At 72.0% G+C, this 56424-nt stretch carries 53 protein-coding genes (1 of these 53 running past the window's edge); 26 read left to right on the top strand and 27 right to left on the bottom strand.

The annotated features are described in order from the left end of the window. From ACWC91_RS02600 to ACWC91_RS02580, 5 genes are all read right to left on the bottom strand, one after another. A protein-coding gene (locus ACWC91_RS02600; protein WP_225078953.1) for an NAD(P)/FAD-dependent oxidoreductase crosses the window boundary here: on the bottom strand, window positions 1-1228 show its 5' portion. Its footprint begins 41 nt before the window's first position; 1228 of the gene's 1269 nt are visible here — the first part of the coding sequence; its start codon is at window positions 1226-1228; its stop codon lies beyond the left edge, outside the window. Beyond that, entirely contained in the window at window positions 1225-1671 is a 447-nt protein-coding gene (locus tag ACWC91_RS02595; protein ID WP_225078952.1) for a GtrA family protein, read from the bottom strand. Before ACWC91_RS02595 ends, ACWC91_RS02600 begins: the two co-directional genes overlap by 4 nt. Beyond that, a complete protein-coding gene (locus ACWC91_RS02590; protein WP_450641692.1) occupies window positions 1661-2704 on the bottom strand; it encodes a glycosyltransferase family 2 protein in 1044 nt (347 codons plus the stop codon). The genes ACWC91_RS02595 and ACWC91_RS02590 overlap by 11 nt, the downstream gene beginning before the upstream one ends. A 166-nt stretch (window positions 2705-2870) precedes the next feature. Then, entirely contained in the window at window positions 2871-4205 is a 1335-nt protein-coding gene (locus ACWC91_RS02585; protein WP_450641690.1) for an alpha-2,8-polysialyltransferase family protein, read from the bottom strand. Next, entirely contained in the window at window positions 4205-5182 is a 978-nt protein-coding gene (locus ACWC91_RS02580; RefSeq protein ID WP_225078949.1) for a glycosyltransferase family 2 protein, read from the bottom strand. The genes ACWC91_RS02585 and ACWC91_RS02580 overlap by 1 nt, the downstream gene beginning before the upstream one ends. 199 nt (window positions 5183-5381) lie before the next feature. Between ACWC91_RS02580 and ACWC91_RS02575 the strand changes: the two genes are divergently transcribed. The 13 genes from ACWC91_RS02575 to ACWC91_RS02515 all read left to right on the top strand — a co-directional run bounded on the left by ACWC91_RS02575 (window position 5382) and on the right by ACWC91_RS02515 (window position 21030). Continuing rightward, entirely contained in the window at window positions 5382-6722 is a 1341-nt protein-coding gene (locus tag ACWC91_RS02575) for a DUF6716 putative glycosyltransferase (protein WP_450641689.1), read from the top strand. A gap of 32 nt (window positions 6723-6754) precedes the next feature. Then, a complete protein-coding gene (locus ACWC91_RS02570) occupies window positions 6755-8041 on the top strand; it encodes an acylneuraminate cytidylyltransferase (RefSeq protein ID WP_281155121.1) in 1287 nt (428 codons plus the stop codon). A 14-nt stretch (window positions 8042-8055) separates the two neighbouring features. After that, the gene (locus tag ACWC91_RS02565; protein WP_225078946.1) at window positions 8056-8994 is read left to right on the top strand and encodes an N-acetylneuraminate synthase family protein; all 939 of its coding nucleotides are present in this window, start codon (window positions 8056-8058) and stop codon (window positions 8992-8994) included. A gap of 34 nt (window positions 8995-9028) precedes the next feature. Then, window positions 9029-10126, top strand: coding sequence for a hypothetical protein (locus ACWC91_RS02560; RefSeq protein WP_376504161.1), 1098 nt, complete (start codon window positions 9029-9031; stop codon window positions 10124-10126). A gap of 343 nt (window positions 10127-10469) precedes the next feature. Beyond that, window positions 10470-11705 carry an amidohydrolase gene (locus ACWC91_RS02555; protein ID WP_225079019.1) on the top strand — a complete coding sequence of 412 codons (1236 nt, stop codon included), beginning with the start codon at window positions 10470-10472 and terminating at the stop codon, window positions 11703-11705. Window positions 11706-11983: 278 nt separating this feature from the next. Beyond that, the gene (locus tag ACWC91_RS02550; protein WP_376504158.1) at window positions 11984-13036 is read left to right on the top strand and encodes a BMP family lipoprotein; all 1053 of its coding nucleotides are present in this window, start codon (window positions 11984-11986) and stop codon (window positions 13034-13036) included. Window positions 13037-13338: 302 nt separating this feature from the next. Further along, entirely contained in the window at window positions 13339-14388 is a 1050-nt protein-coding gene (locus ACWC91_RS02545) for a BMP family lipoprotein (RefSeq protein ID WP_225078943.1), read from the top strand. A gap of 224 nt (window positions 14389-14612) precedes the next feature. Then, a complete protein-coding gene (locus ACWC91_RS02540) occupies window positions 14613-16199 on the top strand; it encodes an ABC transporter ATP-binding protein (RefSeq protein WP_225079018.1) in 1587 nt (528 codons plus the stop codon). Continuing rightward, window positions 16196-17323, top strand: coding sequence for an ABC transporter permease (locus ACWC91_RS02535; protein WP_281155122.1), 1128 nt, complete (start codon window positions 16196-16198; stop codon window positions 17321-17323). Before ACWC91_RS02540 ends, ACWC91_RS02535 begins: the two co-directional genes overlap by 4 nt. Further along, window positions 17323-18585 carry an ABC transporter permease gene (locus ACWC91_RS02530; RefSeq protein WP_225078941.1) on the top strand — a complete coding sequence of 421 codons (1263 nt, stop codon included), beginning with the start codon at window positions 17323-17325 and terminating at the stop codon, window positions 18583-18585. Before ACWC91_RS02535 ends, ACWC91_RS02530 begins: the two co-directional genes overlap by 1 nt. After that, a complete protein-coding gene (locus ACWC91_RS02525) occupies window positions 18582-18983 on the top strand; it encodes a cytidine deaminase (protein WP_225078940.1) in 402 nt (133 codons plus the stop codon). Before ACWC91_RS02530 ends, ACWC91_RS02525 begins: the two co-directional genes overlap by 4 nt. 80 nt (window positions 18984-19063) lie before the next feature. Next, window positions 19064-20347 carry a thymidine phosphorylase gene (locus tag ACWC91_RS02520; RefSeq protein ID WP_450641686.1) on the top strand — a complete coding sequence of 428 codons (1284 nt, stop codon included), beginning with the start codon at window positions 19064-19066 and terminating at the stop codon, window positions 20345-20347. 95 nt (window positions 20348-20442) lie between these two features. Next, complete coding sequence (locus tag ACWC91_RS02515) at window positions 20443-21030, top strand: Uma2 family endonuclease (RefSeq protein WP_450641685.1); 588 nt, start codon at window positions 20443-20445, stop codon at window positions 21028-21030. Between the two features lie 7 nt (window positions 21031-21037). On the opposite strand, the gene ACWC91_RS02510 is transcribed toward ACWC91_RS02515, so the two are convergent. Next, the gene (locus tag ACWC91_RS02510) at window positions 21038-21958 is read right to left on the bottom strand and encodes an AEC family transporter (RefSeq protein ID WP_450641683.1); all 921 of its coding nucleotides are present in this window, start codon (window positions 21956-21958) and stop codon (window positions 21038-21040) included. Window positions 21959-22092: 134 nt separating this feature from the next. Here ACWC91_RS02510 and ACWC91_RS02505 point away from each other — a divergent pair, with 134 nt between their 5' ends. Next, window positions 22093-22479 (top strand): STAS domain-containing protein, encoded by a 387-nt coding sequence (locus ACWC91_RS02505; RefSeq protein WP_225078936.1) that lies wholly within the window; start codon window positions 22093-22095, stop codon window positions 22477-22479. On the opposite strand, the gene ACWC91_RS02500 is transcribed toward ACWC91_RS02505, so the two are convergent. Next, window positions 22363-23379, bottom strand: coding sequence for a sigma-70 family RNA polymerase sigma factor (locus ACWC91_RS02500; RefSeq protein ID WP_225079016.1), 1017 nt, complete (start codon window positions 23377-23379; stop codon window positions 22363-22365). The two genes, ACWC91_RS02505 and ACWC91_RS02500, sit on opposite strands and share 117 nt — an antisense overlap. Before the next feature lie 183 nt (window positions 23380-23562). Beyond that, window positions 23563-24837: an MFS transporter gene (locus tag ACWC91_RS02495; RefSeq protein ID WP_281155127.1), complete on the bottom strand. Its 1275-nt coding sequence runs from the start codon at window positions 24835-24837 to the stop codon at window positions 23563-23565. A gap of 63 nt (window positions 24838-24900) precedes the next feature. Between ACWC91_RS02495 and ACWC91_RS02490 the strand changes: the two genes are divergently transcribed. Further along, entirely contained in the window at window positions 24901-25854 is a 954-nt protein-coding gene (locus ACWC91_RS02490; protein WP_225078934.1) for a LysR family transcriptional regulator, read from the top strand. Window positions 25855-25866: 12 nt separating this feature from the next. Here ACWC91_RS02490 and ACWC91_RS02485 read toward each other — a convergent pair whose 3' ends face one another. Then, window positions 25867-26628, bottom strand: coding sequence for an alpha/beta hydrolase family protein (locus ACWC91_RS02485; RefSeq protein ID WP_225078933.1), 762 nt, complete (start codon window positions 26626-26628; stop codon window positions 25867-25869). 113 nt (window positions 26629-26741) lie between these two features. Here ACWC91_RS02485 and ACWC91_RS02480 point away from each other — a divergent pair, with 113 nt between their 5' ends. Both ACWC91_RS02480 and ACWC91_RS02475 read left to right on the top strand, forming a co-directional pair. After that, a complete protein-coding gene (locus ACWC91_RS02480) occupies window positions 26742-27905 on the top strand; it encodes an adenosine deaminase (RefSeq protein WP_450641681.1) in 1164 nt (387 codons plus the stop codon). Between the two features lie 128 nt (window positions 27906-28033). Further along, complete coding sequence (locus ACWC91_RS02475; protein ID WP_225078931.1) at window positions 28034-28387, top strand: ATP-binding protein; 354 nt, start codon at window positions 28034-28036, stop codon at window positions 28385-28387. A gap of 113 nt (window positions 28388-28500) precedes the next feature. On the opposite strand, the gene ACWC91_RS02470 is transcribed toward ACWC91_RS02475, so the two are convergent. The 5 genes from ACWC91_RS02470 to afsQ1 form a co-directional block, all read right to left on the bottom strand. Then, the gene (locus ACWC91_RS02470; RefSeq protein ID WP_141359063.1) at window positions 28501-28701 is read right to left on the bottom strand and encodes a PspC domain-containing protein; all 201 of its coding nucleotides are present in this window, start codon (window positions 28699-28701) and stop codon (window positions 28501-28503) included. A 65-nt stretch (window positions 28702-28766) separates the two neighbouring features. Then, window positions 28767-29348 carry a VanZ family protein gene (locus ACWC91_RS02465; RefSeq protein WP_225078930.1) on the bottom strand — a complete coding sequence of 194 codons (582 nt, stop codon included), beginning with the start codon at window positions 29346-29348 and terminating at the stop codon, window positions 28767-28769. Window positions 29349-30070: 722 nt separating this feature from the next. Next, entirely contained in the window at window positions 30071-30679 is a 609-nt protein-coding gene (locus tag ACWC91_RS02460; RefSeq protein ID WP_225078929.1) for a hypothetical protein, read from the bottom strand. Beyond that, window positions 30676-32319 (bottom strand): sensor histidine kinase, encoded by a 1644-nt coding sequence (locus ACWC91_RS02455; protein WP_281155129.1) that lies wholly within the window; start codon window positions 32317-32319, stop codon window positions 30676-30678. The genes ACWC91_RS02460 and ACWC91_RS02455 overlap by 4 nt, the downstream gene beginning before the upstream one ends. Next, window positions 32316-32993 (bottom strand): two-component system response regulator AfsQ1, encoded by a 678-nt coding sequence (afsQ1, locus tag ACWC91_RS02450; protein ID WP_037868090.1) that lies wholly within the window; start codon window positions 32991-32993, stop codon window positions 32316-32318. Before afsQ1 ends, ACWC91_RS02455 begins: the two co-directional genes overlap by 4 nt. 193 nt (window positions 32994-33186) lie before the next feature. On the opposite strand from afsQ1, the gene ACWC91_RS02445 reads away from it, so the two are divergent. Then, entirely contained in the window at window positions 33187-33963 is a 777-nt protein-coding gene (locus tag ACWC91_RS02445) for a SigE family RNA polymerase sigma factor (protein WP_225078927.1), read from the top strand. Between the two features lie 331 nt (window positions 33964-34294). Here ACWC91_RS02445 and ACWC91_RS02440 read toward each other — a convergent pair whose 3' ends face one another. Then, entirely contained in the window at window positions 34295-34930 is a 636-nt protein-coding gene (locus ACWC91_RS02440) for a uridine kinase family protein (RefSeq protein ID WP_225078926.1), read from the bottom strand. A gap of 128 nt (window positions 34931-35058) precedes the next feature. On the opposite strand from ACWC91_RS02440, the gene ACWC91_RS02435 reads away from it, so the two are divergent. Further along, window positions 35059-35457 (top strand): hypothetical protein, encoded by a 399-nt coding sequence (locus ACWC91_RS02435; RefSeq protein ID WP_281155130.1) that lies wholly within the window; start codon window positions 35059-35061, stop codon window positions 35455-35457. Between the two features lie 92 nt (window positions 35458-35549). Here ACWC91_RS02435 and ACWC91_RS02430 read toward each other — a convergent pair whose 3' ends face one another. From ACWC91_RS02430 to deoC, 3 genes are read right to left on the bottom strand one after another with little or no spacing between them, the layout of a single operon-like run. After that, the gene (locus ACWC91_RS02430; protein WP_225078924.1) at window positions 35550-36467 is read right to left on the bottom strand and encodes an aldehyde dehydrogenase family protein; all 918 of its coding nucleotides are present in this window, start codon (window positions 36465-36467) and stop codon (window positions 35550-35552) included. Beyond that, window positions 36460-37911, bottom strand: coding sequence for an aldehyde dehydrogenase family protein (locus ACWC91_RS02425; RefSeq protein ID WP_225078923.1), 1452 nt, complete (start codon window positions 37909-37911; stop codon window positions 36460-36462). The genes ACWC91_RS02430 and ACWC91_RS02425 overlap by 8 nt, the downstream gene beginning before the upstream one ends. A 5-nt stretch (window positions 37912-37916) precedes the next feature. Beyond that, the gene (gene deoC / locus ACWC91_RS02420) at window positions 37917-38867 is read right to left on the bottom strand and encodes a deoxyribose-phosphate aldolase (protein ID WP_361416014.1); all 951 of its coding nucleotides are present in this window, start codon (window positions 38865-38867) and stop codon (window positions 37917-37919) included. 160 nt (window positions 38868-39027) lie between these two features. Between deoC and ACWC91_RS02415 the strand changes: the two genes are divergently transcribed. Continuing rightward, window positions 39028-39696, top strand: coding sequence for a PH domain-containing protein (locus ACWC91_RS02415; RefSeq protein ID WP_450641677.1), 669 nt, complete (start codon window positions 39028-39030; stop codon window positions 39694-39696). Between the two features lie 95 nt (window positions 39697-39791). Here ACWC91_RS02415 and ACWC91_RS02410 read toward each other — a convergent pair whose 3' ends face one another. From ACWC91_RS02410 to ACWC91_RS02400, 3 genes are all read right to left on the bottom strand, one after another. Continuing rightward, complete coding sequence (locus tag ACWC91_RS02410; RefSeq protein WP_450641675.1) at window positions 39792-41447, bottom strand: phospho-sugar mutase; 1656 nt, start codon at window positions 41445-41447, stop codon at window positions 39792-39794. Between the two features lie 285 nt (window positions 41448-41732). Further along, the gene (locus tag ACWC91_RS02405) at window positions 41733-42557 is read right to left on the bottom strand and encodes a purine-nucleoside phosphorylase (protein ID WP_225078920.1); all 825 of its coding nucleotides are present in this window, start codon (window positions 42555-42557) and stop codon (window positions 41733-41735) included. A gap of 146 nt (window positions 42558-42703) precedes the next feature. Beyond that, window positions 42704-43141: a gamma-glutamylcyclotransferase gene (locus ACWC91_RS02400; protein ID WP_225078919.1), complete on the bottom strand. Its 438-nt coding sequence runs from the start codon at window positions 43139-43141 to the stop codon at window positions 42704-42706. 107 nt (window positions 43142-43248) lie between these two features. Between ACWC91_RS02400 and ACWC91_RS02395 the strand changes: the two genes are divergently transcribed. After that, window positions 43249-44718 carry an NAD(P)H-quinone dehydrogenase gene (locus tag ACWC91_RS02395; RefSeq protein WP_281155131.1) on the top strand — a complete coding sequence of 490 codons (1470 nt, stop codon included), beginning with the start codon at window positions 43249-43251 and terminating at the stop codon, window positions 44716-44718. Between the two features lie 211 nt (window positions 44719-44929). Next, window positions 44930-45853: a DeoR/GlpR family DNA-binding transcription regulator gene (locus tag ACWC91_RS02390; protein WP_374114050.1), complete on the top strand. Its 924-nt coding sequence runs from the start codon at window positions 44930-44932 to the stop codon at window positions 45851-45853. 181 nt (window positions 45854-46034) lie between these two features. Here ACWC91_RS02390 and ACWC91_RS02385 read toward each other — a convergent pair whose 3' ends face one another. Then, complete coding sequence (locus ACWC91_RS02385) at window positions 46035-47810, bottom strand: acetyl/propionyl/methylcrotonyl-CoA carboxylase subunit alpha (protein ID WP_450641672.1); 1776 nt, start codon at window positions 47808-47810, stop codon at window positions 46035-46037. A gap of 374 nt (window positions 47811-48184) precedes the next feature. Between ACWC91_RS02385 and ACWC91_RS02380 the strand changes: the two genes are divergently transcribed. Beyond that, a complete protein-coding gene (locus ACWC91_RS02380; RefSeq protein WP_281155132.1) occupies window positions 48185-48739 on the top strand; it encodes a hypothetical protein in 555 nt (184 codons plus the stop codon). Here ACWC91_RS02380 and ACWC91_RS02375 read toward each other — a convergent pair whose 3' ends face one another. From ACWC91_RS02375 to ACWC91_RS02360, 4 genes are all read right to left on the bottom strand, one after another. Then, window positions 48740-49360 (bottom strand): Maf family protein, encoded by a 621-nt coding sequence (locus ACWC91_RS02375; RefSeq protein WP_450641670.1) that lies wholly within the window; start codon window positions 49358-49360, stop codon window positions 48740-48742. It lies immediately after the preceding gene. A 32-nt stretch (window positions 49361-49392) separates the two neighbouring features. Then, window positions 49393-49521 carry a morphogenic membrane protein MmpB gene (gene mmpB / locus ACWC91_RS02370; RefSeq protein ID WP_263638430.1) on the bottom strand — a complete coding sequence of 43 codons (129 nt, stop codon included), beginning with the start codon at window positions 49519-49521 and terminating at the stop codon, window positions 49393-49395. A gap of 817 nt (window positions 49522-50338) precedes the next feature. Next, a complete protein-coding gene (locus tag ACWC91_RS02365; RefSeq protein ID WP_141359019.1) occupies window positions 50339-50545 on the bottom strand; it encodes an acyl-CoA carboxylase epsilon subunit in 207 nt (68 codons plus the stop codon). A 9-nt stretch (window positions 50546-50554) separates the two neighbouring features. Next, window positions 50555-52156, bottom strand: coding sequence for an acyl-CoA carboxylase subunit beta (locus tag ACWC91_RS02360; RefSeq protein ID WP_376503897.1), 1602 nt, complete (start codon window positions 52154-52156; stop codon window positions 50555-50557). A 111-nt stretch (window positions 52157-52267) separates the two neighbouring features. On the opposite strand from ACWC91_RS02360, the gene ACWC91_RS02355 reads away from it, so the two are divergent. Then, a complete protein-coding gene (locus tag ACWC91_RS02355) occupies window positions 52268-53152 on the top strand; it encodes a biotin--[acetyl-CoA-carboxylase] ligase (protein ID WP_376503898.1) in 885 nt (294 codons plus the stop codon). 115 nt (window positions 53153-53267) lie between these two features. After that, window positions 53268-54431: an adenylate/guanylate cyclase domain-containing protein gene (locus ACWC91_RS02350; protein WP_225078911.1), complete on the top strand. Its 1164-nt coding sequence runs from the start codon at window positions 53268-53270 to the stop codon at window positions 54429-54431. 19 nt (window positions 54432-54450) lie between these two features. Here ACWC91_RS02350 and ACWC91_RS02345 read toward each other — a convergent pair whose 3' ends face one another. Then, the gene (locus ACWC91_RS02345; protein WP_225079025.1) at window positions 54451-55176 is read right to left on the bottom strand and encodes a hypothetical protein; all 726 of its coding nucleotides are present in this window, start codon (window positions 55174-55176) and stop codon (window positions 54451-54453) included. Window positions 55177-55403: 227 nt separating this feature from the next. On the opposite strand from ACWC91_RS02345, the gene ACWC91_RS02340 reads away from it, so the two are divergent. Next, window positions 55404-56198, top strand: a complete 795-nt coding sequence (locus tag ACWC91_RS02340) for an enoyl-CoA hydratase/isomerase family protein (RefSeq protein WP_225078910.1) — start codon at window positions 55404-55406, stop codon at window positions 56196-56198. Window positions 56199-56424 lie beyond the last annotated feature (226 nt).

Below are 56424 nucleotides of genomic sequence, written 5' to 3'. Positions count from 1 at the left end.
CCACGGAGTAGCTCTGCCCCCGGTCCTGCGGGTAGATCTGCGCCATCGTCACCAGCTTGACCCGGCTCATCGGCGTGTCGTGGCCGGGGATCAGCGAGCGGTACTCCGGGGTCACCACCGGCTGGGCGAACCCCGCTTTCGAGAAGTGCCAGTCCTTGATCCAGGACTCGTCGAACTCCGGATTGATCCGCCGCAGATACGGCAGGAAGGACCTCAGCAGCTCCGCCGGCTCCGTCGTGAACCGCCGGTCGTCGCGCTCCACGTAGTTGCCCACGTAGAGGATGTGCCGGCCGCCGTAGACGGACGGGTCGATCATGCGGGTGTGCTCGACCACCGCGAGGAACGGGAAGTCCGGCTCGTTGATGTTGAGCCAGTAGTACGGGATCGCACTGCGGTCCAGCTCCAGCACGAAACAGGTCGCGCCCAGGTACTGGTTCTTCCACACGGCGTCGTCGGCCGGCAGCCCCGCCGCCCTGGCGAAGGCGGGCTGCGGGGTCGTGACGATCAGCTGGTCGAACTCGTAGCGGGAGCCGTCCGCGCAGCGCACCACGGCGGGCGCGTCCGTGCCGTCCTGCCGGATCGACTCGACCGCCTTGCCGAACTCCACCTTGCCGCCGCGCTCCTCGACGCCGTCCCGCAGCGCCGCGTAGACCCGCTCGAACCCGCCGTCCACATAGCCGAGTTCGAAAGTCCGGCAGTGGATGCGGGCCCACAGCCAGGCCATCGACACCCGCTCCGCCCGGTCGCCGAACTTGCCGCGCAGCAGCGGCTCCCAGATCGCCTCGGTCGCCCTGCGCCCCGCCCACCGGCGCAGCCAGGCGAGGGCGGTGCGGTCGTTGTACCGCTCACCGTGCCGGACCGCTTTCAGCAGGGCGGACGAGCCGGCGAAGCGCACGGCGTCCAGCGGGGAGAACTCCGGGAAGCGCAGCATGTCGAACGGGGTGGTGAAGTCGATCAGCCGGCCCCCGCGGAAGATGCCCGTGGTGGGCTTGTGGAAGCGCAGCGCGTCACCGAGCCCCAGCTCCTCGATCAGGGCGATCACGGCGCGGTCGCTGCGGAAGATGTGGTGGTAGTAGCGCTCCAGCGGAACGCCGCCCACCTCCAACGACGCCGCCAGACCGCCCAGTTCGCCCGCCGCCTCCAGGACGGTCACCTGGTGGCCGGCGCGTACGGCGTCCCAGGCGGCGGTCAGGCCGGTGGCACCCGCGCCGATGATGCCGAGGTTCATGCGAAGCTCCACTTTCTGTTGAGCACGAACTGGAGCGCCAGGACCAGGGGCAGTGAGCCCGCCTTGACGAGGTCGGCGTCGATACCCAGCGCGTCGGTGAAGACGAGGAAGAGCAGGTTCGTGAGGGCGATCCCGGCCAGCCCCACGGCGTAGAAGCGCAGGAAGCGCACCACGATCCGGTCGCGCCGGTCGAAGGTGAACAGCGCGTTGAGGACGAAGTTGTTGGCGATGCCCAGGGTGGTGCTGAGCACGTTGGCGAACTGCTCGTCCATTCCCGCGGTGTTGTGCAGGAGCAGGAAGGCCACGAGGTCGAGAACGACGCCGCTGCCGCCGATCAGCGTGTAGCTCAGCAGCTGGCGCAGCGTGCGGGACCGGCCCGGGGCCGGCTCTCCGGGCGCCCGGCCGGGGGACGCCTCGGGCGCGGCCGAGGTCTCAGACGCCACCGGGACCGTCCCGCTCGTCCGCGCGGGAGCCGATCACCTCGCGCACCAGGTACAGCGGGCGTGCCTGCACCTCGCCGTAGATGCGCCCTATGTAGCTGCCCAGCACCCCCAGGAACAGCATCTGGGTGCCGCCCAGGAAGAGCACCACCACCATCAGCATCGTCCAGCCGGAGACGGTGATGTCGGGCCGGAAGAACTTCATGGCCAGCGCGTAGACGATGCCGGCCAGCGACAGCAGCAGCACCAGGAAGCCCAGCCTGGTGATCATCCGCAGCGGCACCGTGGAGAAGCTGGTCACCCCGTCGATCGCCAGCCGGGCCATCTTGCGCAGCGGGTACTTGGTCTCGCCCGCGAAACGCTCGTCGCGGTCGAAGGCCACCTCGGTCTGGCGGAAGCCCATCGAAGCCACGATGCCGCGCACGAAGCGGCTGCGCTCGCGGTACCGGCGCAGCTCGTCGGCGACCCGCCGGTCCAGCAGCCGGAAGTCCCCGGTGTCCAGGGGGATGTCCACCTCGGCGCAGGACCGCAGGACGCGGTAGTACAGATGGGCCGTGGCCCGCTTGAACGCGGTGTCCTGCCGGCTGCGTCGGCGGGCGTGCACGATCTCGGCGCCCTCGCGCCAGGCGTCGACCAGTTCCAGGCTGATCCGCGGAGGGTCCTGGAGGTCGGTGTCCATCACGATCACCGCGTCGCCGCCGGCGATGTCGAGGCCCGCGGTGATGGCGATCTGGTGCCCGAAGTTGCGGGCGAAGTCGACCACCCGGACGTGTCCGTCGTCCGCCGCCAGCTCCCGGAGGATGGCGAGCGAGCCGTCCGAGGAGCCGTCGTTGACGTAGATCAGCTCGTAGTCGAGCTCCGGGCGTTCGGCGAGGGCGGCCGTGAGCGCGGTGTGGAAGGCGGCGATGCCGTCCTGCTCGTTGTAGACCGGCAGGACGTACGAGATCAGCGGCCGCCGGCCCGCGCGCGGCTCGGGCCGCGCGGGCCGGACGGGAGCCGCGGTGCGCACCGGCGGGCGGATGTCCTGCTGGGTCATCCTCTGCCCACCGGGCCGAACTCCGTGGAATTCACGCATGATTGACGCATTGGGCGAAACTATGGAAGCCGCGTGAACCGCAGCCGAACGGTCCACGTCCGGCAGCCGTCCTCCCGTTTTCCCTTCGGAGCCGCCTGCTCGGGGCCGCCCGCTCCGAGCCGCCTCCTCAGAGCTTCTTCTTCAAGGCGCGCGCTCGTCGTACGACCCGGCGTGCCGTGGCGCTGCGGGGGAGGAACGCCAGCCGCTCCGGGATGCCGCCCGGCAGGCCCAGCGAGGTGAGCCGGCGGCGCTTGAAGTAGCGCTGGGTGCGCGGTCCGAAGTGGTGGGAGAGGAAGCGTTCCGCTGCCGGGCGCAGACCCGGGTGGATCTGCGGCTGCATGGTGAAGCCGACGGTGGTGACCAGCCCGGTCAGCATGTCGGCGGCGACGGCGGTCTCCTGGCCGTCGTCCTTCCCCGCCTCCAGGTCCGGCAGCAGCGCGTCGGCCAGGACGACGGGCACGCGGTTGCTGTTCTGGTAGGGCGTCAGGCGCTCCAGCACCGGACCGGTCCCGACCCGGGCGACCGGCAGGCCGTGGAAGGCGGAGGCGGTGAACAGCGCGGTCGAGAAGCATCCGGTCACCAGCGCGGGCCGGGTCTTCTCGAACAGCACCTCGGCGAGGACGGGCAGGTCCAGGACGGTGAGGTCCACGCCGAGCCGTTCCGCCTCGGCCTCCAGCGCCCGGCTGTAGCGGGCCGGGGCGGTCGGGTGCGGCTTGAAGACGACCGAGCGGTGCCCGCGGGCGACCACGCCCCGCAGCATCCGCACGTGCAGCTCTTCCTCCTCCTCTGCGGAGAGGATGTCCAGCGCGGACAGGTACTGGCCGAGCAGTACGGCGGCGCGCTCGGGCAGCGGCGGAAGCTGCGGCACGGCGTCGCCGATCCGGCTCAGCACCTTCATGAACGCATCGGTCGGCAGCGCCTGCGCGGGCACGCCGAACTCGGTCAGCAGCAGCGGGGTCAGACCGGGGACCAGGTCCAGGTGGAGCAGCCGCCGCACCCGCGTGCCGACCAGCGGGTCGATCTTGTTGCGCGTGGGGCCGTAGCTCATCAGCCCGTCGGCGTAGACGTCGATGGGCGCCTCGGCGAACGACTGGGCGATGGCCAGGGCCGGGTTGACCTGGAGGGACTCCATCACCAGGGCCACGCGGTCGTCGCCCAGGTCCCACAGCAGCCGCAGGTAACGCTCGAACAGCGGGAAGTCGTCGGGGCGCGGGGACCAGGCCCCGGGGTGGAAGGGGCGGATCGCCTCGTTCCAGGACAGCACGCCGTCGAAGTGGTCGCGCAGCGGTGCGAAGCCCGGCATCTCGTCGACGGCCGGGGTGATCTCCGGCGTCGCCGCGTTGTTGCAGACCAGCAGCAGTCGGCGGTCCGCCCCGGGGAAGCAGTCGGACTCGATCGCGGCGGCCAGGGTGGCGGCGCCGTACAGCGTCGAGGCGCAGAAGATCTGGGTGGTGCGGGGCATCAGGAGGCCGCCTTCGCTGCGGGAACCCGGCGGCGCAGTCGACGCAGCCTGGAGGAACGGTTCAGGTCCATGGTGTCGAGGACGTCGGTGAGCAGTTCCTGCGGCAGCCGCTTGATCGCCGCCGCGCTCATGGTCCGCAGCTGCCTGGCCACCGACGGTTCGAACTTGTCGATCTCCGACAGGTGGTGGGCGATGATCGCGCAGTAGGTGCGTACCGCCTTCGGCAGCAGCCGGTCGGCCTCGGGGTCGGCCGCGGTCTCCTCGATCACCTGGTCGAAGGCGCGGATGAAGTCGAGTTGGCGCACATCGCCGATCTGCGTGAGGGAACCGGCCACCCCGCGCCGGTAGAAGACGCCCAGCAGACCCACCACGGCGAACGATTTTGCCTCCCGGTGCAGCCGCCAGATCCACGGCCGGTCCTCGGCCGTGCGCAGACCGTCGGTGAAGTGCAGCAGTCCCCGGTCGACCAGCCGGCGGTGGTAGACACCCGCCCAGGCGTAGGGGTAGTCGACGGAGGTGGTGCGCTCGGCGGGCAGGATCGCCTGCCGCGGGTCCATCACCTCGCCCCGCCGGCCGTGCGGGACACGCTGGATCGTGCGCGCCCGCGCGGTGCACTGCACATGGTCGGTGCGGACGAAGTCGCAGCCCAGCTCCTCGATCGCGGCGAGCAGCCGCGGGTAGTAGCCGGGAGCCAGCCAGTCGTCGCCGTCCAGGAAGGTCAGGTACTCGCCGCGCGCCGTGTCGATACCGGTGTTGCGCGCGGTCGCCAGCCCGCCGTTCTCCTCGTGTCTGACGTACACCGCCCCCGGCAGCTCGCGCTCCGCGCGCGCGAGAATGTCCGGTGTCTCGTCGCGCGAGCAGTCGTCGACGAGAATGAATTCGAAGTCCTCGCGGGCGTTCGCGCGCAGGCTCTTCAGTGTGTCGGACGCGTATTGCCGGACGTTGTAGAACGGCACGATGACGGAGAGCTTGACCACGCAGGTGACGTTAGGACGCGGCCCCGTCCTCCGTCTTTACCTCCAGCTTGAGCTTGAGTGAACGACGTGTGGCGGCGCCGTGAACCCGCCCTTATTCCGGGCAGCCGGCGGCCTGATTCGCCATTCGGCGATGTGCTGTTAACCGTTTGTTGCATTCGGGTTGGGCGGGACCTAGAAATGCCTTCCTACGGTCTTCGACGTGCCAGCCAGTGCGAAGAAGTCCCGGCGAGTCGCCGTTCTCGCGGATTCCGACACCCGGTGGAAATGGGGTGCCCTCACGGCGAACCGCTTGGTTTCCGCCGGTGTTTCCCCCGACTCGGGTGAACCGGACATCCGGCTCGACGGCTACCTGCTGCGGGGCCGTGCCACCCCCACCCCCCGCCAGCTCGAGGAGGTCGGCGTCCGCGCGGACCGTCTGAGCGAGGTCACCGCCGCCGAGTTCCTGCGCGAGATGGCGCGGGAGCCGTACGACGTCCTCGTGCTCGCCCTCGTCGGCGGCGGCGTCCAGGCCATGCTGCACGGACTGGCCCACGCCTGGCAGGGGCGCACCGAGCGGCCCGTGGTCGTCACCGGCTACGTCGGCGTCGTCTACGAGAAGCTCACCGACGGTCTGCTGCTGCGGCACGGCGCCGACCTCGTCCTCGCCAACTCCCGCCAGGACGCGGACCGTTTCCGGGCCGTGTACGAGGGAGTGGGCGCCGACGCGTCGTCGGTGACCGAGGTGGCGCTGCCGTTCCTCGGCGGTGCCGTGCACACCCCGGACCGGGCGGAGGACGAGCCCTACACGATCGTCTTCGCCGCGCAGCCCTCCGTGCCGCAGAGCCGCGGGGACCGCGCCTACCTGCTGGACCGGCTGATCCGGCACGCCCGCCGGCACCCCGGGCGCGAGGTGCTGCTCAAGCTCCGCTCCAAGCCGGGCGAGCACACCACGCACATCGAGGAACTGCCGTACCAGAAGCTGGCCCAGCGCAAGGACCTGCCCGCCAACCTCCGTCTGGTGTACGGGAACATGGGCGAGGTCCTGGACCGCACCGACCTGCTGGTCACGGTGAGTTCCACGGCCGCGCTGGAGTCCCTGCACCGGCGCATCCCCACCGTCGTCCTGACCGACCTCGGGGTGCGGGAGGCGCTCGGCAACCACCACTTCGTGGGCTCCGGCTGCCTGGCCTCCTGGGACCAGCTCGACGACGGCCACGAGCCCGAACCGGACCCGTGGTGGGTGGCCCGCCAGGGCGTCGCCACCGGAGGCTCGTACGAGGCCGCCTTCGACAGGGCCCGCCTGCGCGTCGACGAACTGCTCGCCGCCGGTGAACTCCCGCCGCTTAAGCCCTACTACACCCCCGTCACGGCCCCCGGCTACCTGCCCGGCGTCCTCGCCCGCCACCACCTCGCCCCCGACGGCAGCCCGCTGCCGGGCGCGCCCGCCGCCGACCGGTCGCCCGGCCCCGTACGCCGGATCTTCCGCCATGCCGCCCGCGGCGCCTACCGCCACGGCGTGCAGCGCGTGGCGCCCGTGATCCGGCGGATGGGGGAGCTGTGAGCGACCGCGTCCCACACCAAGGAGTGCAGCCCATGACCGACGCCCACCCGGACGCGGGATCCGTCGCCCCGGCGCGCCGCGTGCTCGCGGTGATACCCGCGCGCGGCGGCTCCAAGGGCGTGCCCGCGAAGAACCTCGCCCCCGTCGGCGGCGTCCCGCTGGTCGCCCGTGCCGTGCGCGAGTGCCGGGCGGCCCGGCTGGTGACCGACGTGGTGGTCTCCACCGACGACCAGGCCATCGCGGCCGCCGCCCGCCAGGCCGGCGCCGAGGTGGTGCTGCGGCCGGCCGCCATCGCCGGTGACACCGCCACCTCCGAGGCCGCCGTGCTGCACGCCATGGACGCGCACGAGGCACTGCACGGCGCCCCGGTGGACGTGGTGCTGCTCGTGCAGTGCACCAGCCCGTTCCTGCGGAGCGAGGACGTCGACGGGGTCGCGGGCGCGGTCGCCGAGGACGGCGCCGACACCGCGGTGACCGTGGCGCCGTTCCACGGCTTCGTGTGGCGGGACGCCGCGGACGACCCGGTGACCGCCGGCGCACCGTCGGAGGCGGCCGCCGCCGAGTCAGCGGCCACCGAGGGCGGTTACGGCGTCAACCACGACAAGTCCTTCCGCCCGCGCCGCCAGGACCGCCCCCAGGACCTGCTGGAGACCGGCGCCGCCTACGCCATGGCGGCGTCCGGGTTCCGCGCGCACCGGCACCGCTTCTTCGGGCGTACGGAGCTCGTCCGCACCGACCCGGCGCGGGTGCTGGAGATCGACGACCCGCACGACCTGGCGCGGGCGCGCGCGCTGGCACCGCTGTTCGACGCCAACCGGCCGGGGGCCCTGCCCACCGCCGCCGACGTGGACGCGGTCGTACTCGACTTCGACGGCACCCAGACCGACGACAGGGTGCTGATCGACTCCGACGGACGGGAGTTCGTCTCCGTGCACCGCGGGGACGGCCTCGGCATCGCGGCGCTGCGCGACAGCGGCCTGAGGATGCTGATCCTGTCCACGGAACAGAACCCGGTCGTCGCCGCCCGCGCCCGGAAGCTCAGGCTCCCGGTGCTGCACGGCATCGACCGCAAGGACCTCGCGCTGAAGCAGTGGTGCGAGGAGCAGGGCATCGCGCCCGAGCGCGTGCTCTACGTCGGCAACGACGTCAACGACCTCCCGTGCTTCTCCCTGGTGGGCTGGCCCGTGGCGGTCGCGAGCGCCCACGACGTCGTACGCGGCGCCGCACGCGCGGTCACCACCGTCCCCGGCGGCGACGGCGCGATCCGAGAGATCGCCAGCTGGATCCTCGGCCCCTCTCTCGATTCCCTCACCAAGTAAGGACGACTCCTGTCATGAGCACCAACTCCCGCATCCGCACCTTCGGTTCGCGCGAGGCCGGCCCCGGCCGACCGGTCTACGTCACCGGTGAGATCGGCATCAACCACAACGGCGACATCGAGAACGCCTTCAAGCTGATCGACGCGGCCGCCGAGGCCGGCTGCGACGCCGTGAAGTTCCAGAAGCGCACGCCCGAGATCTGCACCCCGCGCGACCAGTGGGACATCGAGCGCGACACCCCCTGGGGCCGGATGACCTACATCGACTACCGCCACCGCGTGGAGTTCGGTGAGGACGAGTACCGCCAGATCGACGAGTACTGCAAGAGCAAGAACATCGACTGGTTCGCCTCCCCGTGGGACACCGAGGCCGTCGCCTTCCTGGAGAAGTTCGACGTGCCCGCCCACAAGGTGGCCTCCGCCTCCCTGACGGACGACGAGCTGCTGCGCGCCCTGCGCGCCACGGGCCGCACGATCATCCTCTCCACCGGCATGTCCACGCCCAAGCAGATACGCCACGCGGTGGAGGTGCTGGGCTCGGACAACATCCTGCTGTGCCACGCCACGTCGACGTACCCGGCGAAGGCCGAGGAGCTGAACCTGCGCGTGATCAACACCCTGGAGAAGGAGTACCCGAACGTCCCGATCGGCTACTCCGGCCACGAGACGGGTCTGCAGACCACGCTGGCCGCGGTCGCCCTGGGCGCCGTCTTCGTCGAGCGCCACATCACCCTGGACCGCGCCATGTGGGGCTCCGACCAGGCCGCCTCCGTCGAGCCGCAGGGCCTGCAGCGCCTGGTCCGCGACATCCGCACGATCGAGGCCTCCCTCGGCGACGGGGTGAAGAAGGTCTACGACTCCGAGCTCGGCCCGATGAAGAAGCTGCGCCGCGTCACCGGCGTCGTCGCCGAGGCGGAGATCGCCGCGGCGGCGGGCGAGCCGGTCGCGGTGTGAGCCCCAGCCCCTTAACACGGACGGTCCCGCGCCGATGAGCCCCCACACCCTCGCCTTCGTCGAGAGCCCGGTACAACTGCTGAACGTGCTGGAATGGGCTCACGCCCGCGGCCACACCACCGACCGCGCCCCCGATCCGGGCGGGACCGCTCCCCGCACCCGCCCGGGGTCCGGGATCACCCTCGTCGTGCTGTCGCCGACCGATCCGATGAGCCGCGGTCAGCTGCGGCGGATGGCCCAGCTGGCCCGCGACGAGGGTCACGAGGTGCGGTGGGAGGAGGCGCGGGGCGGGGCCGGGGCGCCGGTGCGGACGATCGGCGGCCTGGCCGGGCCGCTCCGGCGGGCCGAGCGGGTCGTGATGGGGGACCCGTTCTCACGGTATGTGCAGCTGCTGCTGACGATCACCAAGGCGCGGGACCTCGTGGTCGTGGACGACGGCACGGCGACGATGGAGTTCGTCGGCCAGCTCGCCCGCGGGGAGCGGCTGGTGCGCTGGCACCGCAAGGGCGGCCGCCGCGGCCCGCGGGACCTCGTCCTCGGCCCGGTGTCGGCCGCCGCCCGGCGCCGGCTCACCCCTCGCGGGGAGCGCCGGGTGGAGGTGTTCTCGTCCATGCCGATCGACGAGGCCCCGCGGGGTGTGACGGTCACCGCGAACCGCTTCGCCTGGACCCGCGACCGCTTCGGCCCGCCCAGTGTCACCACGAGCGCCGACCTGGTCGGCACGTCACTGGTGGAGACGGGCGTCGTCGACGGCGACCGGTACGTGGACGCCGTACGGGCACTGGCCAGGACGCACGGGGCGACGCGCTACTTCGCCCACCGGCGCGAGAGCGCCGAGAAGCTGCACCGGCTGGCCGTGGAGACGGGCCTGCAGATCGTCCGCCCCGAGCTCCCCCTGGAGCTGATCGCCCGCCGCGGCCCGATCGGCCGCACGGTCCTCAGCTTCCCCTCCACCGTCGTCCACACCCTGCCGCTCGCCCTGGCCGGCACCGAGGTGCGCGTCACCGTCTGCGACATCGACCCGAGCTGGCTGACGGCGCACGCCTCCCCGCGGGCCCAGGGCTTCCTGTCCGGGGTGACGGGCACCGCCCGGGACGTGCACCGCCTCGCCCGTACGGCCCAGGCCGGCTGAGCGCCCCGCCGGGACTTCCGCGGGCGGCCCCGGGGTGGTCCCGGCGGGGGGCGGGACGGGGCCGGATGACGTCCGACAGGTGAACATCTCGGGCGTGGTTCCGGTGCGACGTGGTATGCCTGGAGAAACGAACAAATGGGGCGGGGCGCCAGGGGTGTGATGCACACCACTCTCCCGGGGCTCCGTGATCCGCTCGGCCGGCGAAGGCGGGCGAGTTTACCCATCCCAGCCGATACGTATGCGCCGGGCGGCCACCTTTTCTTCCCCTAACGGGTTGAACTTTTGTTGATCTAGGGTCAGTTGACCACCCCGGCGTCCTACCCTTCAGAGGGTGAAGCAACTGATGTCCCCAGAGTCCGAGGCCGATCTCCCCGCTGATGCCACGGCGGACGCCCTTCCCGGCATGCTGCCGGAGGCGCTGTACGCCGAGCTCGTCGCCTTCCGGCGCGACCTGCACATGCACCCCGAGCTCGGCAACCAGGAGTTCCGTACCACCGCCGCGATCAAGGAGCGGCTGGAGAAGGCCGGGCTCGCGCCGCGGGTGCTCCCGGGCGGGACCGGTCTCGTCTGCGACATCGGCGGCGACCCCGGAGGCGGGGGGCCGGCCGCGCTCGCCCTGCGCGCCGACATCGACGCTTTGCCCATCCCCGACACCAAGAGCGAGAGCCCGTACCGCTCCACCGTGCCCGACCGCGCGCACGCCTGCGGACACGACGTGCACACCGCCGTCGTCCTCGGCGCCGGACTGGTCCTCGCGGACCTGCACCGGCAGGGACTGCTGCCGCGGCCCGTGCGGCTGATCTTCCAGCCCGCCGAGGAGGTGCTGCCCGGCGGCGCCGCCGAGGTCATCAAGAGCGGCGCGCTGGAGGGAGTGGGCCGGATCGTCGCCGTGCACTGCGACCCCCGGGTCGACGCCGGCCGGATCGGACTGCGCCAGGGCCCCATCACCTCCGCCTGCGACCGGCTGGAGGTCTCGCTGGACGGTCCCGGCGGGCACACCGCACGACCGCATCTGACGACGGACCTCGTCACCGCCGTCGCCCGGGTCGTCACCGACGTGCCCGCGCTCGTCGGCCGGCGGGTCGACACCCGTGCCGGGCTCGCCGTGACCTGGGGGCGGATCGAGTCCGGGCACGCCCCGAACGTGGTCCCGCAGCACGCCGAGCTCGCCGGGACGGTCCGCTGCCTGGACATCAACGCCTGGCGGCAGGCGCCCGACATCGTGGTCGCCGCGATCGACGAGGTCGCCAACCTGCACAAGGCCAAGTCCGAGATCAACTACGTGCGCGGGGTGCCGCCGGTCGTCAACGAACCGGTGGTGACCGAACTGCTGCGCGACGCCATGGTCGCCCGGCGCGGCGCCGCCAATGTGGAGGACACCGAGCAGAGCCTCGGCGGCGAGGACTTCTCCTGGTACCTGGAGCACGTGCCCGGCGCGATGGCCCGGCTCGGGGTGCGCACCCCGGGTGAGCGGACCGTGCGCGACCTGCACCAGGGGGACTTCGACGCCGACGAGGCCGCCATCAGGGTGGGCGTGGAGCTGTTCACCGCCGCCGCCCTGCTGCACCCGACGCGCTGATTCCGGCCGGAGGGCGGGGCGCCCGGCCGGCGCCCCGCCCTCCGGTCCGTGTCGCCCGTCCGAGACCGCCGGGCACGCGAAGGTCGTCCGCTGTCGGCACGGTTCGGTAACGGCCGGGAGAAACCCCGTTTCCCTCCGCCTCTACGCGCGTTACTGTGCGCCGGAATCGCCACCAGAGGCGGCACATGGGGAAAACGGGCCGGCGACGGTGCCGTGGGCAAGAAGGGGTGCTTGCTGTGCGTCTGAACTCATCGAGGTCGAGATTCTCCCAAGCCGCGGTGACCGTAGCGGTCATCGCGCTCGCGGCCGCCGGGTGCGGCAAGTCCAGCAGCGATTCGGCCGGCGGCTCCGACAAGGCGGGCAGCAGCTCGACCGGCGGCTCCGGCACGTACTCGGGCAAGGGCATCGGTCTGGCGTACGACATCGGCGGCAAGGGCGACCAGTCCTTCAATGACGCCGCGTTCTCCGGTTTCCAGAAGGCCGAGGACGAATTCAAGATCGGCGGCCGGGACGTCGAGCCGAACGACAACGAGTCCGACGCGGACAAGGTGCAGCGCCTCGAACAGCTCGCCAAGTCCGGCTACAACCCCATCATCGGGGTCGGCTTCGTGTACGGCCCGGCGGTCAAGGAGGCCGCGGCCAAGTTCCCGAAGACGACCTTCGGCATCATCGATGACGAGACCGTCAAGGCCGACAACGTCGCCGACATGGTCTTCCACGAGGAGCAGGCCTCGTACCTGGCGGGTGTCGCGGCGGCCAAGACCACCAAGAAGAACCACATCGGCTTCATCGGCGGCGTGGACATCCCGCTGATCCACAAGTTCGAGGCAGGGTTCGTCCAGGGTGCCAAGTCGGTCAACCCGAAGATCAAGATCGAGAAGCAGTACCTGACGCAGACCCCGCAGGAGGGCGGTTTCTCCAGCCCCGACAAGGGTGAGAGCGCCGCCAACGGTCAGATCGACGCCGGCGCCGACGTCATCTACCACGCGGCCGGCCTGTCCGGTCAGGGCGTCATCAAGTCCGCCGCCGGGCACAAGGTGTGGGCGATCGGCGTCGACTCCGACCAGTACGCGCAGAGCTCCCTGGCCAAGTACAAGGACTGGATCCTCGGCTCCGCCCTGAAGAACGTCGGCGGCGCGGTCTACGAGCTGACCAAGTCCGTCGTCGACGGCAAGCCGCTCTCCGGTGAGGTGCGCGGCGACCTGAAGTCGGGCGGTGTGGGCTTCGCCGACTCCAACCCGAAGTACAAGGCCATGAAGGACGTCGTCGCCGCCGTCGACAAGGCCAAGCAGGACATCATCGACGGCAAGGTCACCGTCAACACCGAGTGACCGCGCCGCCAGGCCCGAAGCGCTGACGGAAAGACCCCGGACCGTACCGGTCCGGGGTCTTTCGCCGTCCCGGTGTCCGCGAGCGCCGGGCGGGCCGGCCGTGACGGCGGGACCACGACCCGCCTGGCCACGGGCCGGTGGGCGTGCCCGGCGGACGCCCACGCGGGGCCAGAGCGGCACCGAAGGATCAAAACGGTCGGATAACACTCTGGCAAGGAGGGGTTTTCCGCCATGTCTACGCGCGTTACGCTGCGGCGGAACCAGCGCCTGGTATGGGCGCTTGCACGAAGGAGTCTCGTTCCATGCGCCGGGTGTCCCGTATAGCGGTTGCAAGTGTCGCAACCGCAGCTCTCGCCGTCACTGTTTCCGCATGTGGCAGCAGCTCGTCCAGCAAGTCGGCCGGTGGCGGCGACAAGAACCTGGGCCTCGCCCTCGCCTACGACGTCGGCGGCAAGGGCGACCAGTCCTTCAACGACGCTGCCACGGCCGGCATGGACCAGGCCGACCAGGAGTTCGGCTACAAGAGCACGGCCGTCGAGCCGCAGGACGGTGAGTCGGACGCGGACAAGGTACAGCGCCTGGAGACTCTCGCCAAGCAGGGCTACAACCCGGTGATCGGCGTCGGCTTCGCCTACGCGCCGGCCGTCAAGGCCGCCGCCGCCAAGTTCCCGAAGACCACCTTCGGCATCGTCGACGACAACACGATCACCGCGGACAACGTGGCCGACCTGGTCTTCCACGAGGAGCAGGCCTCCTACCTGGCCGGTGTCGCCGCCGCCAAGACGACCAAGACGAACACCGTCGGCTTCATCGGCGGCGTGGACGTTCCGCTGATCCACAAGTTCGAGGCGGGCTTCAAGCAGGGCGTCGCGGACACCAAGAAGGGCGTCACGGTCAAGTCGCAGTACCTGACCCAGACCGCCGAGGAGGGCGGTTTCTCCAGCCCGGACAAGGGTGAGAACGCCGCCAACGGTCAGATCGACGCCGGCGCCGACGTCGTCTACGCCGCCGCGGGCCTGTCCGGCCAGGGCGTGATCAAGGCCGCCTCCGAGCACAAGATCTGGGCGATCGGCGTCGACTCCGACCAGTACAAGCAGGACGCGCTGGCCAAGTACAAGGACTCGATCCTCACCTCGGCCATGAAGGACGTGGCCGGTGCGGTCTACAACCTGGCCAAGTCGGTCAAGGACGGCAAGCCGCAGACCGGCGAGGTCCGCGCCAGCCTGGCGACCGGCGGTGTGAGCCTCTCCGACTCCAACCCCGTCTTCAAGGACAACGCCGACCTCCAGGCCGCGATCAAGAAGGCCGCGGAAGCGATCAAGAGCGGCTCGATCACGGTCAAGGACTCCTGACCAAGCGGTCGCGGGCCTGTCATAGGGATGGCCTGAACGACGCTGCGACGGCAGCGTCACGGCGGCGGAACGGGGTGTGGAAGCGCACAGCGACTCCCACCCCGTTCACGCGGCAGAATGCTCGGAGCGGATCGAGGACAAATCAAGGTCGATCAGGTCCGGGCACTATTTAAAGCAGGGGCGCTACGCGCGTAGAGCGGCCCCTTTCCCCAAGGAGAGTCGCCATCGACGCGTCCAGCAGCCCTCCGCTCACCGCCCAGCCGACCATCGCGGTAGAGCTCGCGGGCATCACCAAACGGTTCCCCGGAGTCGTGGCCAACCACGACATCCACCTGACGGTCCGTAAGGGAACCGTACACGCCCTCGTCGGCGAGAACGGCGCCGGCAAGTCCACCCTGATGAAGATCCTCTACGGCATGCAGAAGCCGGACGAGGGCACCATCGCGGTCGACGGCGAGCAGGTGAGCTTCGGCAGCCCCGCCGACGCCATCGCCCGCGGTATCGGCATGGTCCACCAGCACTTCATGCTGGCCGACAACCTGACCGTGCTCGAGAACGTCGTCCTCGGCAGCGAGAAGCTGTACGGCATCGGCGGCGGCGCCCGCAGGAAGATCAAGGAGATCTCCGACCGCTACGGCCTCGGCGTCCGCCCGGACGCGCTGGTCGAGAACCTCGGTGTCGCCGACCGCCAGCGTGTGGAGATCCTCAAGGTCCTCTACCGCGGCGCCCGCACCCTCATCCTCGACGAGCCGACCGCCGTGCTCGTCCCGCAGGAGGTCGACGCGCTCTTCGACAACCTGCGCGAGCTGAAGGCCGAGGGCCTGTCCGTCATCTTCATCTCCCACAAGCTGGGCGAGGTCCTGTCGGTCGCGGACGACATCACCGTCATCCGCCGCGGCACCACCGTGGGCACGGCCGTCCCCGCCGAGACCACCTCGCGCCAGCTCGCCGAGATGATGGTCGGCAGCGAACTGCCCACTCCGGAGACCGCCGAGTCCACGGTCACCGACCGGCCGGTTCTCGTCGTCGACAAGCTGCGGCTGGAGGCCGAGGGCGGCCGGGCGGTCCTCGACGACATCAGCTTCACCATCCACGCCGGCGAGGTCCTCGGCCTCGCGGGCGTCGAGGGCAACGGCCAGAGCGAGCTGATCGAAGCCCTCATCGGCCTCAAGCAGGCCGACACGGGCACGATCGCCCTCCTCGGCGAGGACGTCACCTCCTGGCCCACCCGCAGGCGCCGGGAGTCCGGCGTCGGCTACATCCCCGAGGACCGCCACCGGCACGGGCTCCTGCTGGAGGCCCCGCTGTGGGAGAACCGCATCCTCGGCCACGTCACCGAGCGCCCCAACGCCAAGGGCTTCTGGCTCGACCCCAAGGGCGCCCAGGAGGACACCCGGCGGATCGTCGAGGAGTACGACGTCCGCACCCCCGGCATCGAGGTCACCGCCGCCTCCCTGTCCGGCGGCAACCAGCAGAAGCTGATCGTCGGCCGTGAGATGAGCCACAGCCCCAAGTTCCTCATCGCCGCCCACCCCACCCGCGGTGTGGACGTCGGCGCGCAGGCCGCGATCTGGGACCACATCCGGGACGCCCGCCGCGAGGGCCTGGCCGTACTGCTGATCTCCGCCGACCTGGACGAGCTGATCGGTCTGTCCGACACCCTGCGGGTGATCTACAACGGCCGGCTGGTCGCCGACGCCGACCCGGCCACCATCACCCCCGAGGAACTGGGCTCGGCCATGACGGGCGCCGCGTCCGGCCACCTGGAACACACCGAAACCACCGCCGGTCCGGAGGACGAGGCCCGATGAAGAAGTTCGACAAGGAGCGCGTGCTCCTCGCCGTGGCCGGCCCGGTCATCGCGCTCGTCGCGGCGATCCTGCTGACCTCGGTCGTGCTGATCGCCTCGGGCAAGAGCCCGATCGAGCCGTACACGCTGATGCTCGAGCAGGCGTCGTTCTCCGACGTCCAGGTGCTGATCATCAACCAGGCGTCGATGTACTACCTGGCGGCGCTCGCGGTGGCGGTCGGCTTCCGCATGAACCTGTTCAACATCGGCGTCGACGGCCAGTACCGGCTCGCCGCGATGATGACCGCCGTCGTCGGCGCCCACCTGGCCCTGCCGTCCTTCCTCCAGATACCGACGCTGCTGCTCGTCGGCATGCTCACCGGCGCCCTCTGGGCCGGCGTCGCCGGCCTGCTGAAGGTCACCCGGGGCGTGAGCGAGGTCGTCGCCACGATCATGCTCAACGCCATCGCCACCAGCCTCATCGGCTACCTCACCCTGAAGGACGTCTGGGGTGTGCAGGTCGGCAACAACATGACGACCGGCACCATGAAGGAGTCCGGCTGGGTCTCGGGCATCGACCTCGGCTCCGACGTCGGCCAGATCTACGGCCTGGTCTTCCTCGCCGTCGCCATGGGCGTCGTCTACTGGGTGGTGCTCAACCGCACCCGCTTCGGCTTCGACCTGCGCGCCACCGGCGAGTCCGAGAGCGCCGCCGCGGCCTCCGGTGTGGACGCCAAGAAGATGGTGCTCACCGCCATGCTGATCTCCGGCGCGGTCGCGGGCCTGTCCGGCCTGCCGCTGCTGCTCGGCGACGCCCACACCTACAGCCTGAGCTTCCCGACCGGCCTCGGCTTCACCGGCATCACCATCGCCCTGCTCGGCCGCAACAACCCGGTCGGCATCGCCTTCGCCGCCCTCCTGATCGCCTTCCTCGACAAGGCCTCTCCCGCCCTCGACTACGCCACCCCCGTGGCGTACGAGAAGGAGATCGCCACCATCATGCAGGGCCTGATCGTCTTCGCGGTCGTCATCTCCTACGAGGCCGTCCGCCAGTGGGGCCTGCGCCGCCAGCAGAAGCAGGTCGGCGCCGAGCTCGCCGCGGCCGCCGCCCAGAACAACGTCCAGAAGAAGGAGGTGGCGGCCTGATGTCCACCGCGACCATCGCCAAGCCCCAGGCCAAGCAGCCCGGCAAGGGCAGCCGCCGTGTCTCCCTCCCGGTGCTCCTGCTGATCATCGCGGGCGTGCTGGTACTGACCTCGGTCGTCCGCCTCGTCACCGGCGCGCACGGCATCACCTCGACCGGCCAGATGTCCACCGCGCTGCGCCTCGCCGTCCCGATCGGCCTCGCCGGCCTCGGCGGTCTGTGGGCCGAGCGGTCCGGCGTCGTCAACATCGGCCTCGAGGGCATGATGATCCTCGGCACCTGGTTCGGCGCCTGGGCCGGCTACCAGTGGGGCCCCTGGGTCGGTGTTCTCTTCGGCATCATCGGCGGCGCGCTCGGCGCCGTCCTGCACGCCATCGCCACGGTGACCTTCAACGTCAACCACATCGTCTCCGGTGTGGCGATCAACATCCTGGCCCTCGGCACCACCCGCTACCTGTCGAAGTTCACCTTCGAGAACGTCCCCCAGGGCTCCTCCAAGCAGTCCCCGCCGATCGACTCGCTCGGCACCTTCGACATACCGGGCCTGTCCGGCTGGCTGGACACACTCAACACCAAGCACTGGTTCCTGGTCTCCGACATCGCCGGCCTGCTCGGCGGTCTGATCACCAACCTGTCGCCGCTGACTGTCGTCGCGATCGCCCTCGTGCCGCTGTCCTGGTGGGTGCTGTGGCGCACCGCCTTCGGGCTGCGCCTGCGCTCCTGCGGCGAGAACCCGGTGGCCGCCGAGTCGCTCGGCGTCAACGTCTACAAGTACAAGTACATCGCCGTGATCATCTCCGGCGGCTTCGCCGGCCTGGGCGGCGCGTTCCTGTCCATCGTGGCCTCCAACGTCTACCTCGACGGCCAGACCGCCGGCCGCGGTTACATCGGCCTCGCCGCGATGATCTTCGGCAACTGGATGCCGGGCGGCCTCGCCCTCGGCGCCGGCCTGTTCGGCTACACCGACAGCCTGAACCTGCGCGGCGGCACGACCAACGTGCACGCGCTGATCCTGCTGCTTGCGATCCTGCTGGTGTTCGGCGCGGCATACCTGGTGTGGAGGAAGAAGCTGGTGCCCGCCGTCATCACCGCCGTGGTCTCGGCGGGGATGTTCGCCTGGTACCTCGGCACCCACGAGGTGCCCAAGCAGGTCGTGACCGCCACGCCGTACATCGTCACCCTGCTGGTGCTGTCGCTGTCGGCACAGCACCTGCGGATGCCGAAGGCGGACGGTCAGCCGTACCGGAAGGGACAGGGCAAGTGAGCTCGGACGCGACGGTCGACTGGGAGGCGCTGCGGCAGGAGGCACGCGCGGCGATGACCCGTGCGTACGTCCCCTACTCGAACTACCCGGTCGGTGCCGCCGCCCTGGCCGACGACGGCCGGATCGTCACCGGCTGCAACGTCGAGAACGCCTCCTACGGACTCGGCCTGTGCGCCGAGTGCGGACTGGTCTCGCAGCTCGCGAACACCGGGGGCGGCCGGCTGACGCACTTCACGTGCGTCGACGGCAGGGGCGAGATCCTCGTCCCGTGCGGGCGCTGCCGCCAGCTGCTGTACGAGTTCGGCGGGCCGGACCTGATCCTGGAGACCCCGGCGGGGATCCTGCCGCTGTCCGAGATGCTGCCGCAGGCCTTCGGGCCGGACCACCTCACCAAGTGACACCCGGGCGGCCCTCCTGAACCCCTTGGGGCCAGGCGGGGCCGCCCGCCCCCTTCGCACCCCGGAAGGAACCGAACCCCATGGCCATGGACGCCATCTCCGTCATCCGCACCAAGCGGGACCGCGGCGAGCTCAGCGGCGAGCAGATCGACTGGGTGATCGACGCGTACACCCGCGGGGAGGTCGCCGACGAGCAGATGTCCGCGCTCGCGATGGCCATCCTCCTCAACGGCATGAACCGCGAGGAGATCGCCCGCTGGACCGCGGCGATGATCGCCTCCGGCGAGCGCATGGACTTCTCCTCCCTGTCCCGCCCCACCGCCGACAAGCACTCGACGGGCGGCGTCGGTGACAAGATCACGCTGCCGCTGGCCCCGCTGGTCGCGGCCTGCGGCGCGGCCGTCCCGCAGCTGTCGGGCCGCGGCCTCGGCCACACCGGCGGCACGCTGGACAAGCTGGAGTCGATCCCCGGCTGGCGGGCGCTGCTGTCCAACGAGGAGATGCTGTCCGTGCTGGACGGCGTCGGCGCGGTGATCTGCGCGGCGGGCGACGGCCTGGCTCCCGCGGACAAGAAGCTGTACGCCCTGCGCGACGTGACCGGCACGGTCGAGGCGATCCCGCTGATCGCCTCCTCGATCATGTCCAAGAAGATCGCCGAGGGCACGGGCTCGCTGGTCCTCGACGTGAAGGTGGGCACCGGCGCCTTCATGAAGACGCTCGACGACGCCCGTGAGCTGGCCTCCACGATGGTCGGCCTGGGCACCGACCACGGCGTGCGGACGGTCGCGCTCCTGACCGACATGTCGACCCCGCTCGGCCTGACGGCGGGCAACGCGCTGGAGGTCCGCGAGTCGGTCGAGGTCCTGGCCGGCGGCGGCCCCGCGGACGTGGTCGAACTGACCCTGGCCCTGGCGCGCGAGATGCTGGACGCGGCCGGCCTGAAGGACGCCGACCCGGCGAAGGCCCTGGCCGACGGGTCCGCGATGGACGTCTGGCGCCGCATGATCGCGGCCCAGGGCGGCGACCCCGACGCCCCCCTGCCCACCTCCAGGGAACAGCACGTGATCACGGCCCCCTCCTCGGGCGTCCTGACCCGCCTCGACGCCTACGGCATCGGCGTCGCCGCCTGGCGCCTGGGCGCCGGCCGCGCCCGCAAGGAGGACCCGGTCCAGGCGGCCGCGGGCGTCGAGCTGCACGCCAAGCCCGGCGACCGGGTGACGGAGGGCCAGCCCCTGCTGACCCTTCACACCGACACCCCCGAGCGCTTCGAGTACGCGCTCCAGTCGGTCGAGGGCTCGTACGACATCGCGTCGCCCGGCACGGACTTCACCGCCTCGCCAGTGGTGCTGGAACGTATCGCCTGACCTGCGCTTTCCCCGTTTGGGTGAACGGGACCGGTGGACCTCCGCCGGTCCCGTTCGGCATGCTGGGATCGGTGACGCACCGATAGGAGACCGCCATGAGCGCACTCACCGTCAGCCATGACCCCGAGCGGAGCTGGGACGACCTCGTCCGGTTCTGGGAGGAGATGGAATGGCCCGAGGGCGGCAGGGTGGAGATCATCGAGGGGATCGTCACCGTGTCACCGCCGCTGTCCGAAGAGCACAACGACACCGCGGAACTGCTTCACGAACGCCTGTACGGCGCACTTCCGCCCAACTGCGACTGGGGCGTCTATCAGACGCTCGGGCTGACGTGCCCGGAGACGGGCAGCTTGTTCGTCCCTGATCTTTGTGTGGTGCCGAGGGTCGCCCTGCGCCGAGGAACGCGGGTGCCTGTCGGCGAGGCGGAACTGGTCGCCGAGGTCACGTCTCGGAGCAACGCCAATCACGACCGCATCAAGAAAGCCCACGGTTACGCCGTGGGAGGCGTGCCCTTCTACCTTCTCCTGGATCCCTGGCACTCGGGTCGTCCCACGGCGACGCTCTACGGCGAGCCGCAGAGGGGAACGTATCGGGTACTCGCATCAGTCGAGTACGGCGAGGAGCTGAAGCTCCCCGAGCCGTTCAAACTGGTTCTCGACACCAGCATGTTCCCCTGCAACTGACCGGCCGTCACCCCAACAGCGCCGCGACCACCACCAGCACCGGCACCGACAGGACCGTCGACAGCAGGATGGACTCGCGGGCCAGTGACTCGCCGACACGGTAGCGGCTCGCGTAGGTGAACAGGTTCTGGGCGGCGGGCAGGGCCGAGGTCACCACCACGTCCAGCAGAGGTGCCCCGCTCAGGCTGAAGACGCCCGCCGCCAGCGCCCAGGCCGCCAGGGGCTGGCCCGCCGACTTCAGGGCGACGGCGAGCAGCACCAGCCGGCGGTCGCCGCCCCGGCCGGGCGCCGCGCTGCCGCGCAGGGAGATGCCGTAGGCCAGCAGGACGGCCGGGACCGACATGTTGCCGATCAGGGTGATCGGGTCCATGACCGGGCCGGGCAGCCGCAGGCCGGTCGCCGAGACCAGGACCCCGCTCAGGGAGCCCACCGCGATCGGGTTGCGCAGCGGGGTGAGCAGGCGTCGCCACAGGGAGCCCTTCCCGTCCGGCCCGGAGAGGTCCAGCACCGTCAGCGCGATGGGCGTGACCATGATCTGCTGGAACAGCAGGACCGGGGCCACCAGGGACGCGTCGCCCAGGACGTACACGGCGATCGGGATGCCGAGGTTGCCGGAGTTGACGTAGCTGGAACACAGCGCGCCGATCGTGGTGCGGCCCACGCCCCAGCGCCGCACCGCGCCGAACGCCACGAAGACGCCCGCCGCGGCGGCCGTGCTCATCGCCGTCACCAGCAGCCGGCTGGAGAAGACCACCGACAGGTCGGCCCGCGCGAGCGTCGTGAACAGCAGGGCGGGGGACGCCACGTGGAAGGCCAGCCTGGTCAGCACCTCGCGGCCCTGGTCGCCGAGGAAGCCGCGGCGCCCGATCACGTAGCCGGCGCCGATCACCACCGCGATGACCGCGAACCCGCTCAGCACCCCTCGCACACGGCCTCCTCCGCGGGCAGGAGGCCGTCGGGTATCCAGGGAGGTGCTGATCCGTGGGGCATACGGCAACCCTCCGGGGAGGGCGGGGCGCGGGTCAATGTGATCTCCGGAGGGCCTGTGGCCCTCGGCCCGCGATGAGTTGGGTGCGGTCGCACGGTCTACAGACCGTGGATGCCAGGACACCTGCCGTGCTCGTGCTCGCCGGCCCCGTCACCCGGGAGGAGGCGGCGGGGCTGTGCGCGGACGTCCGGGCCCTGCTGGGGGACACCCGGGCCGATGTCGTGGTGTGCGACGTCGGGGGTCTCGGACCGCCGGGACTCGGCGTGGTCGACCTGCTGGCGCGGCTCCAGCTCACCGCCCGTCGGGCCGGCGGCCGCATACGGCTGCGCGACCCCGACCCGGCGCTAGACGCCCTCCTCCGCCTGGTCGGCCTCTCCTTCGAGATGGAGCGGCAACCCGAACAACGGGAACCACCGCTGGGTGTCGAGGAAGCAGTGGAACCCGGTGATCCGGCCCTCTGACGTCTCCAGGACCTGCACCGCCCACGGGGTGAAGCCGCCCTTCTCCGGGTCCGGCTTGTACTGGGCGAAGCCCGGCAGCCCGTTGGCCCGCACCGGCAGCAGCCGGGAGCCCGCGCAGGCCGCGCCCAGCGTCGTCATGAAGCCCGTGATGTCCGACCGGCCCGTCAGCCACAGGTCGAACGGCGGCATCGTCATCACCGCGTCCTCGTGCAGCAGCGCGGTCAGCTCCGCCATGTCGTACCCCTCGAACGCCTTCACATAGCGCTCCAGGAGCCGTTGCTGGGCCTCGTCCAGCGGGTCCGACACCGCCGCCTCGGCCGCCTTGTCGCCCCGCTCGGCGAGCGTGGCGCGCGCCCGCTGGAGGGCGCTGTTGACCGACGCGACCGATGTGCCCAGCAGTTCGGCGACCTCACTCGCCCGCCAGGCCAGCACCTCTCGCAGGATCAGCACGGCCCGCTGCTTGGGCGGCAGCTGCTGCAACGCGGCCATGAAGGCGAGCCGCACCGACTCCTTGGTGACGGCCGCCTCCGCAGGGTCCTCGACCGCCGGCAGTACACGGGCGTCCGGCATCGGCTCCAGCCATGTGTGGTCCGGGCGCGGCGACAGCGCCGCGCGGGCCAGCGGCGTGGACTCGGTCAGGTCCATCGGCCGGGCCCGCTTGCTGCCCGCCGCCAGCATGTCCAGGCAGACGTTCGTCGCGATGCGGTAGAGCCACGAGCGCAGGCTGGAGCGCCCCTCGAACTTGTCGTAGCTCCGCCAGGCACGCACGAGGGTGTCCTGGACCGCGTCCTCCGCCTCGAAGGACGAGCCGAGCATGCGGTAGCAGTAACCGGTCAGCTCGACCCGGTACCCCTCCAGCCGTTCGTCGAGCTCCGCCGTCGCCGTCGTGCCGTTTCCCATCGTCCACCCGCCCCTGTGGCCGTCCCGTCCGGTGCGCGTCGTCACGCCCAGCACTTCGGAAGCTACCGCAGCCCACTGACAACGGCCCTTGGAGCGGGAAAGACAGCAGGTCGGAGGGCATCCTCGGGCCCGCGGCCCGTGAGAGGGCGTCCCGGACGGCCCTGCGGCGAGGGGCCGGCGCGGCTACGCGGGCACCGGCTCCCGCCGTGTCGCGACCCTGGCCGCCCGCGAGCCGAGCACCGTGATCGCCACGACGCCCAGGACGGCCAGCAGTCCGACCCCGACCGTTCCCGACCAGCCCTGCGCGTGGAAGGCCACGGCGCCCACCGTGCTGCCCGCGCTGGAGCCGACGTAGTAGGCGGACTGGTAGAGCGCCGAGGCCTGGGCACGGCCGTGCGTGGCCGTCCGGCTGACCGCCGAGGAGGCGACCGCGTGACCGGCGAAGAAGCCCGCGGTGATCAGGACCAGGCCCAGCAGGACCAGCGCGACCGAGTCCAGCAGGGACACCAGCAGACCCGCCGCCGTCGTGGCGCCCGCCAGGTACAGGGCGCCCCTGCGGCCCAGCCGGCCCACCAGCCGGCCCGCCGTCGACGCGGACACCGTGCCCACCAGGTACACCAGGAAGATCGAGCCGACGATGCCCTGCGGCAGGGAGAACGGCGCCTCGGTCAGGCGGTAGCCGATCACCGTGTAGACCCCGCCGAACACCGTCATGAACAGCGCGCCGATCGCGTACAGCCGGCGCAGCAGCGGATCGGCGAGGTGGTCGCGGACCGAGCGCGCCAGCACCCGGGGGCGCAGCGAGCCCGCCCTGAAGTGCCGGGGCGCCGGAAGCAGCAGGCGGAAGGCCACCGCGCAGCCCACCGCGATCACCCCGATCACCCCGACGGCCACCCGCCAGCCCCACTCCTGGGCCACCCAGCCGGTGATGACCCGGCCGCTCATCCCGCCCACGCTGTTGCCGGCCACGAACAGGCCGATCGCCGTGACCAGGGCCCGGGGCCGCACCTCCTCCGCCAGATACGCCTGCGCCGAGGCCGGCAGCCCCGCGAGGGCCGCGCCCTGGAGCGCCCGCAGCACCACCAGCGCGCCCAGCGACGGCGCGAACGGCACCACCAGCCCGACGACCACCGCGACCGCCAGCGAGGCCGTCATGACCGTACGCCGCCCGAAACGCTCCGACAGCGCGCTCGCCGGGAGCACGAACAGCGCCAGGCCGCCCGTCGCGGCGGCCACCGTCCAGCTCGCGTCGCTCGCCGCCACGTGGAACTCGCCGGAGATCAGCGGCAGCAGGGCCTGTGTGGAGTACAGCAGCGCGAAGGTGGCGACACCCGCGAGGAAGAGGGCGAGGCTCATCCGGCGGTAGCCGGGGCCGCCCGGGGCCATGCGGGAGTCGGAGTCGGGGACTGAGGCGACGGCGCCCACGGTGGTGAGCGCCCCGGTATCGGCGGGAGTCATACGGCGACCGTAGAAAGCCGGGCACTCATCCGTCCAATGCACGGACTCGGCATAATCGTTCCCATGGTGCATCAGCCGAGGTCGCAGCCGCGTCTGTCACAGACCGGTGACACAGAAGACATCGTCGCGTTGCTCGCGCCCCGCCTGGCGCATTTCGCCGGCGTGGCCCGCACCGAGCACGTCACCCGGGCCGCGCAGGAGATGCAGGTCCCGCAGTCGACGCTCTCGCGGGCCATGGTCCGGCTGGAGCAGGACCTCGGCGTCGACCTCTTCGCCCGCCGGGGCCGCACGGTCTCCCTGACCCCCGCCGGCCGTACCTTCCTCGCCTCCGTGCAACGCGCCCTCGCCGAGATCGAGCGCGCCGCCGAGGAGGTGCGCGCCGACGCCGACCCGGCCACCGGCAAGGTCGCCTTCGGCTTCCTGCACACCATGGGCGCCGAGACCGTGCCCGGCCTCATCCACGCCTTCCGAGCCGATCATCCCCGCGTTCGCTTCAGCCTGGTGCAGAACTACGGCGAGGCCATGCTGGAGGGGCTGCGGGCGGGCGAGCTCGACCTCTGCCTGACGTCCCCCGTGCCGGACGCCCCCGACCTGGTCGCCCGCCGTCTCGACGAGCAGAAGCTGCGCCTGGTCGTCCCCGCCGACCACCCGCTCGCCGCCCGGCGCCGCATCCGCCTGACCGAGGCCGCCGAGGAGTCCTTCGTGACCCTGGAACCCGGCTACGGCCTGCGCCGCATCACCGACGCCCTGTGCCGGGAGGCCGGCTTCAAGCCGCGCGTCGCCTTCGAGGGCGAGGAGGCCGAGACCCTGCGCGGCCTGGTCGCCGCGGGCCTCGGGGTCGCCCTGCTGCCCCCGCCGGCCTTCCCCCGCCCGGGAGTCGTCGAGCTGACGGTGACGGCCCCGCGCGCGGTACGGGAGATCGGAGTGGCCTGGCTGGAGGGCCACCCGGACACCCCGCCGGTGGCGGCCTTCAAGAAGTTCCTGCTCGCCAAGCGCGGCAGTCTGCTCCCCACCTGACGGCGGGCGGCCCTACCGCCGCAGCGTCTTCCCGAACCCGGCCGCCAGCGGCATCCGCAGCCCCAGCGGTGGCGGAGCCGCCAGCGCGTCCTGCACCGGCCGCGAGAACACCCGCCCGAACAGCGACCCCATGACGAAGTCGGTGGTGAGCGCGAGGACTTCGTCCCGGTACTGACGCAACCCGTGTCCGTCGGCGTGGACTTCGAACCGGCACACGTCCCGGTTCGCCTTCTTCGCCCGCTCGGCGAACCGGAAGGACAGCTCGGGATCGGTCCGTTCGTCGTTCGTGCCGTGCACGATCAGCACCCGGCGCCCGGCGAGCTGCCTGACCGGTTCGGGCGAGGCGGCCACGTCGGCCTCGGGCAGCCAAGGGGCGATGGCCACCACGGAATTGACGGTCTCGTGCCCGGCGGCGTGCAGCGCGGCCCGGCCGCCCATGTCGAGACCGGCCAGGCAGACCGGCACGTCCCCGTAGCGCCGGACGACCTCCTCGACGGCCCAGGCTGCGTCGCGGGCCGGATGCGCCTCGGCTCCGTTCCAGCCGCGGTGGCGGTAGTGCACCACGTGCACGGCCAGTCCCTCCTCGCGCCCCGCGCGGGCCAGCCGGCGCCCCAGCGCGCGCACCGAGGCGGCCGCCAGCACCGGCGAGGGTCTGCGGGTGGAGACCTCCTGGCCGCCCGGGAGCAGCAGCACCGCTCCGCCCACCGCCGCCGGCTCCGGGCCGACCGTCCTCCCCAGCCGGGCCGTGCGAACCGGCGTCGCTTGGTGTGACATGACAGAACAGTGTCAGAAGCACCGGTGTACGCCACCCGTCCGGGCGGTCACCGTTACATATCGACGGATGTGTACACACGATGATCTACGCGCGTAGGAGTTAAAGTGCGGAAATGACGAGCCAGACTGCCCACCAGGGGAACACCCCGAGCTCGGACCAGATCCGCCGGGCGCCCAAGGTTCTGCTCCACGATCACCTCGACGGCGGGCTCCGCCCCGGAACCGTCGTCGACCTGGCCCGCGCGTCGGGCTACTCCCCGCTCCCCGAGACCGACCCGGACAAGCTGGGCCTGTGGTTCCGTGAGGCCGCCGACTCCGGCTCCCTGGAACGGTACTTGGAGACGTTCTCGCACACCGTCGCCGTGATGCAGACCCGCGACGCCCTCGTCCGGGTCGCCCGCGAGTGCGCCGAGGACCTCGCCGAGGACGGCGTCGTCTACGCCGAGGTGCGCTACGCCCCCGAGCAGCACCTGGAGGGCGGGCTGAGCCTGGAGGAGGTCGTCGAGGCCGTCAACGAGGGCTTCCGCGAGGGCGAGCGGACCGCCCTGGAGAACGGTCACCGGATCCGGGTCGGCGTCCTGCTGACCGCGATGCGGCACGCGGCCCGCTCCCTGGAGATCGCCGAACTCGCCAACCGCTACCGGGACTCGGGCGTGGTGGGCTTCGACATCGCGGGCGCGGAGGCCGGTTACCCGCCCACCCGGCACCTGGACGCCTTCGAGTACCTGAAGCGGGAGAACAACCACTTCACGATCCACGCCGGCGAGGCCTTCGGGCTGCCGTCCATCTGGCAGGCGCTGCAGTGGTGCGGCGCGGACCGGCTGGGCCACGGGGTGCGCATCATCGACGACATCCAGGTCCGTGAGGACGGCACGGTCGAACTGGGGCGGCTGGCCTCCTACGTCCGCGACAAGCGCATCCCGCTGGAGCTGTGCCCGAGTTCCAACCTCCAGACCGGGGCGGCGCCCTCGTACGCCGAGCATCCGATCGGGCTGCTGCGCCGGCTCCACTTCCGGGTCACGGTCAACACGGACAACCGTCTCATGTCCCACACCAGCATGAGCCGGGAGTTCGAGCGGCTGGTCGAGGCATTCGGATACACGCTCGACGACATGCAGTGGTTCTCCGTCAATGCGATGAAATCAGCATTCATTCCTTTCGATGAACGACTGGCGATGATCAATGACGTGATCAAGCCCGGATACGCGGCGCTGAAATCCGAATGGCTGTTTCAGCAGACGGCCTCCACCAGGGGTTTCTCGACCTCGGAAGGTTGATCGGAGGATACGGGGACGCGTCCGGGGTGCATATTCCGTCCGTATTTCGATGTTTGCGACGGACGGCTCGGCGTGTTTACGGTCGTGGACCGCTCAGTTCCCTGTCTTCCACCCAAGGACGCGTTTTCATGAAGCAGTCTGCCGTCAAGTCCCTCGGTGTCGCCGCCCTCGGGGCCGCCTTCGCCGCCGCCGGCGCGGGCGCCGCGAACGCCGCGCCGGCCGTTCCGGACGCCGGTCAGGCGCTCGGTACCGTCAGCAAGGCGCTCCCGACCGAGAACGTCGCCAAGTCGGTGCCCGGGGCCGGCCAGGCGCTGAACCAGGCCAGGCCCGCGATGCAGTCGGGTCTCGCGGCCGCGCAGCCGGCCACCCATGGCCTGCTCCAGAACGGCCCGACCAAGCCGGTCGCCGGTCTGCTCGGCGGACTGCCGGTGCAGGGCCTGCCCACCCACGGCCTGCCGTTGAACGGCCTGCCGCTGGGCTGAGCCGACCGCTCCCCTCTCCGGACGCGGCACGGCTGGGGCGCACCTCCTGGTTCCAGGGTGCGCCCCAGCCGTGCCGTCGTTTCACCGCGTCGCCGTCTCCGCGTGCGCGGTGCTCACCACGCGCTGCCGGCCGTCTCCTCCGAGGGCAGCAGGATCCACAGCGCGATGTAGACCAGGAACTGCGGGCCGGGCAGCAGGCAGGACAGCAGGAAGATCACGCGCATCGTCGTCGCGGAGGTGCCGAAGCGCCGAGCCAGCGCAGCGCACACTCCGCCGAGCACGCGACCGTGGGTCGGGCGGGCCAGGGCGGTCATGGTCGACTCCTTCGTGAGCTGTTGGTGCGGGGCCGCCCCGTCGGCTGCCCCGTCCGTCTTCCACGCTACGGAGACGAAGGGGGCAGAGCGTCGCTCCACGGGGCGAGGCCGACCCTGGGAATCGTCGGGGTACGCCCCTGAGGCGGATCCTCCCGGCGCGGGGCCGGCCGGTCCCGGCGCTCGGCCCCGCGGCGGATACGGGAGCGGCCCGCGGGCACGACCGTGAGGTGGGCGAGGGCCACGCCCGTGGTGTTCAGCAGCAGCGTGTCGACGTCCACCACCCGGCCCGGTACGCCGGTCTGCAGCAGGGCGATGCCCAGCGAGACCAGGGCGCCCGCGGCGACCGTGCGGAACAGGGACCCGAGTGGAGAGACATGAAGGCTGCCGTGCGTCATCGGCAGCAGTACGCCCAGCGGCGCGAGCAGCGCCAGGCCCTCGCCGATGCGCCGGGCCCCCTCGGGCCAGCCCAGCGCCAGGTCGGCCCGGACGGTGGCGAGCGGACGCAGATTGGGCGGCGTCACCCAGGGGACGTCCAGCGGACGCAGCGTGAGCCAGGCGACGAGCGCGAGGTGGGCGACGAGGAGGACACCCCCTGTCACGCGGACGTGGAACGCGGCGCTGCCGCGGATGGAGCCTTGACGCTGCACGCCACCCAAGACGCGGTCCCCGGCACGATCGGTTCCGGCCGGACGGCACACTCCGTGGTGAGTGCTGCGCCACACTCATGCGCCGCGCCTGTGTGTCACGGCCCTGCGCCACACCCGTGCGCCGCGCCTGTGCGTGCACGGCCCTGCGCCACACTCGTGCGCCGCGCCTGTGTGTCACGGCCCTGCGCCACACTCGTGCGCCGCGCCTGTGTGTCACGGCCCTGCGCCACGCCCGTGCGCCGCGCCCTCGCTGCACACCTGTGCACCGCACCTGTGTGTGTCGGCTTTGTGCCGCGCTTGTGTGTCGCGGCCCTATGTCGGGCGGGCCTGTGTGCCGCGCCCGGTCGCCACTGCCCTGTGCCGCGTCTGGGTGTCACGGCCCAGGGCCAAACCTGTTGTGCCGCGCCCTGTGTGGCCACGGTCCTGTGTCACAGCCGTGCGCCACGGCCGTGCGCCGCGCCCATGTGCGACGGCTCAGCGCCCCGCTCGTGCGCCGCGCCCGCGTGCCATGGTCCAGCGTCAAGCCTGTGCGCCGCGCCCGTGTGCCAGGGCCCTGTGTCACGACCTTGCGTCGCACGTGCGTGCGAGGCCCAGCGTCAAGCCTGGGTGCCACCCGTGTGCCGCGGCCCTCGTCCAAGCCTGTGTGGCCACGGCCCCGTGCCGCGCCCGTGTGCCACGACCGAGCGGCACATCCGTGGCTCGCAGCCGTGTGCCGTCCCGCGTCAGCCCGTGGTCACCTGGGTCGACGGTGGCAGGGTGGTGCCCGGTCGGGAGCGGAGTTCGCCGGTGCACTCGTAGCGGCGCAGCGCCGTGTCGTCAGGGCCGCCGAGGACGACGGAGCCGTCCCCCTCGGCGGCGGCCGAGTCGGACAGCGTGCACACGATCTGCGCGAGGGCGTACGGGGCGAGGCCGGCCGGCGTGCTGCTCAGCCGGAGCGTGTCGGCGGGGTCACCGGGGCGCGGCCCCTCGGCCTTCAGGCCCTCCGGGACGTGCGTGGTGTACCCGGCCGCCCTCTCGCCGGTCGACGGCGGCGCGGCGAGCTGGTCGAGCAGCCCCTGGGCCACGATCACCCGCCGCCGCGCGTCCGCGGTGCCCTCCGGCACCCGTACCGTCCGGTCGACGGTCACCAGCGACGAGCCGCACAACAGGAAGACCTGTACGGGCACGCCGCGCGAGGACTGGATGGTCAGGTCGGGCTGGGACAGCGAGCAGGGCACGCGGGAGGGCGCGCCGCCGAAGTCCGTGGGCACCTCGGTGGGCCGGATACCGCACCCGGCGAGCAGCAGGCCCAGGGCGGTCAGCGCCGCCGGCAGAAGTCGGCGTGCGTTCATCGGGCGCCCCCCTTCGCGCCGTTCGCTCCGTTCGTGCCGTCCGCGTCGTCCGCGTCGTCCGCGTCGTCCTCCTCGTATCGCTCACCCTCGGACCGCTCCTCGGCGAGCGCGGAGGTGTCCTGCGGCAGCCGCAGCGTGAACACCGCTCCGCCCTCGGGCGAGTTGGCCGCGGTGATGCCGCCGCCGTGGATGTGCGCGTTGTTCAGGGCGATGGACAGCCCGAGGCCGCTGCCCTCGGAGCGCGGCCGGGACGCGCTCGCCTTGTAGAAGCGGTCGAAGACGTGCGGCAGGACGTCCTCGGGGATGCCCGGCCCGTGGTCGCGCACCTGGATGACGATCTCGGCGGGCCGCTCCGCCTCCGCGGCCGACTCGCGCACCGACACCCGCACCGGCGAACCGCCGTGCTTGAGCGCGTTGCCGATCAGGTTGGCGAGGATGACGTCCAGGCGGCGCGGGTCGAGCCGGGCGTGGATGCCGCGCTCGGCGTCCAGCTCCACGGCGTCCAGCCAGGCGCGGGCGTCGATGCAGGCGGTGATCTGGTCGGCGATGTCGACGTCGTCCAGCACCAGCCGGGCCGTGCCCGCGTCGAAGCGGGTGACCTCCATCAGGTTCTCGACCAGGTCGTTCAGTCGCCGCGTCTCGCTGACGACGAGCCGGACCGCCGGCTCGATCATCGGGTCGATGCCGCCGCTCTCGGAGTCCAGCTCCTCCTCCAGCACCTCCGTCACGGCGGTGATGGCGGTCAGCGGCGTACGCAACTCGTGGCTCATGTCCGCGACGAAGCGGCGGGACGCCTCGTCGCGGGCGGCCATGTCGGCGACCCGTTTCTCCAGCGCCTCGGCCGCCTTGTTGAACGTGCGGGACATGTCGGCGAGTTCGTCGGTGCCGGACACCCGCAGCCGGGTGTCGAGCTTGCCCTCGCCGAGCCGGCGCGCGGCGACTCCCAGCCGGTGCACCGGCTTCAGCACCGTCGTGGCGGCGGCCTGGGCGAGGAGAGCGGCACCGACGAGCGCCAGTGCGGTGGCGATGCCCAGGGACCAGGCCAGCGAGTTGAGGTCCTTGGCCTCCGGCTCCAGCGACTTGAGCATGTAGCCGGTCGGGCCGCCGCCGATCACCCGTGTGCCGGCCACCAGGTACGGCGTCCCGTGCATGACGATCCGCTGCCAGTACAGGTGGTAGGGCGCCTTGTTGGCCGAGGAGAGCGGCTGCTGCCTGTTCACCGCGGTGCGCAGCGAGGCGGGCACGTCCTCCAGTGAGAAGCCGTTCAGTCCGCCGGAGTTGCCGTACAGCGTCCTGCCGTTCGCGTCCTGGCCGACCAGCAGCACGCTGAAGCGCTGGCTGCTGCCGGCCATCTGCCCGGCGGTGTGCTGAAGTTGGTCCTGCGTGGTGTGCACCGGCAGCGCGCCCGCGCGGTTCTGCACCTCCTGCTGGAAGTCGCGCAGCGCCGCGTCCTGGGCGCGGGTGAGCACCGCCTCGCGGTTGAGCCAGTACGCGATCCCGGACGCCGACACGGCCGCGGTCAGCGCCACCAGCGCGAAGACCACGACCAGCCGCAGGCGCAGACTGGTGAACCGCAGCCGGGACAACGTTCCCCTGCGTCTCGAGGCCCAGCCCCGGAGCCCGCCCCGCTCGTCCGTCACTGAGGCGCGTCCAGGCGGTAACCGACGCCGCGCACGGTACGGATCAGCGTCGGGGACGAGGGCACGTCCTCCACCTTGGCCCGCAGCCGCTGCACACAGGCGTCCACCAGACGCGAGTCACCGAGGTAGTCGTGCTCCCACACCAGCCGCAGCAGCTGCTGCCGGGACAGCGCCTGACCGGGCCGGCGGCTCAGCTCCAGCAGCAGTCTCAGCTCGGTCGGGGTCAGCTGGAGGTCCTCGCCGTTCTTCGTCACGGTCATCGCCGCCCGGTCGATGACGAGGCTGCCGAAGGTCGCCGAGTCGTTCGCCTCCCGCTCCCCGCGCCGCAGCACGGCCCGGATCCGGGCGTCCAGCACCCGCCCCTGCACGGGTTTGACCACGTAGTCGTCGGCTCCGGACTCCAGTCCGACCACCACGTCGATGTCGTCGCTGCGCGCGGTGAGCAGAATGATCGGCAGTTGGTCCGTGCGCCGGATGCGCCGGCACACCTCGAACCCGTCGATGCCGGGCAGCATCACGTCCAGCACGATCAGGTCCGGCCGCTGCTCGCGCAGCAGCTTCAGACCGTCCTCACCGCTGGCAGCGGTGGCCACCCGGTGTCCCTGGCGCGTCAGTGAGAGCTCCAGGGCCGTTCGGATGGCGTCGTCGTCCTCGATCAGCAACAGGGAAGGCACGAACCTCATTCTGGCCCATGCCGGGTCGGTGTTTCGACACCCGTACGGCGACCCGCGCCCGGTAACGGCCTCCGTGCCCCTGTGACAGGTCTGTGACAGTCGGCGGACATGGCCATGAAGTGGCCACGGCAAGATTTTCGGCACGGGGCAAGAAGCAGGACGGAACACCGGAACTCCACGACGGGGGGCGCGAATGAACACGCTGCACAGCACCAGCCTCAGCGCAGTGGTCACGCGTCTGCACGACGTGGCCCGGTCTTCGGAGAAGTCCGGTGCCGTGAGCGGGCGGGGGTGCGCTCGCGGCACCGGGCGTCAGCACACCGCGCATGCGCAGCAGGGGCCTCAGCCCCGCATGGCGGTGGTTGACGCTCACACGGGGGAAACACACGGGGGAACCGCGTACGGGGAGGGTCCGGGGGAGCGCCGCGCACTGTCGGAGGCCGTAGACGCCGAAGCGGCGTTCACCGCCTACGTCCAGGAGCGCCGCGCCTCCCTGTACGCAACCGCCTACCACCTCACCGGCGACCGCTTCGAGGCCGAGGACCTGCTGCAGAGCGCGCTGTTCTCGACCTACCGGGCGTGGGACCGGATCAGTGACAAGGCGGCCGTCGGCGGATACCTCCGCCGCACCATGACCAACCTGCACATCAGCGCCTGGCGGCGCCGCAAGCTCAACGAGTACCCGACCGAGGAACTGCCGGAGACGCCCGGCGACACGGACGCCATGCGCGGCACCGAGCTGCGCACGGTCCTGTGGCAGGCGCTGGCCCGGCTGCCCGAACTCCAGCGCACCATGCTGGTCCTGCGTTACTACGAGGGCCGTACGGACCCGGAGATCGCGGACATCCTCGGCATAAGCGTCGGCACGGTGAAGTCCAGCATCTGGCGGTCCCTGCGCCGGCTGCGCGAGGACGAGGTCCTCAGCATCGGCCGTGACCGTGAGGAGTCCTTCGGCGAGCTCGTCGCCTGAGCCGACCGAAGGGCAGCGGGGGGAACGGGGGAACAACGGGGGAGGGGAAAAGACGGGGGACACGGGGGAACAACGGGGACTCGGGGGATGGGGGAATCCCTGGGGACACGGGGGAACACGGGGGAGTGTGGGGGAGCACCAAGGAAGCGGGACTGGAGGACCGGGGGGTCTGTCCAGTCCCGCTTTCGCGTGCGCAGGCGCGCTGACGCGAGAGAGGCGCTACGAGGCACGTACGACGACAGAGGCGCACGGGGCGTACGGGGCCGCGCGTGGACGCGCACGAGGCGCGTAGGCGCGTACGAGGTATGTACTCCCCTGTGCCGTACGCCGGTTACGCGGCCGTCCGTGTCTGCGCCTGCCGACCCGCCGCCGCGGCGGCCAGCCGGCCCAGGGCCTCGTCCCGGTCGCAGGCGTGGGCGCCCAGCGCGACCTGACGGGCCACGATCGACCGCTCGGCGCGCATCAGCCGCCAGCCCCGGCGCAGCAGGAACGGGACCGACTTGCGGCCCTCCTTCAGATCCCGGAGGAAGCGCCGCCGGAAGGTCCTGACCGGTCCGCGGTTCAGGCACAGCGCGTCGGCCAGGACACCGAGTTCCCGGCAGCGCCCCACGATCTCGGCGGCGAAGACGCCCTCCGCGATGAACAGCGGGGTGCGGCCGATGTGCAGCGTGTCCTCACCGGTGCGGGCGCTCAGCGAGATGTCGTACACCGGCACGTCCGTGGTGCCCGTCGCGCACAGCCGGCTGATCGCCGCGACCGCGACGTCCGCGTCCCACGAGCCGGGGTGGTCCCAGTCGATGTCCGAACTCCCCGCCACCAGCGGCAGGGTCGGGTCGCCTGCCTCCTTGTAGAAGTCGTCGAGGCGCAGCACGGGCAGTCCGGAGCGGGCGGCTACCAGGGACTTGCCCGAGCCCGAGGGGCCGCACAGCAGCACGACACGGGCGGGTGACGGGGGATGAAGGCTCACGGAACACCAGTTTGACGCATGGTGGCCCGCCTGCCGACCCCGCGGGTCGGCTTTGGAACGTGGGCTACGTCTCAACTACCGTGTGCGCTGTTCCCGTTACCCACCGCATCCGTAAGGCGGCACCAGTCATGGCTCGACACGCGTCCTCCCCCCGCTCCACCGCCCGGCGCGTCCTGGTCGCCGTCGCCACCGCCGGGGCCGCCCTGGGCGTGGGCGCGACAACGGCCTCGGCGGACATCCTCCCGGGCGGGGGCGAGGGCCGCCTGCTCGGCTCCCTCGGCAAGGCCGACCCGCAGACGGGCGTGCAGGCACTGACCGGCACCGTCGGCCACACCACCGGAACGGTCACGGCCCTCAAGCCCAACCCGCTCGCGGGCACCGGCGTCGACCCGCTCGACAACGGCGTCGGCACCCAGCTCGCCGACTTCCGGCCGGTCAGCTCGAAGATGCTCACGGGCCCGGTGGCCCAGGCCCCGTCGGTGGGTGCCGTGCCGGTCGTCGGTCAGGCGCTCGGGTCGGTGCGCTGACGCGCGCACGCGGAGAGCCGCGCCTCCCCCGGACGGAGGGGAGACGCGGCTCTCGTCTGTGCGGGCCGCCGCGGTGCGGCGCCCCGGGCGGCTCAGTACGACGAGCCGGAGGCGCCCAGGGAGCCCGTCGGGTGCCAGACCGTCTTGGTCTCCAGGAAGGCCGTCATGCGGTCGATGCCTGGCGTCGCGAAGTAGTCCACAGGCTGTGGACGAAGGACGCGCTTGAGGTTGTCCGCCGCCGCGACCTCCAGCTCCTTCGCCAGCTCGGCGTCGGCGCCCGCGAGGTCGAGCGCGTTGACGTCCTGGTGCGCGGCGAGCGGCGTGGCGATCTCCGCCGTACCGCCGGACAGGACGTTCACGACACCGCCCGGCAGGTCGGAGGTGGCCAGCACCTCGCCGAGGGAGAGTGCGGGGAGCGGGTGCTTCTCGCTCGCGACCACCACCGCCGTGTTGCCCGTCGCGATCACCGGGGCGATCACCGAGACCAGGCCCAGGAACGACGACTCCTGCGGGGCCAGGACGGTCACCACGCCGGTCGGCTCGGGGGAGGAGAGGTTGAAGTACGGGCCCGCGACCGGGTTGCCGCCGCCCACCACCTGGGCGATCTTGTCGGTCCAGCCCGCGTACCAGACCCAGCGGTCGATCGCCGCGTCGACCTGCGCGGCGGCCTTGACCTTGGACAGGCCCTCGGCCTCGGCGACCTCGCGGACGAACTGCTCGCGGCGGCCCTCCAGCATCTCCGCGACGCGGTAGAGGATCTGGCCCCGGTTGTACGCGGTCGCGCCGGACCACGCGCCGAACGCCTTGCGCGCGGCCACGACCGCGTCACGGGCGTCCTTGCGGGACGACCGCGGTGCGTTCGCCAGCCAGTTGCCCTTGGAGTCGCTCACCTCGTACACCCGGCCGCTCTCGGAACGCGGGAACTTGCCGCCCACGTACAGCTTGTAGGTCTTGAGGACCGAAAGCCGCGGTTCGGTCGTCGCCCCAGACTTCTCGGACTTCTCAGACATCGAGGTACGCCTCCAGGCCGTGCCGGCCGCCCTCGCGGCCGAAGCCCGACTCCTTGTAGCCGCCGAACGGCGAGGTCGGATCGAACTTGTTGAACGTGTTGGACCAGACGACACCGGCGCGCAGCCTGCTCGCCACCGCCAGGATCCGGGAACCCTTCTCCGTCCAGATGCCCGCCGAGAGCCCGTACGGGGTGTTGTTGGCCTTGGCGACGGCCTCGTCCGGGGTGCGGAAGGTGAGGACGGAGAGCACCGGGCCGAAGATCTCGTCACGGGCGATGGTGTGCGCCTGGGTGACACCGGTGAACAGCGTCGGGGCGAACCAGTAGCCGCTCTCGGGCAGTTCGCAGGCGGGCGACCAGCGCTCGGCGCCCTCCGCCTCGCCCTGGTCGGCGAGCGTGGTGATCCGGGCCAGCTGCTCGGCGGAGTTGATCGCGCCGATGTCGGTGTTCTTGTCGAGCGGATCGCCCAGGCGCAGGGTGGAGAGCCTGCGCTTGAGGGAGTCCAGCAGCTCGTCGTGGATCGACTCCTGCACCAGCAGGCGCGAGCCCGCGCAGCAGACCTGGCCCTGGTTGAAGAAGATGCCGTTCACGATGCCCTCGACGGCCTGGTCGATCGGCGCGTCGTCGAAGACGATGTTGGCGCCCTTGCCGCCCAGTTCGAGGGTGAGCTTCTTGTCCGTGCCCGCGACCGTGCGCGCGATCGCCTTGCCGACGGCCGTGGAGCCGGTGAAGGCGACCTTGTTCACGTCCGGGTGCGCGACCAGCGCGGCGCCCGCGTCGCCGTAGCCGGGAAGGATGTTGACGACACCCTTCGGCAGGCCCGCCTGGCGGCAGATGTCCGCGAAGAACAGCGCGGAGAGCGGGGTGGTCTCGGCGGGCTTGAGCACGACCGTGTTGCCGGTCGCCAGCGCCGGGGCGATCTTCCACGCCAGCATCAGCAGCGGGAAGTTCCACGGGATGACCTGGCCGGCCACGCCCAGCGGCTTCGGGGACGGTCCGAAGCCGGCGTGGCCGAGCTTGTCCGCCCAGCCGGCGTAGTAGAAGAAGTGCGCGGCCACCAGGGGCAGGTCCGCGTCCCTGGTCTCCCGGATCGGCTTGCCGTTGTCCAGCGTCTCCAGGACCGCCAGCTCACGGCTGCGCTCCTGGACGATGCGGGCGATACGGAACAGGTACTTGGCGCGCTCGGAGCCGGGCAGCGCCGACCACTTCGCGAAGGCCTTGCGGGCCGCCTTGACCGCGCGGTCCACGTCCGCCTCGCCGGCCTGGGCGACCTCGGACAGCACCTCCTCCGTGCTGGGGGAGACCGTCTTGAAGACCTTGCCGTCGGCGGCCTCGGTGAACTCGCCGTCGACGAACAGGCCGTAGGACGGCGCGATGTCGACGATCGACCGGGACTCGGGAGCCGGTGCGTAGGCGAAGGGGGAAAGCGGGTTATCCGTGTTCATGGGGCTCAGTCCACCGTCACGTAGTCGGGGCCGGAGTAGCGGCCGGTGGCCAGCTTCTGGCGCTGCATCAGCAGGTCGTTCAGGAGCGAGGAGGCGCCGAAGCGGAACCAGTGGTTGTCCAGCCAGTCCCCGCCGGCGGTCTCGTTGACCAGGACCAGGAACTTGATCGCGTCCTTGGAGGTGCGGATGCCGCCGGCCGGCTTCACACCCACCTGCACGCCGGTCTGCGCGCGGAAGTCACGGACGGCCTCCAGCATGAGCAGCGTGTTGGCCGGGGTGGCGTTGACGGCGACCTTGCCGGTGGACGTCTTGATGAAGTCGGCGCCCGCCAGCATGCCGAGCCAGCTCGCGCGGCGGATGTTGTCGTACGTCGACAGCTCGCCGGTCTCGAAGATGACCTTCAGTCGGGCGGAGGTCCCGCAGGCCTCCTTCACGGCGGCGATCTCGTCGTACACCTTGAGGTACTTGCCGGCGAGGAACGCCCCGCGGTCGATGACCATGTCGATCTCGTCGGCGCCCGCGGCGACCGCCGCGCGCACGTCCGCCAGCTTGATGTCCAGCGGCGCCCGGCCGGCCGGGAAGGCGGTGGCGACCGAGGCGACCTTCACGGCCGAGCCGGCCACGGCCTCCTTCGCGGTGGCCACCATGTCGGGGTACACGCAGACCGCGGCCGTGGCGGGGGCCGTACGGTCCGTCGGGTCGGGGTGGACCGCCTTGGCGCCGAGCGCCCGGACCTTGCCCGGGGTGTCCGCGCCTTCCAGCGTCGTCAGGTCGACCATCGAGATGGCGAGGTCGATCGCGTACGCCTTCGCGGTGGTCTTGATGGAACGGGTGCCGAGCGAGGCGGCGCGCGCCTCCAGGCCGACCGCGTCGACGCCGGGCAGCCCGTGCAGGAAGCGGCGCAGCGTGCTGTCGGACGCGGTGACGTCAGCGAGAGGGGGTGCAGTGGTGGGCATGGTCACCAGGCGAGCATATCTACGCGCGTAGCGGCTGTACACCCCTAGAGTCCAGATTGTGCCCCCGGCCATATTCCGCGGGGCGATGGTCTTCCGTGCTCGGGCCGTGCTCCCGCACCGCGGATGAGGGCACCCGCGGACGTCGGGCACAATCGGGGCCATGACGACGCCCGAGCACGAACCCCCCGCGCCGCAGCCCTCCGCCTCCGAGTTCCACGACCGGGTCCACCGGTCGTCCGCGGGCATCGCGGGCGGTGTCCTGCTGCTCGCCATCATCCTGTGGCTGGGCATCGACGCGCTGGTCACCGGCCAGGGCCGCACCCCGTGGCTGGCGCTCGCCGGGATGATCCTCGCGGTGCCGCTCGTGGTCGCCTTCACCGTGCGGCCCGCCGTGTACGCCAACTCCGACCGGCTGCGCGTCCGCAACCCCTTCCGCGTGATCGTGCTGCCCTGGGGGCAGGTCTCCGGCCTGCGCTCCGGCTACTCCAACGAGGTGTTCGACAAGGCCGGCACCAAGTACCAGCTGTGGGCGCTGCCCGTGTCGCTGCGGGCGCGCAAGCGGGCCGCCCGCCGGCAGGCACGGGCCACCGTCGCGACCGCACGCGCGACGGGTGGCACCGGTGTCGGCGGCGCCGGTGACACCGCCGCGGACCGCGATCCCATCCGGACGGACACCGACCAGTTCATGAACGACCTGCGCGAGGTCCAGGAGGCCCGCGAGCACGCCCAGTCCGCCCAGGGCGAGGTGACGGTCCGCTGGGCGTACGAGATCCTGGGTCCGGCGCTGGCCGGTGCGGTGGTGCTGGCGATTCTGATCGCGGTGGGGTGACACGGGCGCGGCGGCGTCACGTCGCGTGACCTTCGGAACGGAACGGGTGCCCTCCGAGTGAGGGCACCCGTTCCGTTCCGGTTCCGTTTTGCGGGTCAGATGCCCGCCGCCGCCGACAGGTCCCGCTTGATCGACGCCAGCAGGGCGTCGGCCCTGCCGCGGGCCGCCGGGAGGTCGGCGTGGGTGCCGACCGGGATCACGACCTCCAGGTAGCACTTCAGCTTGGGCTCCGTGCCGCTGGGGCGGACGATGACGCGGGCGCCGTCGAGGGTGTAGCGCAGGCCGTCCGTGGGGGGCAGCCGGTCCGTTCCCCGGGTGAGGTCCTCGGAACGGGTGACCGGCAGGCCCGCGAGCGCGGTCGGGGGCTGCTCGCGCAGGCGCCGCATCGCGTCGGCGATCAGCGAGAGGTCCTTGACGCGGACCGAGAGCTGGTCGGTGGCGTGCAGGCCGTGCTCGACGGCGAGGTCGTCCAGGAGGTCCAGCAGGGTGCGGCCCTCCTCCTTGAGCCGGGACGCCAATTCGGTGATCAGGAGGGCGGCGGTGATGCCGTCCTTATCGCGTACGCCGTCGGGGTCGACGCAGTAGCCGAGGGCCTCCTCGTAGCCGTAGCGCAGACCCTCCGCACGGGCGATCCACTTGAAGCCGGTGAGCGTCTCCTCGTGGGGCAGGCCCGCCTTCCCGGCGATCCGTCCGAGGAGGGAGGAGGAGACGATCGACTCCGCGAAGGTGCCGGTCACGCCGCGGGAGACCAGGTGGGCGGCGAGCAGGGCGCCCACCTCGTCGCCGCGCAGCATGCGCCAGTCGGTGCCGTGCCCGACGGCCACCGCGCAGCGGTCGGCGTCGGGGTCGTTGGCGATGATCAGGTCGGGGCCGGTCGCGCGGGCCCGGGCGAACGCCAGGTCCATCGCGCCGGGCTCCTCCGGGTTGGGGAAGGCGACGGTCGGGAAGTCCGGGTCCGGCTCGGCCTGCTCGGCGACCAGGTCCGGGGCCGGGAAGCCGGCCCGGGCGAACGCGGCGAGGAGGGTGTCCTTGCCGACGCCGTGCATCGCCGTGTAGACGGTGCGGGCCGTGCGCGGCGAGCCGGGGGCGAGGACCGCGTCCGTACGGGCCAGGTAGGCCTCCAGGACGGAGTCGTCGAGGATGTTCCAGCCGGAGTCCGGGCGGGGCACCGCGGCGAGCGTGGTGATCGCGTCGATCTCGGCGGCGATTCCGGCGTCCGCCGGGGGCACGATCTGGGAGCCGTCGCCCAGGTAGACCTTGTAGCCGTTGTCGCGGGGCGGGTTGTGGCTGGCGGTGACCTCCACACCGGCGACCGCGCCGAGGTGCCTGATGGCGAAGGCGAGGACCGGGGTGGGGAGGGGGCGGGGGAGCACGGCGGCGCGCAGTCCGGCGCCCGTCATGACGGCGGCGGTGTCGCGGGCGAAGTCGGCGGACTTGTGGCGGGCGTCGTAGCCGATGACGACGAGGCCGGCGTTCTCGTCCCCGTGGGCGGTCCCGTTCTTCTTCAGGTACGCGGCGAGGCCCGCGGCGGCGCGGATGACGACGGAGCGGTTCATGCGCATGGGCCCGGCGCCGAGTTCGCCGCGCAGGCCGGCGGTGCCGAACTGGAGCGTGCCGACGAAGCGGGCGGTCAGCTCCTCGGTGTTCTCGGCGGTCGGGGCTTCGAGGAGCCGGGCGAGTTCGTCACGGGTGTCGGCGTCGGGGTCCTCGGCCAGCCACGCCTTGGCCCGTGCGATGAGGTCGTCGTGCACGTTGGGGTCAGCCTCTCGTGAGTTTGTCGGCCTGGGCCGTCTGCCTCCGGCGGGTGGGTGCCGGGGCGCCTGGGATGCGTTGGGGGGCGGGGCCGTCGGGCGCGTCCGGCCGCCGCGCGCGAGCGTACTGCCCGGAGTTCCGGGGCCGTGCCGGGCGGAGAGCGCCGGGCGGGGACGAGGTGCGCGGCGGGGGCCGCCGGCGCACCCCACGGCGCCTTCCGCGCTCCGGCGGCTCCCCCTTCAAGGGCGCCGCCGGACGTTCGGCGTGCCGCGGTGTGCCGGGGTCTACAGGCGGCCCAGCACCTGGGTCAGCAGGGATCCCATGCGGGCGGCGCTGTCGCGGCCCGCCTGGAGGACCTCCTCGTGGTTGAGGGGCTCGCCGGTCATGCCCGCGGCGAGGTTGGTCACCAGGGAGATGCCGAGGACCTCCGCGCCCGCCTCGCGGGCGGCGATCGCCTCCAGGACGGTGGACATGCCGACCAGGTCCGCGCCGATGGTGCGGGCCATGCGGATCTCCGCCGGCGTCTCGTAGTGCGGGCCGGGGAACTGGGCGTAGACGCCCTCCTCCAGGGTGGGGTCGACCTCCTTGCACAGGGCGCGCAGGCGCGGCGAGTACAGGTCGGTGAGGTCGACGAAGTTGGCGCCGACGATCGGCGAGGTCGCCGTCAGGTTGAGGTGGTCGCTGATCAGCACCGGCTGGCCGGGGCGCATGCCCTCGCGCAGACCGCCGCAGCCGTTGGTGAGCACGATCGTCTTGCAGCCGGCCGAGACGGCGGTGCGCACACCGTGGGCCACGGCGGCCACGCCCCGGCCCTCGTAGTAGTGGGTGCGGCCCAGGAACACCAGCGCGCGTCTGTCCCCGATGGCGTACGAGCGGATCTTGCCGCCGTGGCCCTCCACCGCCGGCGGCGGGAATCCGGGCAGCTCGGTGACCTGGAACTCGGCGTCGGGGGTCCCGAGGGCGTCGACGGCCGGTGCCCAGCCGGACCCCATCACGAGGGCGACGTCGTGGGACTCGGCACCCGTGAGTTCGCGCAGGCGCGCGGCGGCGGCGTCGGCGGCGGCGTACGGATCGCCCTGGATGTCGTCCGGAAGAAGAGATGCGTTCACGCGGATGAGCGTAGCCGGTATTCGCCTACGCGCGTAGATGTCAGTGGTCACGGCAATGCGATCGTTGTCTTGTCGTTTCCGGCGAGGGGCGGCGCCGGAGGGGCCCGCCCGGGCTTTCGCTCAGGCCTCCGGAAGCCCCGAGCCGCTCAGCACGGCCGCTTCCGCAGCTCCATCACATAGTCGTGGGGTGCCCCCGCCGACTCCGCCGCGTCCGCGATCTCGCCGAGGTAGCGGGCGGAGGGAAGACCGCCCTCGTAGGCGTTGAGGACGTAGACCCAGGCCGGTTCCTCGCCGTCCAGGGTGTGGACGCGCACGCGTGCGCGCCGGTAGACGTCCATGCCCGCCCCCACCCAGCGGTCGAGGACGTCCTCGTCCATCGGGGCGATGTCGTACAGAGCCACGAAGACCTGGGAGATCGGATCCTCGACCAGGGTCGCCAGCGCGCCCTCCCAGCCCACCTGCTCGCCGCCGAAGGTCAGCCGCCAGCCGTTCAGCCAGCCCGTGGCACGCAACGGCGAGTGCGGGGCGCGGCTGGACATCAGCCCCGCGTCGAGATTGCCGGCGTATGCGGCATAGAGCGACATGCGTCGAGCGTACGGCAGCCGCGCACCCGCCTCACGGGTCCCAGGCGCAACGGGAGAGCACCGCGCCGACGCCCCCGGGGCCGTAGCACCTTGAACGGTGCGGGACAATGGAGTACGTGACTCGGATCGTGATCATCGGTGGTGGACCCGGCGGCTACGAAGCGGCGCTGGTGGCGGCGCAGCTCGGCGCGGAGGTGACCGTCGTCGACTGCGACGGTCTGGGCGGAGCGTCGGTGCTGACCGACTGCGTGCCGTCGAAGACCCTTATCGCTACGGCCGAGGTGATGACCACCTTCGACTCCTCGTACGAGGAACTGGGGATCATCGTCGCCGACACCTCCTCCGACGGCGGCCCCGCCCGGGATCTCCCGGACCAGGCCGGGAGGGTGGTGGGCGTCGACCTGGGGAAGGTCAACCGCCGGGTGAAGCGGCTGGCGCTCGCCCAGTCCCACGACATCACCGCCTCCGTGACGCGGGCCGGCGCCCGGGTCGTGCGCGGGCACGGCCGGCTGGAGGGCATGCAGGCGCTCGACGGGTCGCGCACGGTCGTCGTCAGGGCGGCCGACGGGAGCGAGGAGAGGCTCACCGCGGACGCCGTGCTGATCGCGACCGGCGGCCACCCGCGCGAGCTGCCCGACGCCCAGCCGGACGGCGAGCGGATCCTCAACTGGACCCAGGTCTACGACCTCACCGAGCTCCCCGAGGAACTCATCGTGGTCGGCTCGGGCGTCACCGGTGCCGAGTTCGCCGGCGCCTACCAGGCACTCGGCTCGAAGGTCACGCTGGTGTCCTCCCGCGACCGCGTGCTGCCGGGTGAGGACCCGGACGCGGCCGCGGTCCTGGAGGACGTCTTCCGCCGCCGCGGCATGAACGTCATGGCGCGCTCGCGGGCCGCCGCGGCCAAGCGGGTCGGGGACCGTGTGGAGGTGACGCTGGCGGACGGCCGGGTCATCACGGGCAGCCACTGCCTGATGGCCGTCGGCGCCATCCCCAACAGCGCCGGGCTCGGCCTGGAGGAGGCCGGCGTCAAACTGCGCGAGTCCGGTCACATCTGGACCGACAAGGTGTCGAGGACGACGGCTCCGGGCGTGTACGCGGCCGGTGACGTGACCGGAGTCTTCGCGCTGGCGTCGGTGGCGGCGATGCAGGGACGTATCGCGATGTACCACTTCCTCGGCGACGCGGTGGCCCCGCTGAACCTGAAGACGGTCTCCTCCAACGTCTTCACCGACCCCGAGATCGCCACCGTCGGCTACACCCAGGCCGACGTGGACGCCGGCAAGATCGACGCCCGCTGCGTGAAGCTGCCGCTGCTGCGCAACCCGCGCGCCAAGATGCAGGGCATCCGGGACGGCTTCGTCAAGATCTTCTGCCGTCCGGGCACGGGGATCGTGGTCGGCGGCGTGGTCGTGGCCCCGCGCGCCTCGGAACTGATCCACCCCATCTCGATCGCCGTCGACAACAACCTGACGGTTGAACAGATCGCGAACGCCTTCACCGTGTACCCCTCGCTGTCGGGGTCGATCGCGGAGGTGGCACGGCAGTTGCACACGCGCAAGGCGACGGCCGAGGCGTAGGCGGGTCCGGCGTCCGGGCCGACTCCCCGCCGGTCACGGGGAGTTGCGGACCATGCCGGTGGCACGGGCAGGGGGACCAGGCCCTATACCACTTCGCACCCTGCCCTGCGAACAACTTCTGCTATTCGGCGCAAACTGCTGAAAGCAGACGGTCGCTGGGGTTACTGTCAGTTTCGTGTTCGCTGCTGAACGTCGCCAATTGATCCTCGAAATGGTGCGAGCGAACGGTGCCGTGTCGCTCCGTGAACTCGCCCGCGTCGTCCAGACCTCCGAAGTGACCGTACGGCGGGACGTGCGGGCGCTGGAGGCCGAAGGACTCCTCGACCGCCGGCACGGCGGTGCGGTACTCCCGGGTGGGTTCACCCGGGAGTCCGGCTTCCCGCAGAAGTCGCATCTCGCGACCGCGGAGAAGACGGCCATCGCCGACCTCGCCGCGAGCCTCGTCGAAGAGGGCGAGGCGATCGTCGTGGGCGCGGGTACCACCACTCAGGAGCTCGCCCGCCGGCTCGCCCGGGTGCCCGGCCTGACCGTCGTCACCAACTCCCTGCTGGTCGCCCAGGCGTTGGCCCATGCCAACCGCGTGGAGGTCGTGATGACCGGCGGCACGCTGCGCGGCTCCAACTACGCGCTCGTCGGGTCGGGGGCGGAGCAGTCGCTGCACGGGCTGCGGGTGTCCAAGGCCTTCCTGTCGGGGAGCGGGCTGACGGCCGAACGGGGCCTGTCCACCTCCAACATGCTGTCGGCGTCCGTCGACCGGGCCCTGGTGCAGGCCGCCGCGGAGGTGGTGGTCCTCGCCGACCACACCAAGCTCGGTACGGACACGATGTTCCAGACCGTCCCGACCGAACTCATCACCCGCCTGGTGACGGACGAGCCCCCGGCCCACGACGACCGCGCGGGCACCGAGCTCCAGGCCCTCGCCGACCAGGGCGTCCAGATCGCCGTGGCCGGCGCGACGGGAAACCCGGTCGCGGACCAGGCCCCGCCCCGCGACCGTCGCCGTGAGGTCCCGCTCCCGGGCCCCCGCCGCACCCAGCCGCCGAGCGCGAACCTCCGCCCGGCGTCCCTGGGCGGAGAACAGCCGAACGGCACGGAACGCCCGGCCGCGCGGGTGGCGGACCTCCGGAGGCGATGAGGGCCTTCGGGCCGCCCTCGGGACTTTCGGACCGCCCTCGGGAAGAGCTTCCGCTCGTCCTCGGGAAGGACCTTCCGGCCGTCCTCGGGAAGGGCTTCGGACTGCCCTGCGGAAAGCACGGCGCCCGACGGGCCGCTCTCGCGGCTCGCCGGGCGCCTGTGGGTGCGGGTGCTCCGGGGGATCAGTCCTTGATCTCGCAGATGACGGCGCCGGAGGTGATGGAGGCGCCGACGTCGGCCGACAGGCCCTTGATGGTGCCGCTCCGGTGGGCGTTGAGAGGCTGCTCCATCTTCATGGCCTCCAGGACGACGACGAGGTCACCCTCCTTGACCTCCTGGCCCTCCTCGACGGCGACCTTGACGATGGTGCCCTGCATCGGGGAGGCGAGGGTGTCGCCGGAGGCGACGGGGCCGGACTTCTTCGCGGCGCGGCGCTTGGGCTTGGCGCCCGCGGCGAGGCCGGTGCGGGCCAGGGACATGCCCAGCGAGGTGGGCAGGGAGACCTCCAGGCGCTTGCCGCCGACCTCGACGACGACGGTCTCGCGGCCCCTCTCCTCGTCCCCCTCCGCGCCGTCGGCGGTGGCGGTGAAGGGCTTGATCTCGTTGACGAACTCGGTCTCGATCCAGCGGGTGTGGACCGTGAACGGGTCGGCGGAGCCGGTCAGTTCGGGGGCGAACGCCGGGTCGGTGACCACCGCGCGGTGGAAGGGGATCGCGGTGGCCATGCCCTCGACCTGGAACTCCTCCAGGGCACGGGCGGCCCGCTGGAGGGCCTCCTTGCGGGTGCGGCCGGTCACGATCAGCTTGGCCAGCAGGGAGTCCCAGGCCGGGCCGATGACACTGCCGGACTCGACGCCCGCGTCCAGGCGGACGCCGGGGCCGGACGGCGGGGCGAAGTTCGTCACGGTGCCGGGGGCGGGCAGGAAGCCTCGGCCCGGGTCCTCGCCGTTGATGCGGAACTCGAAGGAGTGGCCGCGCAGCGGCGGGTCGTCGTAGCCGAGTTCCTCGCCGTCGGCGATGCGGAACATCTCGCGGACCAGGTCGATGCCGGCGACCTCTTCGGTGACCGGGTGCTCGACCTGGAGGCGGGTGTTGACCTCCAGGAAGGAGATCGTGCCGTCCTGGCCGACCAGGAACTCGCAGGTGCCGGCGCCGACGTAGCCGGCCTCCGACAGGATCGCCTTCGAGGCGCGGTACAGCTCGGCGACCTGCTCGTCGGACAGGAACGGCGCCGGGGCCTCCTCGACCAGCTTCTGGTGGCGGCGCTGGAGGGAGCAGTCACGGGTGGAGACGACGACCACGTTGCCGTGCTGGTCGGCCAGGCACTGGGTCTCCACGTGCCGCGGCCGGTCCAGGTAGCGCTCGACGAAGCACTCGCCGCGGCCGAAGGCGGCCACCGCCTCGCGCACCGCGGACTCGTACAGCTCGGGGACCTCGTCCAGGGTGCGGGCGACCTTCAGGCCGCGCCCGCCGCCGCCGAAGGCGGCCTTGATGGCGATCGGCAGGCCGTGCTCCTCGGCGAAGGCCACGACCTCCTCGGCACCGGAGACCGGGTCGGGGGTGCCGGCCACCAGCGGCGCGCCGGCGCGCTGGGCGATGTGCCGGGCCGCGACCTTGTCGCCCAGGTCGCGGATGGCCTGCGGCGGCGGGCCGATCCAGACCAGGTCCGCGTCCAGCACGGCCTGGGCGAAGTCGGCGTTCTCCGAGAGGAAGCCGTACCCGGGGTGGATCGCGTCCGCGCCGGACTCCTTCGCGGCCTTCAGTACCTTGTCGATGTCCAGGTAGCTGGTGGCCGGGGTGTCACCGCCCAGGGCGAACGCCTCATCCGCGGCGCGGACATGCAGAGCGTCCCGGTCCGGGTCGGCGTAGACGGCCACGCTCGCGATACCGGCGTCCCGGCAGGCCCGGGCAACGCGGACAGCGATTTCGCCACGGTTGGCGATGAGCACCTTGCGCACGATTGAGGCTCCCTCCTTGAAACAAGCCGAGTTTAGGGACTGCCGACACGGCACTTCGACCCGTCCCCGATGGTGAGCTTGCCCACACGGAGCGTGATTCGAGGCGCGCTCGACCTGCGAAATCCCTTGTCGCATCGCTGTACGCAGGACTCCTCCGGAAAACCCTAGCCCTCCCATGTGGTCAAGGTCTCTGTGAGGGCGTGCTGCGACGCACTTCGTTTCTTTGTGGAGTCCCTACGAATGGCCCAACGATTCTTTGCCGGTGGCAGAACCCTTGTCCCCCGGTTTACCCGTTAGTAGCGTTCACGATGTCTCGGCGGTACTCGCGGTAACAGGGCTCCGGACGGAGCGGCAGTCGGAAGTGGGTGGGACCGGTGGTGCGCAGACCGGTGGCGTGGGTGGTGGCGGTCGTGCTCTTCGCCGAGGCGTTGGGCGTGGTGGCGCTGAACTGGTTCCTCGGCGAGGTCGTGCACCAGCAGCGGATGTCCCTGGCCGGCCTGGATCCGAACGTGATGGCGAACTCGTCGAAGGCCGGCGGTCTGGTCTTCGGCCTCTACTTCGCCCTGTGCGGGCTGGTCGCCCTGCTCGTGGCGGTACGCGGTCGCCGCCCGGCCGGCCTCGGACGCGTCCTGCTGATCAGCGCGGCCGTGGTGCACGGGCTGCTGGGCGCGTTCGCCTGGGGGCTGGTGGGCTGGCGGGCGTTCCTGTTCATGGTGCTGGTGCTCGGGCTCATCGTGCTGCTGCTGATGACGTACGACCGCGAGGAGGGACCGGCCGGTGAGGTGCCGGGCGGCCCCCGGGACGCGGGCGGCCCCGGGGCCGAGAAGACTCCCGGGCCTGCGGGCGAGACGGGTCACGGGGGCGAGACGGGTCACGGGGGCGAGGCGCCCAGGCCTCTCCCTCCTCCGGCCGAGGCCCGCACTCTCTGATCAGTCCTGGGCCGGCGCCCACAACTCGGTGATGCCCACGCCGAGTTCGGCCAGCAGGCGGCGGATCAGGGGCAGGCTGATGCCGATGACGTTGCCGTGGTCACCGTCGATGCCGTCGATGAACGGCGCCGAGCGGCCGTCCAGGGTGAAGGCGCCGGCCACGTACAGCGGCTCGCCCGACGCGACGTACGCGGCGATCTCCTCGTCCGACGGCTCGCCGAAGCGGACCACGGTGGAGGCGGTGGCCGAGGCGTGCCGCCCGCTCTCCGTGTCCCAGACGCAGTGCCCGGTCTGGAGGGTGCCGGCCCGGCCGCGCATCGCCTTCCAGCGGGTGGTGGCCTCCTCGGCGTCGGCGGGCTTGCCCAGGGCGTGGCCGTCCAGGTCGAGCACCGAGTCGCAGCCGATCACCAGTGCGCCCCGGACCTCCGGCCGGGCCGCCACCACGGAGGCCTTCGCCTCGGCGAGCGCGAGTGCCAGTTCGGCGGGGGTGGGCGCGGTGACCGCGTCCTCGTCGACGCCGCTGACGATGACCTCCGGGTCGAGCCCGGCCTGCCGGAGCAGCCCGAGCCGGGCGGGGGACTGGGAGGCGAGCACGAGTCGGCGGCGCGGCTGGTCTGTCATACGGTCAGCGTATCGGCGGCGGCACTTCCGGCTCACCTCACGCCGATCACGAACATCGCCAGCACCATGGCCAGTGCCATGAGAACGCCCAGCCGCCGCAACATGTTCTGCGTGTCACGCAGTTCCTCCGGCGGCTCGTTCTCGGGATCGGACCACAGCATCCTCCGATCGTGCGACCGCGACCACGCCGGGCGCCTGAGTACGCGTACTCAACTTGCCCCTCACCGGGCGCTCACTCGGGCGGGCCCGGGGCGCCGCCTCAAGGACTGAACCCCTCCTGCCGGCCGCAGGCCCGCCCCCAGGCCACCGCCCCGACGCGGCCACACAGACATCGGCCCCACGGCCGTGGCACGGCGGCTGCGTGCCCTCCTGAGTGGCACAGCGGCCGGAGGGTGGGACACGGCCAGGCCCCGGGACCCAGGAGCGGATCCGTGCCCGGGCACACAGGGAGGCGCGGAAGGCCCCCGCTGGGGCAGGGGGCACAGCCCAGCCGAGACGCAGGGGCGGAGCCCCCAGAGGTCTGGGGCGGAGCCCAGCCGGGACGCAGGGGCGCAGGGGCGGGGCCCCAGGAGGTGGTTACTTGAGCCCTACGGAGTTGGGCGGGCGGGGTGGGTCAGGTACTGGGGCGGAGCCTCGGTGGGGTGCAGGGGCGGAGCCCTGCCGGGGGTGTGGGGCGGAGCCCCAAGGAACGGTCGCTTGAGCCCTACTGGGTTGCGCGGGCGGGGTGGGCCAAGTACCCGGGGCGGAGCCCCGCCGGGGTGTGGGGCGGGGCCCCAGGGACGGTCGCTTGAGCCCTACTGGGTCGGGCGGGCGGGTGGGTCAAGCGCCCGGGGCGCAGCCCCGGCAGAGGGGTGCAGGGGCGGAGCCCCGCCGGGGTGTGGGGCGGTGGGGCGGGGCCCCAGGGACGGTCGCCTGAGCCCCACCGAGTCGGGCGGGCGGGTGGGCGAAGCGCGCCCCTGGGCGGCCGGCGGCGGGCGATCAGCCGGGCCAGTACGTGCGCGACCAGGCCGTCGGGCTCGGAAGAGGGACGTGCCGGGCGGCGATGCGGGACGGGTCGGACCAGGAGTCTCGGGGGGCCGGCGCGCCGGACGGCGTGGTGGCTGCCGCCGCGGCGCGGGCCCGGACCACCGCCAGGGCGGCGGCGAGCTCCTCCGGGGTCGGATTGCCTCGTACGACCTTGATCACAACGGCTCCTTACAGGGGGATGTTGCCGTGCTTCTTCGGAGGCAGGGATTCCCGCTTGGTGCGCAGCTGACGCAGACCGCGCACGAGGTGCGAGCGGGTGTCGGAGGGCTTGATCACCGCGTCGACGTAGCCGCGCTCGGCCGCGACATAGGGGTTGAGGAGGGCGTCCTCGTACTCCTGGATCAGCCGGGCGCGGGTCGCCTCGGCGTCGCCCTCGGCCTCGGCCTCCGCGATCGTGCGGCGGTGCAGGATGTTGACCGCGCCCTGGGCGCCCATGACGGCGATCTGGGCGGTCGGCCAGGCCAGGTTGAGGTCGGCGCCCAGGTGCTTGGAGCCCATGACGTCGTAGGCGCCGCCGAAGGCCTTGCGGGTGATCACGGTGATCAGCGGGACGGTCGCCTCGGCGTAGGCGAAGATCAGCTTGGCTCCGCGGCGGATGATGCCGGTGTGCTCCTGGTCGACGCCGGGGAGGAAGCCGGGCACGTCGACGAAGGTGAGCACGGGCACGTTGAAGGCGTCGCAGGTCCGTACGAAGCGGGCGGCCTTCTCGGAGGCGTCGATGTCCAGGCAGCCGGCGAACTGCATCGGCTGGTTGGCGACGATGCCTACCGGGTGGCCCTCCACCCGCCCGAACCCGGTGAGGATGTTCGGCGCGAACAGCGGCTGGGTCTCGAAGAACTCGGCGTCGTCCAGCACGTGCTCGATCACCGTGTGCATGTCGTACGGCTGGTTCGCGCTGTCCGGGACGAGCGAGTCCAGCTCCAGGTCCTCGTCGCTGACCGCCAGGTCGGCCTCCTCGGGGAAGACCGGCGCCTCGGAGAGGTTGTTCGACGGCAGGTACGACAGCAGCTGCTTGACGTACTCGATCGCGTCCTTCTCGTCCCCGGCCATGTGGTGGGCCACGCCGGAGGCGGTGTTGTGGGTGCGGGCGCCGCCCAGCTCCTCGAAGCCGACGTCCTCGCCGGTGACCGTCTTGATGACGTCGGGGCCGGTGATGAACATGTGCGAGGTCTGGTCGACCATGATCGTGAAGTCGGTGATCGCCGGCGAGTAGACCGCGCCACCCGCACACGGTCCGACGACCAGGCTGATCTGCGGGATCACCCCGGACGCGTGGGTGTTGCGGCGGAAGATCTCCCCGTACGCGCCGAGGGAGGCGACCCCCTCCTGGATCCGGGCGCCGCCCGAGTCGTTGATCCCGATGACCGGGCAGCCGGTCTTCAGGGCGAAGTCCATCACCTTGACGATCTTCTGCCCGTAGACCTCGCCCAGGGCTCCTCCGAAGACGGTGAAGTCCTGCGAGAACACCGCGACCGGGCGGCCGTCGACCATGCCGTAGCCGGTGACGACGCCGTCCCCGTACGGCCGGTTCTGCTCCAGGCCGAAGTTGGTGGAGCGGTGGCGGGCGAACTCGTCCAGCTCGACGAACGAGCCCTCGTCGAGCAGCAGTTCGATCCGCTCGCGAGCCGTCAGCTTCCCCTTCGCGTGCTGCTTCTCCACGGCGCGCTCGGAGCCGGCGTGCGTCGCCGCCAGGACGCGGCGCTGAAGATCCGCGATCTTGCCCGCGGTCGTGTGAATGTCGATCTCTTGGCGCTCTTCCGGCTCGGACATCGGGATCGCGGCTCCCTGCCTGCTCACAAGGGGGGACGGTTACTCATCCGTAGCGTAGTAGGGGGTCCGCCGTTCGGCAGTGCGGCGTTCCCCACACCTAGGGTGGCTTGCATGACGCCCCGAGATGCAGCAGACGACAACCCCGACAACTCGCCGCACGGCAGCCGCTGGTCCGACCTGGACCGCCCGCCCCTGAACGCCGGGGCCCTGCGGCGCGGGCTGGTACGGGCGGACGGGCTGTGGTCCGAGGTGGACGTGGTGCAGAGCACGGGCTCCACGAACACGGACCTGGTGGCCCGCGCCGCCGCCGGGAAGGCGGACGAGGGTGCCGTCCTGGTCGCCGAGGAGCAGACCTCCGCCCGGGGCCGTCTGGACCGCCGGTGGACGGCCCCGCCCCGCTCCGGGCTGTTCTTCTCGGTGCTGCTGCGGCCCAGCGAGGTGCCGGTGGCCCGCTGGGGCTGGCTGCCGCTGCTCACCGGGGTCGCGGTGGCCACGGGCCTGTCCCGGGCCGCCGGGGTCGATACGGCGCTGAAGTGGCCGAACGACCTGCTGGTGACCGTCGGCGATGAGGAACGCAAGGCGGGCGGCATCCTGGCCGAGCGGGCCGGCAAGGACGGCGTGGTCATCGGCGTCGGCGTCAACGTCACGCTGCGGCAGGAGGAACTCCCCGTCCCGCGGGCCGGCTCCCTCGCCCTCGCCGGAGCGGTGAGCACCGACCGCGACCCGCTGCTGCGGGCGGTCCTGCGCTCCCTGGAGGACTGGTACGGCCGATGGCGGGCGGCGGGAGGCGATCCGGCCGCGAGCGGTCTCCAGGAGACGTACGCGGCGGGCTGTGCGACGCTCGGGCGAGTGGTCCGGGCGGAACTGCCGGGCGACCGGTCCGTGGTGGGGGAGGCGGTCGCGGTGGACGGCGACGGCCGGCTGGTCATCGCCACGGAGGCAGGGGTGCAGGAGCCGGTCGGCGCGGGCGACATCGTGCATCTGCGCCCCGCGTGAATCGGTGCCGGCCGGCTCCCCCTCGGCGCGACCTGACGGAGTGAGCTGGCGCACACCTGCCGTAGAGTTGAGGCCGGTCGATACCTGACCGTGGCAGATCGGAAGGGCAGCAGGCGTGACCGTCGACGACACGGGCTCCGGCGCGGACGCGGACGGCCGGGAGGAGCCTCCGCCATTCCCGTCCTCGCTCGAGCAGGGGGACTCCGACGCCGCCGAATCCGGCGGACACCCTCTCGCGCTGCGTCTCGAACAGCTCATCCTGGGCGCGGAGCGGCGCTACACCCCGTTCCAGGCGGCCCGCAGCGCCGGCGTCTCCATGGAGCTGGCCTCCCGCTTCTGGCGGGCCATGGGCTTCGCCGACATAGGGCAGGCCAAGGCGCTCACGGAGGCCGACGTACTGGCCCTGCGGCGGCTCGCCGGTCTGGTCGAGGCGGGGCTGCTCAGCGAGGCCATGGCGGTGCAGGTGGCCCGGTCCACCGGGCAGACCACCGCCCGTCTGGCCGAATGGCAGATGGACTCCTTCCTGGAGGGCCTCACCGAGCCGCCCGAGCCCGGCATGACCCGCACCGAGGTCACGTACCCGATCGTCGAGCTGCTGCTGCCCGAGCTGGAGGAGTTCCTGGTCTACGTCTGGCGCCGCCAGCTCGCCGCCTCGGCCGGCCGGGTCGTGCAGGCCGCCGACGACGAGGAGATGGTCGACCGGCGGCTGGCCGTGGGCTTCGCGGACCTCGTCGGCTTCACCCGGCTGACCCGCCGCATGGAGGAGGAGGAGCTCGGCGAGCTGGTCGAGGCGTTCGAGACGACCTCGGCCGACCTCGTGGCCGCGCGCGGCGGCCGGCTCATCAAGACGCTCGGCGACGAGGTGCTGTACGCCGCCGACGACGCCGGCACGGCGGCGGACATCGCGCTGCGGCTGGTCGAGACGATGGCCCACGACGAGACGATGCCGGAGCTGCGGGTGGGCATGGCGTTCGGCACGGTGACCACTCGTATGGGCGATGTGTTCGGCACCACCGTCAACCTCGCCTCCCGGCTCACCTCGATAGCTCCGCGTGACGCCGTCCTGGTGGACAGCGCCTTCGCCGAGGAGCTGATCCGCACCGGGGACGCCCCGGCGTCCGAGGCGGAGGCGGCCGAGGCCGCGGCGGCCGCGGAGAAGGAGGGTGAGGAGCCGCCGGTGTACCGGTTCGCCCTTCAGCCGATGTGGCAGCGCCCGGTGCGCGGCCTGGGCGTGGTCGAGCCCTGGCTGCTCACCCGGCGGAGCGACGGGACCCCGTAACCGGCGGTCGCGGCCCGGATCAGCGGCCGGGGCCGGCCTCGACGCCGACGCACAGCCCGATGATCGGCAGGCACAGGCCGCCCCCGCCGGAGGGCGGCGCCGGGGGCTGCGTGCTCCGGCTCGGGGCCGGTGTGGGGCGCGGAGCCGGGGCCGTGCCGGTGGAGGGCCGTGGCGCCTCGGTGGGCTCCGGGCGCTCCGGCGGGTCCGTGTCCTCGGGGAGCGCCGTGGGAACGGTCGTGGCCTGCTGGAGCGCCGAGGGCTCCGCGGTGGCCGCCGCCGCGGACGGGGACGCCATCGGTACGGCGCTTCCGTCCTGGACCGGTGCGGCGCTCACCCCGTCCAGGGTGACGGTCGTCGAGCGCGCGGTCGCCGGACCGGCCCCGGTCGTGGCGGAGGCGCCGGCGGGGGTTCCGGCGGAGCGGCCCGAGCCGTGGCCCGAGGTCGCGTGGGGTTCGGCCTCCGCGGCGCGCAGGCCGCCCGGCCCGGATTCGGGCGTCAGCCGTACGAGGCTCAGCACACCGGCGGCCACCGCGAGCCCTCCGGCGGCCAGCAACGCCTTGCGAGGCCGGCGCCTGCGGTGCCGTCCGCGGGCACGGGGGCCCCGGGGCCGCGTCCATGCGCCGGCGGTCACCTCCGCCGTGGCGTCGGCGCCTATGTCTGTGCTGTCGGCATGATCGCCGGTGTCGTTCTTGTTGCCGTCGTGCTTGTCGCCGTCTTGCCGGACTGTGGCTGTGTGCGTCGTCATCGCCGTCCTCCCCGATGCGCTCGCGCCCCCCGATGCGCCATGGCGGACGCACGTTATGCGCTCTCATAGGGATTCGGTGTGGGTTCGCCGGGGATGTCACTCGAACGGGGTGCCGGGTCTCGACAACGGGACCGCGCCTGTGCTCCGTCCGCCCTTTCCCCGGTGCGGGCCCTGCTGCGATGATCGGGGCTGGTGTCTTGTTAACCCGCGTTAACCAGGAGGGTGTCATGAGTGAGGAGCGGTTCGGCGAGTTCGTGCTGGTGCGGCGGCACGACTACGTCGCGGAGCTCGTCCTGGACCGGCCCAAGGCGATGAACGCCGTGTCCACGGACATGGCCCGGTCGATCGCCGGGGCGTGCGCGGCGCTCGCCGCCGACCCGGACGCGCGCGTGGTCGCCCTGACGTCCTCGCACGAGCGGGCGTTCTGCGTCGGGGCCGACCTGAAGGAGCGCAACTCCTTCAGCGACGCCGACCTGGTGCGCCAGCGCCCGGTCGCGCGCGCGGCGTACACCGGCGTACTGGAGCTGCCGATGCCGACGATCGCCGCGGTGCACGGGTTCGCGCTCGGCGGCGGCTTCGAGCTGGCCCTGTCCTGCGACGTGATCGTGGCCGACCGTACGGCCGTGGTGGGGCTGCCCGAGGTCTCGGTGGGGGTGATCCCCGGCGGCGGCGGTACGCAGCTGCTGCCCCGGCGGGTGGGCGCCGCGCGGGCGGCCGAGCTGATCTTCACGGCGCGTCGGCTGGAGGCGCCGGAGGCGGCCGGGCTGGGCCTCGTGGACCACCTGGTGGACGAGGGCCGGGACCGCGAGGAGGCCCTTGAGCTGGCCTCCCGGATGGCGGCGAACTCGCCGGTCGGACTGCGCGCCGCCAAGCGCGCCCTGCGACTCGGACACGGCCTCGACCTGCGGGCCGGCCTGGAGGTCGAGGACGCGGCCTGGCGCTCGGTCGCCTTCTCCGCGGACCGCGCGGAGGGAGTGGCAGCCTTCAACGAAAAGCGCCCCCCGCACTGGCCGGGCGAGTAGCCACACCCTCACGACGCCCGCACCCCACGCCGTCCGGAGAAGGCGGGCGCCATCGCCGAGCGCGGACGGCCCGCGGCCCCACGCCTGCCGTTCGCCGTGGCCGCCGGTCGGTGCGATGGGCCCGCGGCGGCACGCCTGCCGTTCGCCGTGGCCGCCGGTCGGTGCGATGGGCCCGCGGCGGCACGCCTGCCGTTCGCCGTGGCCGCCGGTCCGTGCGATGGGCCCC

The sequence above is a fragment of the Streptomyces sp. NPDC001204 genome (assembly GCF_053598035.1).
The sequence above is the reverse complement of the archived record's forward strand: the minus strand, read 5'-3'. Positions and strand labels throughout refer to the sequence as shown.

Coding starts and splice junctions, on each gene's coding strand:
- ACWC91_RS02590 (WP_450641692.1), bottom strand. CDS start 2,704: ATGACCCAGCAGGACATCCGCCCGCCGGTGCGCACCGCGGCTCCCGTC.
- ACWC91_RS02585 (WP_450641690.1), bottom strand. CDS start 4,205: ATGCCCCGCACCACCCAGATCTTCTGCGCCTCGACGCTGTACGGCGCC.
- ACWC91_RS02570 (WP_281155121.1), top strand. CDS start 6,755: ATGACCGACGCCCACCCGGACGCGGGATCCGTCGCCCCGGCGCGCCGC.
- ACWC91_RS02565 (WP_225078946.1), top strand. CDS start 8,056: ATGAGCACCAACTCCCGCATCCGCACCTTCGGTTCGCGCGAGGCCGGC.
- ACWC91_RS02560 (WP_376504161.1), top strand. CDS start 9,029: ATGAGCCCCCACACCCTCGCCTTCGTCGAGAGCCCGGTACAACTGCTG.
- ACWC91_RS02555 (WP_225079019.1), top strand. CDS start 10,470: ATGTCCCCAGAGTCCGAGGCCGATCTCCCCGCTGATGCCACGGCGGAC.
- ACWC91_RS02545 (WP_225078943.1), top strand. CDS start 13,339: ATGCGCCGGGTGTCCCGTATAGCGGTTGCAAGTGTCGCAACCGCAGCT.
- ACWC91_RS02535 (WP_281155122.1), top strand. CDS start 16,196: ATGAAGAAGTTCGACAAGGAGCGCGTGCTCCTCGCCGTGGCCGGCCCG.
- ACWC91_RS02530 (WP_225078941.1), top strand. CDS start 17,323: ATGTCCACCGCGACCATCGCCAAGCCCCAGGCCAAGCAGCCCGGCAAG.
- ACWC91_RS02520 (WP_450641686.1), top strand. CDS start 19,064: ATGGCCATGGACGCCATCTCCGTCATCCGCACCAAGCGGGACCGCGGC.
- ACWC91_RS02515 (WP_450641685.1), top strand. CDS start 20,443: ATGAGCGCACTCACCGTCAGCCATGACCCCGAGCGGAGCTGGGACGAC.
- ACWC91_RS02505 (WP_225078936.1), top strand. CDS start 22,093: ATGAGTTGGGTGCGGTCGCACGGTCTACAGACCGTGGATGCCAGGACA.
- ACWC91_RS02500 (WP_225079016.1), bottom strand. CDS start 23,379: ATGGGAAACGGCACGACGGCGACGGCGGAGCTCGACGAACGGCTGGAG.
- ACWC91_RS02495 (WP_281155127.1), bottom strand. CDS start 24,837: ATGACTCCCGCCGATACCGGGGCGCTCACCACCGTGGGCGCCGTCGCC.
- ACWC91_RS02490 (WP_225078934.1), top strand. CDS start 24,901: ATGGTGCATCAGCCGAGGTCGCAGCCGCGTCTGTCACAGACCGGTGAC.
- ACWC91_RS02485 (WP_225078933.1), bottom strand. CDS start 26,628: ATGTCACACCAAGCGACGCCGGTTCGCACGGCCCGGCTGGGGAGGACG.
- ACWC91_RS02480 (WP_450641681.1), top strand. CDS start 26,742: ATGACGAGCCAGACTGCCCACCAGGGGAACACCCCGAGCTCGGACCAG.
- ACWC91_RS02475 (WP_225078931.1), top strand. CDS start 28,034: ATGAAGCAGTCTGCCGTCAAGTCCCTCGGTGTCGCCGCCCTCGGGGCC.
- ACWC91_RS02470 (WP_141359063.1), bottom strand. CDS start 28,701: ATGACCGCCCTGGCCCGCCCGACCCACGGTCGCGTGCTCGGCGGAGTG.
- ACWC91_RS02460 (WP_225078929.1), bottom strand. CDS start 30,679: ATGAACGCACGCCGACTTCTGCCGGCGGCGCTGACCGCCCTGGGCCTG.
- ACWC91_RS02445 (WP_225078927.1), top strand. CDS start 33,187: ATGAACACGCTGCACAGCACCAGCCTCAGCGCAGTGGTCACGCGTCTG.
- ACWC91_RS02435 (WP_281155130.1), top strand. CDS start 35,059: ATGGCTCGACACGCGTCCTCCCCCCGCTCCACCGCCCGGCGCGTCCTG.
- ACWC91_RS02430 (WP_225078924.1), bottom strand. CDS start 36,467: ATGTCTGAGAAGTCCGAGAAGTCTGGGGCGACGACCGAACCGCGGCTT.
- ACWC91_RS02425 (WP_225078923.1), bottom strand. CDS start 37,911: ATGAACACGGATAACCCGCTTTCCCCCTTCGCCTACGCACCGGCTCCC.
- deoC (WP_361416014.1), bottom strand. CDS start 38,867: ATGCCCACCACTGCACCCCCTCTCGCTGACGTCACCGCGTCCGACAGC.
- ACWC91_RS02415 (WP_450641677.1), top strand. CDS start 39,028: ATGACGACGCCCGAGCACGAACCCCCCGCGCCGCAGCCCTCCGCCTCC.
- ACWC91_RS02400 (WP_225078919.1), bottom strand. CDS start 43,141: ATGTCGCTCTATGCCGCATACGCCGGCAATCTCGACGCGGGGCTGATG.
- ACWC91_RS02395 (WP_281155131.1), top strand. CDS start 43,249: ATGGAGTACGTGACTCGGATCGTGATCATCGGTGGTGGACCCGGCGGC.
- ACWC91_RS02390 (WP_374114050.1), top strand. CDS start 44,930: ATGGTGCGAGCGAACGGTGCCGTGTCGCTCCGTGAACTCGCCCGCGTC.
- ACWC91_RS02375 (WP_450641670.1), bottom strand. CDS start 49,360: ATGACAGACCAGCCGCGCCGCCGACTCGTGCTCGCCTCCCAGTCCCCC.
- mmpB (WP_263638430.1), bottom strand. CDS start 49,521: ATGCTGTGGTCCGATCCCGAGAACGAGCCGCCGGAGGAACTGCGTGAC.
- ACWC91_RS02360 (WP_376503897.1), bottom strand. CDS start 52,156: ATGTCCGAGCCGGAAGAGCGCCAAGAGATCGACATTCACACGACCGCG.
- ACWC91_RS02355 (WP_376503898.1), top strand. CDS start 52,268: ATGACGCCCCGAGATGCAGCAGACGACAACCCCGACAACTCGCCGCAC.
- ACWC91_RS02345 (WP_225079025.1), bottom strand. CDS start 55,176: ATGACGACGCACACAGCCACAGTCCGGCAAGACGGCGACAAGCACGAC.
- ACWC91_RS02340 (WP_225078910.1), top strand. CDS start 55,404: ATGAGTGAGGAGCGGTTCGGCGAGTTCGTGCTGGTGCGGCGGCACGAC.